The following is a 57,244-nucleotide window of genomic DNA, read 5'->3' as shown; positions in this document are numbered from 1 at the left end:
CCTGGCGCCATTCGGGCGTGCCCGCGGCGTAGGTGTTGGTACTGGACACGCGCAGGCTGTCCGGCACGTCCGGCGCGGCGTAAGCCGCCAGCGGCAGCAGGGCGAGCAGCAGCGCGCCCATGCGCCATCGGGCGTGCCGGGGGCGCGTCTGCCCGTTTTCGAACGCCTCATCGCTGCGCTTGCGCATCCGCCCGCTCCCTGCTGGTTGCCGATGGCGCGACGATAGCACCATCGGTGGCCATGCCTGCCCGCGTGGCCCGGGCGTGTCGCCGGCCGCGCTCGCGCTCAGCGTTTGCCCGGGCGATCGGCCAATGAGGCCTGCAGCGCGGTCGCCAATGCCGCGTCGCCGCTGACCAGCGCACTCCAGCGCAAGTCCAGGCCCTTGCGACGACCTTTCTCGGTGAGCTCAGGCCGTCCGGATCCACGGTCAGGGTGTAGTGCACGCCGTCGATCTCCAGTGCGCGGCGCAAGGGTTTGTCGAGCGGGGTCATGCGGCGGTTCCCGTTTTCACGATGCGACGAGGGTAGCGGGGCCAAGGTGATGGCAGATTCTGCAGGCGCGCCGGATGAAGACGCTCAAGATCGCCACCTACAACGTCAACGGCATCCGCAGCCGCTTGCCGCAGCTGCTGCAGTGGCTGCAGCGCGAGGCGCCGGACATCGTCGGGCTGCAGGAGCTCAAGAGCGTGGATGCCGGCTTTCCGCTGGCCGAGCTGCATGCCGCCGGCTACGGCGCGGTGTGGATGGGGCAGTCGAGCTGGAACGGCGTGGCGCTGCTGGCCAGGGGTTGCGATCCGGTCGAGAGCCGGCGCGGCCTGCCCGGCGATCCGCGCGACACCCAGAGCCGCTACATCGAGGCGATGGCGCACGGCGTGCTGGTCGGCTGTCTGTACCTGCCCAACGGCAATCCGCGCCCGGGTCCGAAGTTCGACTACAAGCTGGACTGGTTCGCGCGGCTGCAGCGGCATGCGCAGCACCTGGTGGCGCTGCCGCATCCGGTCGCCTTGATCGGCGACTTCAACGTGGTGCCCACCGATGCGGACATCTACAACCCGGCCTCATGGCGGCGCGATGCGCTGCTGCAACCGGAAAGCCGCCAGGCCTATGCCGAACTGCTGGCGCAGGGCTGGACCGACAGTCTGCGCCAGGTGCACGGCGAGCGCCGCGTGTACACGTTCTGGGATTATTTCCGCCAGCACTGGCAGCGCGATGCCGGGCTGCGCATCGACCACCTGCTGCTGAATCCACCGCTGGCCGCGCGCCTGCGCGATGCTGGCGTGGACCGCTGGGTGCGCGACCTGCCGCATGCCAGCGACCATGCGCCGACCTGGGTCGTGCTGGGCGCGGCGCCGGCCCGCGGTGCAGCTGCGTCGCGGGCGAAGCCGAAGCGCGGTGACGCGGGCGCTGAAGGAAACACGAAGGGCGCCAAGGCGACGAAGACCACACGCACCTCCGCATCTGGCGCGACGTCGTTGGCGGAGAAGGCGGCAGCGCGAACCAAGGACAAGGCGACGGCCAGGACCAAGGCGAAGTCGACGACGCCAGCGCCGGCAACAAAAAAGAAAGGCGCAACAAAAACGGCAACCGCCAAGACGCCGAAAGCGCGCAAGCCGCGCGCTGCCACTACGGTGCCGCCGACGCCCTCGCGCGGTGGCAAACGCCGCAAACCACCCCTTCTCCCACCGGGAGAAGGTGGCGCGTAGCGCCGGATGAGGGTGCGGCAGAATCGGAAAGACGCAGTTTCCCGCTATGCCGTCGGGCGGTGTGACCGACGCGGCGGCACGTCTTCCCTTACTTCAACATCTCGGTAAACGCGCGATCGGCCTCGATCACGTCCGGCAGCGCGGCGAACAACGCGTCCAGATCCACGTCGTCCAGCAACGGGCCGGTCACCGCCTGCCGCGCCTGGTCGTTGGCGCCGCCGTGGCGCTCCAGCGCGTCGGCGACCAGCGCGGCCTGGGCGACGACCTTCGGCATCGGCTCGCCTTCCGGGGCCTGCAGCGGCCGCGCCTGGAAGGCGATGGCGGTCTGGATCACCTGCGGCAGGTGCCAGCGCCGCGCCAGCTCGGCGCCCACTTCCGGGTAGCCGAAGCCCAGTTGCACGGTCTCGTCGGCAGCGCGGCCGCTGGAGGAGGCGTCAGGGTGCAGTTGTGCGGCGTAGTCGGGCGCGCCGGTCTGGATCAGCAGTTCGCCGATGTTGTGCATCATGCCGCAGGTGAACGCGGTCTCCGCGTCCAGGCCCTTCTGCCGCGCCAGCAGCCGGCACACGCCGGCCACTTCGAAGCTGTGCAGCCAGAACGCGCGCAGGTCGAAATGCGCCGGGGCATGGAACGCGCCGGTCACCGAGGAGGCCAGCACCAGGGTGCGCAAGGTGTTGAAGCCCAGGCGCAGCGCCGCGTCTTCCACCGTGGTGGAGTCGCGCGCGCCGCGGAAGCGCGCCGAATTGGCCAGCCGCAGCACCTTGGCCGCGATCACCGGGTCCCGCTCGATGTTGCGCGCCACCGCGTCCAGGCTGGTGCCCGGCGCATCGAACTGCAGGATCAGGTCCTGCGCCACCTGGGGAATGGTCGGCAGGGTGTGCAACTGGTCGAACAGCGCCTCTAGCTTCATGGGGACCCTCGGAACGAAACGGGAGGCGGCAGGACCGGAAGCCGGCCGCGCCGCCACGGTGGCGGAATGCGCGCATCCTACCGATTCGCGATGGCCGGCGTGTGGAAGACCGGTCCCGCGGCGACGGCCGCGCCCTGGTGCAGCCAAGGACGCGGCTCAGCCGGCGCCGCGCACGCGCAGGGTCAGGCCCTTGAGGAAGTTGCGTAGCAACTGGTCGCCGCACAGGCGGAAATTCTTGTGCTCCGGCTGCCGGAACAGCGCCGACAGTTCCGGCTTGGACACCGGGAAACCGGCGGCGTCGAAGATCTGGTGCATGTCCACGTCCTTGAGCTGGAACGCCACGCGCAGCTTCTTCAGCACCACGTTGTTGGTGATGCGCGCTTCCACCGGGCGCGGCGGCAGGCTCTCGTCGCGGCCGCGGTAGTGGAACACCAGCCCGTCCAGCACATGCGCCAGCACCGCGTCGCTGCATTCGACGAAGCCGTCTTCGTCCTCCTTCTTCAGCCACGCCGGGATCTGCGCCTTGTCGATCGGAAATGCGGGATCGGCGAGGTGCGCCAGATCGACGATCTTCTGGTCGCTCAGGTCGAGCATGTAGCGGATGGAGCGCAGGATGTCGTTGTTGAGCATGGCGGGTGTGGGAGTGCGGGAGGCCCGGCGAGGGGCGCTAGTCTAGGCGCTGGCCCGCATCGGCGCGTAGACCGCGCAGGCCCGGGCCATGGCTGCGGTTCACCGAGGGTGTGCACGCGGCGCGGTTGCATCCGCGGGCGCATGCGCCATCATCGGCGCATGGACCATTCGATTCCCAAGCCGAGCGCGGTGTCCGCGCTGAATCCGCGCCAGGAGCAACTGGTGGCGCTGGTGCGCCAGCAGGGCTATGCCGAGGTGGAAGGGCTGGCGGCGCGCTTCGAGGTGACGCCGCAGACCATCCGTCGCGACCTGACCCTGCTGTGCGAGGCCGGCGTGCTGCGCCGCTACCACGGTGGGGTGAGCCTGCCGTCCAGCGTGGAGAACCTGGCCTACACGGCGCGCAAGTCGCTGCAGGCGCAGGAGAAGCGGCGCATCGCCACGCTGCTGGCGCAGCACATACCCGACGACGCCTCGCTGTTCATCAACATCGGCACCACCAACGAGGACGTGGCGCGCGCGCTGATGGGCCACAGCGGCCTGCGCGTGATCACCAACAACCTCAACGTCGCGGTGATGATGAGCGCCAACCCCAGCTTCGAGGTGATGGTGGCCGGCGGGCGCGTGCGCGGCCGCGACCAGGGCGTCACCGGCGAGGCGACCATCGAGCTGATCCGCCAGTTCAAGGTGGACTTCGGCGTGATCGGCATTTCCGGCATCGATCCGGACGGCACCCTGCTGGACTTCGACTTCCACGAAGTGCGGGTGGCGCAGGCGATCATCGAGCACTCGCGGCAGGTGTTCCTGGCTGCCGACCACAGCAAGCTCGGCCGCAACGCCATGGTCCGGCTGGGGCCGATCGGGCGGGTGCACGCCTGGTTCACCGATCGCGCGCCGCCGGCCGAGCTGGCCGCGGTGCTGGAGGCGGCCGGCACCCGCGTGTTCGTCGCCGAGGGCGATGCGGCCGACCGGGGCGCGCCGGCGCTGGATGCGGCCGCGGACTGAGCGAGACCGGCCTTGCCGCCGCCGGGGTGGCCACAGGGCGTGTGTTCGGATTGTTTCGTTAATGTTGCGTGATGTGGCGCGGTCATCGCGCCGCAGCGGCCCCGCGCGCCCGCCCGGCTGTCTCTGAGCTAAGCCGCTGGCGGGTTACGGCCGGTTTGCAGGATGCCGTCGACGCCACGCTGCAGTGCAGCGTGATATGTTCGGAAATGTTCGTTTACGATCTTTTCGTCCTCAGTTCTGCGCTCGGCCACTGTTGCCGGGCCGGACACGACACTTCCGGAGTCGGCTATGCGTGAGACCTACGATGTGCTGGTGGTCGGTGGCGGCATCAACGGCGTGGGCATCGCCCGCGACGCGGTGGGCCGCGGATTGTCGGTGTGCCTGTGCGAGCGCGACGACCTGGCCGCGCATACCTCCAGCGCCAGCACCAAGCTGATCCACGGTGGCCTGCGCTACCTGGAGCAGTACGAGTTCGCCCTGGTCGGCAAGGCCCTGGCCGAGCGCGAGGTGCTGCTGCGGCTGGCTCCGCACATCATCTGGCCGCTGCGCTTCCTGCTGCCGCACCAGCCGCACCTGCGCCCGGCGTGGATGATCCGCACCGGCCTGTTCCTGTACGACCACCTGGGCCGCGGCCGCCGCACCCTGCCGGGCTCGCGGCGCCTGGCGCTGCGCACGCACCCGGTGGGCGCGCCGCTGCTCGAGGAGTTCCGCACCGGTTTCGTCTATTCCGACGCCTGGGTGCAGGACGCGCGGCTGGTGGTGCTCAATGCGATGGACGCCGCCCAGCGCGGCGCGCGCATCCTCACCCGCACCCGCTGTGTCGGCGCGCGCCGCGTCGATGGTGTGTGGCAGGTGCAACTGCAGCACGCCGACGGCCGCCGCGAGGAACTGCGCGCGCGGTCGCTGGTCAACGCCGCCGGGCCGTGGGCGGTGCAGTTCCTGGACGAGGTGGCGCACGTCGGCCACGACCACGCGCTGCGCCTGGTCAAGGGCAGCCACATCGTGGTGCCGCGGCTGTTCGAACACGACCATGCCTACATCTTCCAGCAGCCGGACCGGCGCATCGTCTTCGCCATTCCCTACGAGCAGGACTACACCCTGATCGGCACCACCGACGTCGACTACCACGCCGACCCGGCCGCACCGCGCATCGACGGCGAGGAGACGCGTTATCTGTGCGAGGCGGCCAACCGCTACTTCCGCAAGCAGATCGCCCCGGACGACGTGGTGTGGAGCTACAGCGGCGTGCGCCCGCTGCTCGACGACGAGGAGGACAACGCTGCCGAGGTCACCCGCGACTACCTGCTGGAACTGGACACGCGCGATGGTGCGGCCCTGCTCAATGTGTTCGGCGGCAAGCTCACCACCTACCGCAAGCTCGCCGAGGAGGCGGTGGACCGGCTGACCGCGCATGCCGGGCGCAAGGCGCCGGCCTGGACCGCGCACGGTGCGCCGCTGCCGGGCGGCGAGCGCAACGACATCGCCACGCTGGCGCGCGAGTTGCGCGCGGCGCGGCCGTGGCTGGCCGAGGCCACCGCGCAGCGGCTGGCGCGCAACTACGGTACCCGCGCGGACACACTGCTGGGCGATGCCGCCTCGCTGCACGACCTGGGCCAGCACTTCGGCGCCGACCTGTACCAGGCCGAGGTCGACTACCTGCGCGAGCACGAATGGGTGGTGGAGGCCGAGGACTTGCTGTGGCGGCGCAGCAAGCTCGGCCTGCGCGTGGACCCCGCCGGCCGCCAGCGTCTGGTCGCCTACCTGCAACAGGCGCCGGCCACGCTGGCCGCGGCACCGGCATGATCTAAACGCTGCCGTCGGCCCCGTTCGGGCCGCGGCGGCGCGTGCACAATCGCGCTGCGCCCGGCACCCGCCGCGGCGCACGAACCTGGACGCAACCGTGGAGGGTGGCAGGCATGGGTGGATCGACAGCGGCAACGACGGCAGGCCGGGAGGCATGGGCATGAGCCGGCAACTGGTGGGTGAACTGATTTCCGAAGCGATCGCGATGCTGATCATCATCGCCTTCGGCTGCTCGGTGGCATGCATGTACGTGCTCTACGACCCCAGCCCGTACCAGCACGCCTACTGGGGCGTGTGCATCGCCTGGGGCCTGGCGGTGACCATCGCCATCTACGTCACCGGCTCGGTGTCCGGCACCCACGCCAATCCGGCGGTGACCCTGGCGCTGGCGCTGTACCGCGGCTTCCCCTTGCCCAAGGTGCTGCCGTACTGGGTGGCGCAGGTGATCGGTGCGTTTCTCGGCGCGTGGATCGTCTACCTGCTGTTCGCGCCGGTGATCGACCACTACAACCAGGCCCAGCATCTCACCCGCGCCGGCGGCGGCGCGGCCGGGGTGTTCTTCACCGCGCCGGGCCTGGCGATCACGCCGATGCACGCGCTGCGCGACCAGGTGATCCTGACCGCGTTCCTGATCTTCGGCATCTTCGCCATCACCGAGCGCTACAACGAGGCCGCTCCCACCGCCAACTCCGGTGCGCTGATCATCGGCCTGCTGGTTGCCACCATCGGCGCCTCGATGGGCTATCTGGAAGCCTGGGCGATCAATCCGGCCCGCGACTTCGGCCCGCGCCTGTTCGCCTACGTCGCCGGCTGGGGCTCCTCGGCGCTGCCGTCGGCCGACAACTACTGGTGGATCCCGATCGTCGGCCCGCTGATCGGCGGCGTGATCGGCGGTGCCGCCTACCAGTGGCTGATCTATCCGTTCCTGCCGGCGCGGGTGAAAGCGCTGGAAGAAGAACAGGCCACTGCGCGCCGCGGCTAGCGCACCGGCAGCGCGTTCGTTTCCGCGCGCGGCGTGCGCGCCTCCCTAATTCCCCGTTGGCGCCGCGCCCGTGCGCGCGGCGTGCATCCTGCAGGAGTCTCCGATGGAAAAGCAGTTCATCCTGGCCATCGACCAGGGCACCACCAGCTCGCGCGCGATCCTGTTCGACCGCCAGGGCCGCATCGTCGGCATGGCGCAGCGCGAGTTCTCGCAGATCTTCCCGCAGCCGGGCTGGGTCGAGCACAACCCGCGCGAGATCATGACCAGCGTCTACACCACGATCACCGAGCTGCTCAACAACCACCAGGTGGACGCCAGCGCCATCGCCGGCATCGGCATCACCAACCAGCGCGAGACCGCGGTGGTGTGGGATCGTGCCACCGGCCAGCCGATCTATAACGCCATCGTCTGGCAGTCGCGGCAGACCAAGGACATCTGCGACCAGCTCAAGGCCGACGGCCACGAGGACATGGTGCGGGCCAAGACCGGCCTGCTGATCGATGCGTACTTCTCCGGCACCAAGGTCAAGTGGATCCTCGACCACGTCGACGGCGCGCGCGAACGCGCGCAGCGCGGCGAACTGGCTTTCGGCACCATCGACAGCTGGCTGATCTGGAACCTCACCGGCGGCAAGGTCCACGTCACCGACTACACCAACGCCTCGCGCACGCTGCTGTACAACATCCACGAGCTGCGCTGGGACGAGGAACTGCTGCAACTGCTCGACATCCCCGCCTCGATGCTGCCGGAGGTGCGCTCGTCCAGCGAGATCTACGGCAACACCCAGGGCCAGTATTTCTACGGCCATGCGGTGCCCATCGCCGGCATCGCCGGCGACCAGCAGGCGGCGCTGTTCGGCCAGGCCTGCTTCGAACCGGGCATGGCCAAGAACACCTACGGCACCGGTTGTTTCATGCTGATGAACACCGGCGAGAAGGCGGTGGCGTCGAAGAACGGCCTGCTCACCACCATCGCCTGGGGCGTGGATGGCAAGGTCGAGTACGCGCTGGAAGGCGCGATCTTCGTCGCCGGTTCGGTGGTGCAGTGGCTGCGCGACGGCCTGCGCATGCTCGGCAAGGCCAGCGACTCGCAGGCCTACGCCGAGCGTGCCGGCGACAACGACGGCGTGTACTTCGTGCCGGCCTTCGTCGGCCTGGGCGCGCCGTACTGGCGCAGCGACATCCGTGGCGCGGTGTTCGGTCTGACCCGCGGTACGACCAAGGAACATTTCATTCGCGCGGCGATCGAATCGATGGCGTACCAGACCCGCGACGTGCTGACCGCGATGCAGGTCGACTCGGGCATCGAACTGAAGGAACTGCGCGCCGATGGCGGCGCCATCGCCAACGACTTCATGGCGCAGTTTCAGAGCGACATCCTGGACGTGCCGGTGCTGCGTCCGGAGGTGGCCGAGACCACCGCGCTGGGCGCGGCCTACCTGGCCGGCCTGGCCACCGGCTTCTGGAAGAACCGCGCCGAGATCGCGCAACAATGGGCGGTTGACCGGCGCTTCGAGCCGGACATGCCGGCCGAGCGCCGCGAAGCCCTGTACGCCGGCTGGCAGCAGGCGGTGGAGGCGACGATGGGGTTCCGGATTCGTTGAGGCGGTCGCGCAGTGCAGTCGGGGCTGCGGCTGCTCCTTTGCATTTGCCGGCCGAGGCGTTGTTCGTCGCTGCGACTGCCGAAGGCGGCAGTCGCCAGCCGCCGCACCGAACCTGGTGGGCGTCAGCGGTGATGCCGCCGCGACACGCGAAACCTAAAGCCGACGGATACCTTCCGTCGTCGGGACTGAAGTCCCTCCCACAAGGGTGCCTTTCCAACAAGGGTGTCCTGCCCCTTCCCTGTGCGAGGCGACTGCCGAAGGCGGCAGTCGCCAGCCGCCGCACCGAACCTGGTGGGCGTCAGCGGTGATGCCGCTGCGACACGCGAAACCGAAAGCCGACGGACACCTTCCGTCGTCGGGACTGAAGTCCCTCCCGCAAGGGCGCCTTTCCCACAAGGTGTCCTGCCCCTTCCCTGTGGGAGCGGCTTCCGCCGCGCCGGGCGCTCTCGCGAAAGGCCGCTCGCCGTCGTTCAAACGCGGCTGCGGCCGAGTCTGCGCGCACTCCCGGCAACGGCGAAGGATTCAGACGTACTGCGTCGGCCCACGCGGACCCGGCACCGGGGCGTCGACGTCGCCGACCGGGTCCTGGATCGGCGGGATGGTCGGATCGGTCGGCTGGTCGGGGATCGGATCGATCGGGCGGTCCGGGGTCGGATCCACGCCCGGATTCGGCACCTGGCCCGGCACCTCGTTCGGTGGCTGCTGCGGGTCCTGGCCAGGATTTGGGGATTGCATGTGCATGAGCCTCTCCGTGCGATGGCGTTCCAGCGTGCGCGCCATGGCAGCGCGTGCGGGTGAAGCGCATGCCAAGGACGGATGAAAGGCGGGCCGATGCGTGCGCCTTGCCATCGCGATTGGCGCGCCCGCCGCTGGCGCCGACTCCAGCGCTCCGGCATGCTGGCGCCGCATGCACCGCTACGACCTGGTCATCTTCGATTTCGACGGCACCCTGGCCGACTCGTTTCCCTGGTTCCTGGCGACCATCAACGGCGTCGCCGACGAATTCGGCTTCCACCGCTTCGACGTGGCGCGGCTGGACGAAATCCGCAGCCTGAGCGCGCGCGAGCTGATGGCGCGCAGCGGCCTGCGCTGGTGGCGGGTGCCGGCGGTGGCGCAACGCATGCGCACGCTGATGAGCGCGCAGATCGAGCGCATCGCGCTGTTCGACGGCGTCGCCGAACTGCTCGCGCAGTTGGCGCAGGCCGGCGTGCAGCTGGCCCTGGTCACGTCCAACAGCCGCGCCAACGTCGCGCGGGTGCTCGGCCCCGCGCTGCTCGCGCAGTTTCGCGACGTGCGCTGCGGCGCGGCGGTACTGGGCAAGCGCCGCAAGTTGCGCGCCAGCCTGCGTGCCTGCGGCGTTCCCGCCGCGCGGGCGCTGTGCATGGGCGACGAGATCCGCGATGCCGAGGCCGCGCGCCAGGCCGGCGTCGCGTTTGCCGGCGTGGCCTGGGGCTACACCTTGCCGGCGGCCTTGCAGCCGCACACGCCGCTGCCGTTGCTGCAGCGGCCGGACGCGCTGCGCGCGCTGGTGCTTGGTCCTGATGACCGCACGCAGCCGCCTGCGCTGCAGGCCGATGCGTGCGGTGCCTGCGCGGCCATGGGTCGCGACGCATGATGTGGCTGCCCGACGCGATTTCCTGGGCAGCGCCGCGCTGCTGATCGGCGCGTTGTATCGCATGGGCGCAGCCAGGTGACGGACCTGCTGGAGGCTTCGTTCCGCGAGCAGGCGTTTCCGGGCGAGCACGGGCCGTTGCGTGGCAGCGACCTGACCGTGGTCAGGCGATCCAGGCAGACCATCGAAAGCAGCGACGGCCACGTGTATTCGATCGCACCGGGTGCCGCGCTGCAGACCGCCGATGCGTTCTGGTACTGCGTCGGGCCGGGACCGAGCGGGTTCCTGGCCATTCCGGTGGTGACGTCCGGCTTCGGCGAGGCGCAGGTGCGTTGGATCGTGCGGCCGATGACCGAGGGGCGCATGCGCGTGGCGCTGCAGTTCGACCGCAAGGCGACCCGCCTGGCCTTCGGCACGCGGCCGGCTGCGCGCTGAGTCCGCCGACCCGAGCGAGGCAGCCAGGCGCGCAGGGCGCGAAGGAACCTGTCGATCGCGTCCTCGCGCCATCCCACTGTCCTCAGCGTGCCAGGGGCATGCGCCGCCACCGACGCTTCGGAATCCAGCGGCGCACCGAGTGCCATCGGGCGGACGTCGGCCCCGCCATGCGCGGGCTGGCTCGGCCGAACGCCGAGCGGAATTGCTGCGCTGCAGGTTGATTGTTCACTTGTGATTGCTATATTCATATGCGAACAGTCGCCGTGCCTTCGCCATCCCGGGCGTGCATGCTGCGGCCTTCCTTCATCGCGCCCGACCCCGGGCAGAGGCGTGCCATGCGTGACCCCAGCCACTTCCGTCCCTCGCGCGTCCGTGGGCGATCCGTTGTGGCCGTCGTTCCGGATGTGCGCGCATGGCGCTGAGCGCTGTCGCCGCCGACGCCGCCCTGGCGCCGCGCGCGCTGGGCCGCAGTGGCGTGCAGCTATCCACCCTGGGCTTCGGCGCGGCGCCGATCGGCAATCTGTACGCCGAGGTGGACGATGCGGTGGCGCTGGCCGCGGTGGCCGATGCTTATGCCGCCGGCATCCGCCATTTCGACACCGCGCCGTACTACGGCTACGGGCTGAGCGAGCAACGCCTGGGGCAGGGCCTGCGCGGGCTGCCGCGCGCCAGCTACACGCTCTCGACCAAGGTCGGCCGCTGCGTCTACGACGATGCCGCGGCCGCGCCGGGGCGCGATGGCTTCGCCGTGGCCGGGCGCCGAGCCGAGTTCGACTACAGCCGCGACGGCGTGCTGCGTGCCTTCGAGAGCAGCCTGCAGCGGCTCGGCACCGATTACATCGATGTGCTGCTGCTGCACGACATCGGCCGCCTGACCCACGGCGAGCGCCATCCGGCGATGCTGCGACAGGCGCTGGACGAAGCGCTGCCGACGATGGCCGCGCTGAAGGCGCAGGGCGCGTGCCGGGCGATCGGCATCGGCGTCAACGAGGAAGACGTGGCGGTGGAACTGATGCCGCTGTTTCCGCTCGACTGCGTGATGCTGGCCGGCCGCTACACCCTGCTCGAACAGCACGCCGCGCAGCGGATCATGGCGCAGGCGCTGCAGCGGCAGGTCGGCATCCTGGTGGCCGGGCCGTACAGTTCCGGCCTGCTGAGCGACGCGCGCGGGCCGGGCGACACCTACAACTACGCGCCGGTGGATCCGGCCACGCTGCAGCACGCGCAGCGCTTGTTCGCGGCCTGCGCCGCGCACGGCGTGGACGTGGGCGCGGCAGCGCTGCAGTTCCCGCTCGCCCATCCGGCGGTGAGTGCGGTGGTCGCCGGCATGCGCACGCCGGCGGAAGTGGCCAGCGCCGCCACGCGCCTGCGCGCGGCGATTCCCACGGCGCTGTGGCAACAGTTGCGCGACGACGGCCTGCTGCGCGCGCCGGTGCCGACGCCGTGACCATCATCGACGCCCATGTGCATTTCTGGCGCCTGGCGCGTGGCGACTATGCCTGGCTGACCCCGGACCTGGGCGTGCTGTACCGCGACTACCTGCCCGAGGACCTGGCCGCGACGCTCGACGCGCAGGACGTGACCGCGCTGGTGGCGGTGCAGGCGGCGCAGAGCGAGGCGGAAACGCGCTACCTGCTGCAACTGGCGCGTGCCGAGCCGCGCATCGTCGGCGTGGTCGGCTGGGTCGATTTCGAGGCCGCTGACGTTGCCGCGCGCATCGCCGCGCTGTGCGCCGACGGCGCCGGCCTGCTCAAGGGGCTGCGGCCGATGGTGCAGGACCTGGCCGATCCGCAGTGGTTGGCGCGGCCGCAGCTGGATGCGGCGTTCGACGCGCTGCTGCAGCACGATCTGGCCTTCGATGCGCTGGTGCGTCCGCTGCACCTGCCGGCGCTGCTGGCACGGCTGCAGCGTCACCCTCACTTGCGCGTGGTGCTGGACCACGCCGCCAAGCCGTCCATCGGCGGGGCCGATTTCCAGGCCTGGGCCGATGGCCTGGCGCACCTGGCGCAGCACCCCAACGTGGTGTGCAAGCTGTCCGGCCTGCTCACCGAACTGCCGGCCGGCGCCGCCATCGACGATCCTGCGCTTGCCCCCTACGTGGCGCACCTGTTCGCCTGCTTCGGCGCGCAGCGGCTGCTGTGGGGCAGCGACTGGCCGGTGCTGACCCAGCGTGCCGACTACGCCGCGTGGATGGCGCTGGCGCAGGCCTGGGTCGCGCAGCACGCCGTCGATGACGCCGAGGCGGTGTTCGCCGGCACTGCGCGGCGCGTCTATCGCCTGTCCGATCCGATTGCTTCCTCCCCCACCTGGAGTCCCGCCCCATGACCACGTTCGCGTCCGTTTCCGGGAGCCGCGCATGAGCGGCCGTCTGCAAGGCAAGCGCTGCCTGATCACCGCCGCCGGCGCCGGCATCGGCCGCGAGAGCGCGCTGGCCTGCGCCCGCGAAGGCGCGCAGGTGCTGGCCACCGACATCGATGCCGCCGCGCTGCAGGTGCTGGCCGCCGAGGCCGACGGCATCGTCACGCAGACGCTGGACGTCACCGATCCCGCCGCGATCCAGGCGCTGGTGGCGGCGCAGCCGACCTTCGACGTGCTGTTCAACTGCGCCGGCTACGTGCACCAGGGCAGCATCCTCGATTGCGACGCGCCGGCCTGGAAGCGCTCGTTCGCGATCAACGTCGACGCGATGTACTACCTGTGCCAGGCGGTGCTGCCGGGCATGCTCGCGCAGGGCCGCGGCAGCATCGTCAACATGTCCTCGGTGGCGTCCAGCATCAAGGGCGTGCCCAATCGCTTCGCCTACGGCGTGACCAAGGCGGCGGTGATCGGCCTGAGCAAGGCCATCGCCGCCGACTACGTGGCCAAGGGCATCCGCTGCAACGCGATCTGCCCCGGCACGATCAAGACGCCGTCGCTGGGCGAGCGGGTCAAGGCGCTGGGTGGCGACGAGCAGGCGGTGTGGAAGAGCTTCACCGACCGCCAGCCGATGGGCCGCCTGGGCGACCCGCGCGAGATCGCGCAACTGGTGGTGTACCTGGCCTCGGACGACTCCTCGTTCACGACCGGCCAGACCCACATCATCGACGGCGGCTGGTCGAACTGACCGCGCCTTCCCCTTCCTGACAGAGGACTTCCCATGAAACTGCTGCGTTACGGCGAACCCGGCCACGAACGCCCGGCCCTGCTCGATGCCGACGGCCACTTGCGCGATCTTTCGGCGGTGATCGACGACGTCGCCGGCGAGCATCTCACCGCCGCCGGCCTGGCCAGGTTGCGCGCGCTCGATCCGACCACGTTGCCGCAGGTGGACGGCGAAGTGCGCTACGGCGCCGCCGTGGGCCGCGTCGGCAAGTTCATCTGCGTGGGGTTGAACTACGCCGACCACGCCGCCGAATCGGGCATGGCGGTGCCGGAGATGCCGGTGCTGTTCATGAAGGCCACCAGCGCGATCAGCGGGCCCAACGACACCGTGACGATCCCGCGCGGTTCGCTCAAGACCGACTGGGAAGTGGAGCTGGGCGTGGTGATCGGCGATACCGCGCGCGACGTGTCGGTGGAGGACGCGCTGGCGCACGTCGCCGGCTATGCGGTGATCAACGACCTGTCCGAGCGCGCGTTCCAGCTCGAGCACGGCGGGCAGTGGGTGAAGGGCAAGAGCTGCGACGGCTTCGGCCCGATCGGCCCGTGGCTGGTCACCGCCGACGAGGTGCCGGATCCGCAGAACCTGTCGATGTGGCTGGAGGTCAACGGCCACCGCTACCAGAACGGCAGCACCCGCACGATGGTGTTCGGCGTGGCCGAGCTGGTCAGCCACATCAGCCGCTATATGACGTTGCTGCCGGGCGACGTGATCAGCACCGGCACGCCGCCGGGCGTGGGCCTGGGGCAGAAGCCGCAGGTGTACCTGAAGCCGGGCGACGTGATGCGGCTGGGCATCGAAGGCCTGGGCGAGCAACGCCAGGACGTGGTCGCGCATCCGCGCGACGCGGCGTAAAGCCCCTCTCCCTCCGGCGACCGAAGGGAGTCCCCTTTTGGGAGAGAGGGGTTGGGGTGAGGGTACGGGGCGAAGCCACCTCGCATTGCATCCCGGTGCGGCTTTCGCTCGCGCGTTGAGCGACACCGCTACGTGCCGTTACTTCGTTCTTGTTTCACAGGGTCGGTGCCCGCCATGCACTGCCGCACCCTCACCCCAACCCCTCTCTCCCAAGAAGGGGACTCCCTTCGGTCGCCGGGGGGAGAGGGGCTGCTCCATCGTTGTTTTCGACTGTTTCTCTTTCCGCCTCACCGACCAGGATCCCCATGAGCAAAATCGTCGCGCTCGAGACCTTCGACGTCCGTTTCCCCACCTCGCGCGAACTGGACGGTTCCGATGCGATGAATCCGGATCCGGATTATTCGGCCGCCTATCTGCGCCTGCGTACCGATGCCGACGACGGCCTCGCCGGCTACGGCCTGGCCTTCACCATCGGCCGCGGCAACGACGTGCAGAGCGCGGCGGTGGCGGCGCTGGCGCATCACGTGGTCGGCCGCGACGTGGAGACCGTGATCGGCGACCTGGGCGGGTTCGCGCGCAGCCTCACCGACGACTCGCAGCTGCGCTGGCTGGGCCCGGAAAAGGGCGTGATGCACATGGCCATCGGCGCCGTGGTCAACGCCGCCTGGGACATGGCCGCGCGCCGCGCCGGCAAGCCGCTGTGGCGCTTCATCGCCGAGTTGTCGCCGGAGCAACTGGTGGCCGCGATCGACTTCCGCTACCTCAGCGACGCGCTGACCCCGGACGAGGCGCTGGCCATGTTGCGCGACGCCGAACCGCTGCGCGCCGAACGCATCCAGATCCTGCTGGAACAGGGCTATCCGGCCTACACCACCTCGCCCGGCTGGCTCGGCTATTCCGACGAGAAGCTGGTGCGCCTGGCCAAGGAAGCGGTGGCCGATGGCTTCCGCACCATCAAGCTCAAGGTCGGCGCCAACGTGGAGGACGACATCCGCCGTTGCCGCCTGGCGCGCGCCGCGATCGGCCCGGACATCGCCATGGCGGTGGACGCCAACCAGCGTTGGGACGTGGGCCCGGCGATCGCCTGGATGCGCCAGCTCGCCGAATTCGACATCGCCTGGATCGAGGAGCCGACCAGCCCCGACGACGTGCTCGGCCACGCCGCGATCCGCCGCGGCATCGCCCCGGTGCCGGTGTCCACCGGCGAGCACACCCAGAACCGGGTGGTGTTCAAGCAGTTGCTGCAGGCCGGCGCGGTGGACCTGATCCAGATCGACGCCGCGCGCGTGGGCGGCGTCAACGAGAACCTGGCGATCCTGCTGCTGGCGGCCAAGTTCGGCGTGCGCGTGTTTCCGCATGCCGGCGGCGTGGGCCTGTGCGAACTGGTGCAACACCTGGCGATGGCCGATTTCGTCGCCATCACCGGCAAGATGGAAGACCGCGCGATCGAGTTCGTCGATCACCTGCACCAGCACTTCGTCGATCCGGTGCGGATCGTCCACGGCCGCTATCTGGCGCCGACCACGCCGGGCTTCTCGGCCGAGATGCATGCCGCCTCGGTCACCCAGTTCCTGTATCCGGACGGCCCGTTCTGGAGCGCGGATCTGGCCGCGCAGGGCGGCTGACGCCAGCGACCTTGGTGCGCTTCCGCCGAAGGAAGCGCGCCGGTTGCGGTGGTTGCCAGTGCATCTGTCGCGGCTGAAGCCGCTCCTGCGACGGCGGCGGCAGCGGTGCTGGATCGCTCGCTGTGGGAGCGACTTCAGTCGCGACGCACGAACCTGTGCACGCACCAGCTTCGACAGCACTCGGGACTGAAGTCCCTCCCACACACGTCACACAGCATCCGCCGCGCCTGCCGCGACCTCTGCAACCGCACTTGCCGCACTCTCTGCAACCGTGGGAGCTGCTTCAGCCGCGACGAGCGAAGCGGTAAACCAACCGGTCTCGCGCGCGCTCGGCACCGGCTTTCCAACACACGCGTACGCCCACGCAATACCTCAGCCCGTGCCGTTGCGCTCCTGCGCGGCCAGCGCCGCCTGCAAGGAAAAGATCTGCAGCGCTTCGCGCCATTTCTCGCCGGGCGCCGAACCGGGTAGGGGTTTCTGGAAGCGCCACATCAACTCCTCCCACGCCTGCACGCGCGGATCGGCGGCGTCGGCGGCGGCCTTGGCGGCGGGCGAATAGTCCTCGTCCACCTCCATCAGCATCACCAGGCGGTCGCCGCAGCGGTGGATGTCCAGCTCGCGGATGCCGGCGGCGCGCAGCGAGGCGACGATCTCCGGCCACACGGTGTCGGGCCGGTGCCAGCGTTCGTATTCGGCGATCAGCGCCGGGTCGTCGTGCAGGTCCAGCAGGTAGCAATGGCGCGGCATGGTTCAGGCTCCGCGGGCAGAGGGAAGGGGCGCCACGCGGTTTCGCGCCGCATGCAGCGCGAAACCGAGGATCACCGCGAAGCCGATCGCAGGCACCGCCAGCGCCCAGTGGATGCCAGCGTGGTCCGACACCGCGCCCATCACCGCTGTCAACGCGGCGCCGCCGATGATCGCCATGACGATCAGCGAGGCGCCCAGCTTGCGCGCGTCGTCGTCCAGTCCGTCCAGGCCCAGGGCGAAGATGGTCGGGAACATCACCGACATGAACAGGCTGCTGGCGACCAGCGCATACAGGCCGATCCAGCCCGGCAGCGCCACCGCCACCGCGCACAGCAGCAGGTTGAGCAGGGCGAACACGCCCAGCAGCCGTGCCGGCGCCAGGAAGCGCAGCAGCGCGGTGCCGATGAAGCGGCCGGCCATGAACAGCACCAGCGACAGGGTGAGGAAATCGGCGGCGGTCTTCTCCGGGGTGCCGGGCACGCCGTCCTGCAGGTAGCGGATCAGGTAGCTCCAGATGCCCACCTGCGCGCCGACGTAGAAGAACTGCGCGATCACCGCGAACACGAAGCGGCCATTGCGCCGCAACTGGCCGAAGCCGCCTGCGCGCGCGCCATCGCCACCGGCGCGGGTGGCGGGGAAGCGGGTCAGACCGATCAGCAGCGCCCACAGCAGCACCACCGCACCGATGATCAGGTACGGCGTCTGCACCGCCAGCGACTCGGTGGCGAAGAAGGCCTCGCGCGCGGCCGGCGCCATCGCCGCCAGTTCCTGTGGCGTGTGCTCCACGCCGGAGAGGATGAAGTGCTGGCCGACCAGGATGCCGGTGATCGAACCCAGCGGATTGAACGCCTGCGCCAGATTCAGCCGCCGCGCCGCGCCCTCGGCGGGGCCGAGCACGGTGACCAGCGGGTTGGCGGTGGTTTCCAGGAAGGCCAGACCGCTGGCGATGACGAACAGCGCCAGCAGGAACAGCCAGTAGGTGTGCACCTGCGCGGCGGGGTAGAACAGGAACGCGCCGACCGCGTACAGCAGCAGGCCCAGCACCACCGCGGCCTTGTAGCTGTAGCGCCGCATGAACATCGCCGCCGGGATCGCGAACACGAAGTAGCCCAGGTAGAACGCGCTCTGCACCAGTCCTGCCTGCAGGTCGCTCAGCTCGAAGGCCTTCTTGAACTGCTTGATCAGGATGTCGTTGAGGTTGTTCGCCATGCCCCAGAGGAAGAACAGGCTGACGATCAGGACCAACGGCGCAAGCGCGGTCCGGGTGAGACTGGCGGACGCCGGTGTGGCGGATTCGCTGCTGTAGTGCATTGCCGCCTACCCCTCCCAAGGTGTGCCGCGTCGCGTTCGGATTGTCGGCGGAGCGTACTGCGCCGGCGAGTGCCATGCAAATATAAAATTTGAGTTCATATGTGGATTGCAATGCAGCATCGACGCGTGGGCTGCGGGGTCCCAGGCGGTGCGAGCCGGCGCGGCCTCCCTGTACCCTAGTCCTCTTCACCTGCTGCCGGGCCCTCGACGGAATGACCACCCCCTTGCCCAAGTACCGCGCGCCCGCCCTGGACAAGGGGCTGGACATCCTGGAACTGCTGGCGCGCGACGGGCGGCCGATGAGCATGGGCGAGATCTCGCAGGGCATCGGCCGTTCGCGCGGCGAGATCTTCCGCATGCTGCAGGTGCTGGAAGAGCGCGGCTACCTGACCCGCACCGCGGGCGAGGGCGGCTACACGCTGACCAACCGCCTGTTCATGCTCGGCATGCAGCAGCCGCGGGTGCAGAACGTCACCGAAGTGGCGCTGCCGGTGATGCGCGCGCTGGCCGACGCGATCCGTCAGCCTTGCCACCTGGTGGCACCGTCGGACGACCAGATCGTGGTCATCGCGCAGATGGACGTGCCCAGCGACCTCGGTCTGGTGGTGCGTCCCGGCCACCGCCGCCCGTTCGCGCATTCCACCTCCGGCCTGGTGCTGTTCGCGTTCCAGCCGGCCGACGCGCAGGCGCAGTTGCTGCAACGCCTGGACGCCAGCGAGGTGGCCTACGACCGCGCCGCGTTCCTGGCCGCGGCGCAGGAGGTGCACGCGCTGGGCTACAGCATCCATCCCAGCGAGGCGGTGGTCGGCGTGATCGATCTCACCGCACCGATCCTGCAGCACGGCATCGCCCGCTACACCCTGACCGTGCCCTTCATCGAACGTCGCCCGCAACCGATCGACGCGCAGGCGGCGATGCGCGCGGTGTGCGATGCGGCGGCGCAGATCAGTGCGGCGTTGGCGTAGGCGCCGTGATCCTGGCGAGTCCGGGGCTGGGATACTGGGAAGGAGTGTATGAAGCGGGCGGAGGGTATTCCTTTGGGCACCACGGTATCCTTGGTCAGCACCGACGCCGTCAGCACTGGCGCCTAACACTTCATCCAAGCAAACTCGCTGGCGCGATCCGCTTAATGCAAGCGTTAGACATCAATATGGATCAACGGAAGCTCGTTTTATACCTTGAAGCTTCGTTTGCTGCATATGACGCGACTCTCGCACCACCGCGAGATGTCGTTCTTGCTGGCTTGAGTGCAATCTGGCCTTCTGATTACTGGGCCGGGCTCGCTATTGGCTGGCTTGAAGAGGGGGCGCCAATAGACAGTGAAATAGCTCAGGTGCTTGGCGCCATGGTCAAGGGGCCTTTCTCGCAAAGTGTTCGCCATCGAGCATTCGCATTGGTTAGGCGCTGGCACCAGGCGCACAATACCTAGCCATTCGTTCAACTTGGATGCGCGTACCTCGCACTGCTTAACTAAAACTTTAAGCTGCATGAGTCAGATCCCGTCACAGGCAGAGATTTGCAAGAAATTCCACTCGCTCTTTGATCCTCCCGGTGAGGACGAGCGTGTGGGTGTCGCACTTTCTGCTCTCCCACAAGTTCCACTCAATGCTCTGCGGCATCCCCGCAAAAAAGATACGTGCGGCTGGTATGTCTGGGGCGGAGAGTTATCCGATCATCCTGACTTCTTTCAGCCGCTTCACGTCCATCATCTCGTAGCGCACGTCCCGTCGATCGTTCCTTACCTGGCTCTGGGGCCGGGCTGGCGAGTGCTTCTAGCTCCTGGGCACGTGGGCGTCTGGTATGACCCGGCACTTTTAGCTGTTTAGCATGCGGCCTAACAGCGCATTCAATCCGTGCAGCTTGGTGCCTCGGCTCAGTTCAAACGTTCGACTGCCTGGCCTGTCTTCGGAAGCGCAGCGCTTGAGAGCAATCTCGAGCGACGTAACGCTACCCGTGCGTCGACCATGCGATGCATCCCCCGTGCCGCTGCTCTCGCACCGTGCATGCGCCGAGCACGCGATAAGGTCAGCAAATGCCCGCGCCTGCGCTGCATGCCCACATATGCGCCACACTGCTGGAATGCGCGCCCATGGTGCACGTGACTCGATCCCCAGCCTGATCACGTAGTCGCTGTACGTGCGCGCAAAGCGTTGACCTGTGCGCCACCGCTGCGCAGCCTGCAGGGAACACGGCGACATGGGCACACGGCATGGCACGGCGGTTTCCCTGGAATTGGTTGGCGGTGCTGGCGGCCTGCGCGTTGGTGCTGGTGCTGGCCTGGCAGAACCGCGGTCTGCGCGAGGAACGGCGCTGGTTCGTCACCCGCACCACCGAGCCGTATTTGGGCATGTACGTGCCGCGCATCGCCGCTACCACGTTGGACGGTGCGCCGCTGACGCTGGGTGAGCCGGCGGCCGAGCGGCAGGTCTTGTTCTTCTTCACCACCACCTGCCCGTACTGCAAGCGCTCGGCGCCGCAGATGGTGCAGGCCGCGCAGCGTCTGGCCGCGCAGCAGCCCGACGTGCAGGTGCTGGGGGTGTGCCAGTGCAGCCCCGCGCAGGCGCAGCGCTACGCCGCCGAGCACGGCTTTACGTTTCCGGTGACCACGTTGACCGACCGCCGCACGCTGATGCTGTTTCGCGCGCGCAACGTGCCGACGCTGCTGGCGCTGGACCACGAAGGACGCGTGCGCTATGCGCGCGTCGGCGTCTTCGATACCACGGAGCGGATGCAGGACCTGATGGCCGCAGTGCGCCGCACGGATGCGCCGCCGGCCTTGGCAACCATCGAGGAGTAAGCCATGAAACAGCGTTGGACAGCGTTACGCAACGGGATGCTTGCGGCCGTGTTCCTGGCCAGCATGGGCTTCGGCGCGGTGCAGGCGACCGCCGGCGACGGCATCGAGAAGGAGGCGGCCTGCAGTGCCTGGGCCTGCCAGCAGGAGTGCGCGCCGTTCGGCGGTGAGCTGGGGCCGGGCGGGCCCGGAAAGCCGCTGGTCTGCTACTGCTGCGGCTGAGCCGTGTCCGGAGCCGGCCCCGCCAGGCCGGCTCCGGCATCGGGGCCGGCCTGGCGGCGATCACAGATCGCAGTGAGCATCTGCCGCGTTGCGACTCTGCAGGGCACGCCTGGTGCGCGCGATCGCGCCTTGCGTCACGGCCAGCCACCGCCGATTCACGCAGGTTTGCGCGCTGACTGGGCATGGTGGAACGCAGACAAACCAGGAGCGTTCCATGACCTCACCTCTTCATCCCGTACGCCTGACCCTGCTCGCCGCGCTCACCGCCGCGGCGCTGAGCGGCTGCGGCAAGCCTGGCGACCAGGCCTCGCGCACCGCACCGGCCACCTCGCCGGAGCCCACCGCCGCGCCGGTCGGTGGCGAAAGCGGACGCGCACCGATCGGCGGCGACGCCTCGGCGAAGGCGATGCTGCAGGTGTTGGAGGGCAACGTGGTGGCGCTGTCCAAGCAGGCGCTGTCGCGCAACGTCAGCAAGACCGTGGCCGACTTCGCCCGCGAGACCATCGCCGTGCACCACGATGCCGATCCGGCCACAGCCGGCAAGGGCGGCCCCGGCGATGCGGAGAAGATCGACGCGCAGGTGGCCAAGGGCCGCGCGCAGTTGCAGGCGCTGGGCGATGAAAAGGACAACTCCGCCTACATGAACGCCTACGCGGCGGCAGTGGTGCGGCAGTACTCCGACGCGCTGTCGGTGATCGATGCCGAGCTGGTGCCGGCGGCCAAGGAAGACGCCACCCGCCAGGAACTGCAGCAGGCGCGCAAGCGCATCGCCGAGCTACTGGAGCGCGCGCAGGCGCTGGCCTCGGCCCGCTACTGAGCACCTAGTCCCTCTCCCGTTGGGGCGACAGGGTACGGCCTGCGCGCCACTGGCGCGCGCACCCTGGAGCTCCCGCGCCGCAAGCGCGGGCCGGGGCGCGGAGCGGGGGGTGGGGTGAGGGTACGGCGCGAAGCGACGCGCAGAATTAGTGTGTACGAGGCTAGGAACGCGGCGTCCTCTCGCATCGGCGACACGCCCTAGCCGTCGGCGGCGACCGCGTGCGGCGCCGGCCGTTCCTCGCGCCCATCGGGATGTCGCGCGAAGCGGGTCGGGTCGCTGCCGTGCACCGGCGCCTCGTCCCGCCATGGCCAGCCGCCGAACTGGGTGCGGCGATAGTCGGCCATGGCCTGGGCGATCTCGGCCTGCGTGTTCATCACGAACGGACCGTGTTGCGCCACCGGTTCGGCGATCGGTCGGCCTTGCAGCACCAGGAACTCGCTCGCCTCGCCGTCGCCATTGACCAACTCGACCGCCTGATCGGCGCGCAGCTCGATCGCCGCATGGCGGGTCACCGGGCGCCCGCCCACCGTCACCGCTGCGCCCTTGAAGAAGTACAGGCTGCGGCGCGTGCCGCGTCCTTGCGCGGCGGGCAGGGTCCAGCGTGCGCCGGGTGCCATGCGGATCGTCCAGATGGCCACATCGGCATCGTCCTGCGCGGCCCACGAATCCGGTGGCGGCGCGAGCGGGCCGCCGGCGCTGCCGGGCGCGGCGTCGACCGGGCCGATGCGGCCGGCCACGCAGGCCACCTCGGTGGTGCGGCCGGCATCGTCGGTGGCGGTGAAGCGCGGCAGGTCTTCCGACCAGAACATGGTGAAGTGCGGCGCAGCCAGCTTGTTGCGCGCCGGCAGGTTGAGCCAGATCTGGAACAGCTCCAGCGGGTTGGGTGCGGCCGTGTCCAGCAGCGGGAACATCTCCGAATGGACGATGCCCGCGCCGGCCGTCACCCACTGCACGTCGCCGGCGCCGAAGCGCGCCGCCGCACCGAGCGAATCGGCATGGTCGATCAGGCCCTTGCGCACGATGGTCACGGTCTCGAAGCCACGGTGCGGATGACCGGGAAAGCCGGGAATCTCTTCGCCGTGATACATGCTCCAGCCGTCCTTGCGGCTGAAGTCCTGGCCGATGGCGCGGCCATGCAGGGACGCCGCTGGCCCCATCGCGCCGTTGCCGGCGGGGTAGGCATCGTCGTGGTAGACGCAGAACAGGAACGGGTCGATCGTGTCCCAAGGGAAGCCAAGCGGCTTGATCTGGACGATGGGGTCGGTCATGGAGAGATCCTTCATGCGAACGCCGCCCAAGATTGGACGCGGCAACCTTCACGATATGGGGCGATGCCGACGGAACGGAAGGCCGCTCCGAGAGACATCCTGTCCCGCACGGGAAACGCTGGGATGCGCCGCCGCCGCTCGCGTGGCGCGGGCGCAGGCGCGGTGGCCGGCCGCGTTGCATGCCCCGATCGCGCGAACCCTGCAGTCAGCGCTGAACTGAATGCTCGCCGGGGCGCAACAGCTCCTCCGCGCCCGCAGGACCCGTGCGTCATCGGACTGTCATCGCCGAGGACCAGCATCGCAGCCTTTCCGAATCCGCCGGCTGCCGATGGCGCCGGCATTGCGAGTGGCTGGTGCGTTCCGAACCCCTGCCGGCGTTGTCGCGGCTGTTCCTGCAATGGCGGCCGTCGCTGAGCCGCTATTTCCGCAAGCGCCGCGCCGCGGCCTGGGATGCCGACGACCTGTTGCAGGAAGTGTGGCTGCGGCTGCAGCGCAGCGAGGCGCATGCGCCGGAGATCGCCAATCCCGAAGCCTACCTGTTCACCATCGCCGCCAACCTGATGCGCGAGCACGCGCTGCTGCATCAGCGCAACAGCCAGCGCGACACCTGCCTGGACGATGTGCTGGAGCGGCTGGCGGTGCCCTGCGAGGCCGATGCACAGGTGCACCGCGCGCAGCGCCGGCAGCGCCTGGCCGAGCTGATGGCACGGCTGCCGCCGAAGTGTCGCGCGGCGATGACGCTGCGCTACCGCGACGAACTGGGCTACCAGGAAATCGCCGAGCAACTGCAGATCTCCAGCCACATGGTCAAGAAATACATCATCAAGGGCCTGGCGGTGTGCCGGCAGGGCATGGCGCGCTATGCGTGAGGATCCGCAGCGCGTCGCCGAGGCGGCCGCGGACTGGTACCTGGCGCAGCGCGAGACCGCGTTGCCGCCGGCGCGGCAGGCCGAGTTCCTGGCCTGGCTGCGGCAGTCGCCGGCGCACGTGGCCGCCTATTTCGACATCGCGCGGATGCACGGCGACCTGCCGTCCGCGGCGCAGGCGCAGCAGGCCAGCAGTGCGCAGCTGCGCGCGCATGCCTTGCGCAGCGGGGCGGTGGTGGTGCCGCTGCGCCCGGATGTGGACACGCCGACGTCGGTGCCCCACCCGCGTCGTGTCCTGCCACGGCGCAGGCGCTGGCCGTTGGCGGCCGCCGCCGTGCTCGCGCTGGCCGCCGTGGGTGTGGCGCTGCGCCTGAGCGCGCCGGAGCAGGTGCCGGCGACGGTGTACGCAGCGCCAGCGGACGCGCCGCGCAGCGTCGCGCTGGACGACGGCAGCGTGGTGCAACTGGAGCGCGGTGGCGCGATCGCGGTGCGCTACGGCACGCAGCGTCGCGACATCGCCCTGCTGCGCGGCAAGGCGGTGTTCGATCTCGGCCACGATCCGGCGCGGCCGCTGCGGGTCAGCGTCGGCGCGCTGGTGCTGCGCGACGTCGGCACCGTGTTCGGGGTCGACCCGCAGGCCGGCGGCGCCCGCGTCACCGTGCTGCAGGGGCGGGTGCAGGTGTCGCGCGATACCCCGGCGTGGTGGCGCCGCGGCGACCTGCCGTCGGAGGGGACGACGCTAGCCGACCTGGGCGGCGGCCAGCAGGCGCGGGTGGATGCGCAGGGCCGCGTGCTGGCGCGGCGCGACCACGCCGACATCGCCGACGCCACTGCCTGGCTGCCGGCGCAGGTCGGCGTGCACGATCGCAGCCTGGGCGAAGTGGCGCGCCTGTTCAACGCCTACACCACGCAGCCGCTGCGCATCGCCGACCCGGCGCTGGCGGCGCGGCGGGTCAGCGGCGTGTTCCATCTGCGCGATCCGGAGGCCTTCGTCGCGTATCTCGGCAGCCTGCCGGACGTGCAGGTGCAGCGCGATGCGCACGCGGTGACCATCCGCCACGCACCGGCGCCGCTGTAAGAAAAAATTCATGCAATCGACGGTAGCCGCACGGCGCACCGGGGCACTCCTAGGAAGCATGGCCGTCGCGCAGCACGCGCGGGGCCGCCCTTCCTCCCCTCCGGTGTGATCGTCATGCGCAAGCCTCTCGTCGTCTCCATCGCCCTGCTGTTGGGCTGCACGTCCTCGCTGCCGGCCTGGTCGGCGCCCGCCACCGCGGCCCAAGCCATCGCGCCCATGCCGCTGGCGCAGGCGCTGGACCAGTTCGCGCGCAGCAGCGGGCTGCAACTGATGTACGACCCGGCGCTGGCCGAAGGCCTGCGCAGCAGCGGCGCCCCGGCCGGCCTGGCGCCGCCGCAGCAGTTGCATGCCTTGCTCGCCGGCACCGGCCTGGACTACCGCATGCTGACGCCCAGCTCGGTCGCCATCGTGCGCAGCAGCGTCGCCGCCGCGCCTGCCGCCGCACCACGGGCGCCGCGCAGCGCCGCCCCGGCCCGTGGCGAGGTCGACGGCGAACACGACGGCCCGCGCGAACTGGCGCCGATCAACGTCACCGCCAACAGCGTCGACACGCTGGCGCCCAGCGCCGCGCCGCTGGAGGCGAGCCAGCCGACCTCGGTGATCGACGAGCGCTTCATCCGCGATGGCCTGCGCCTGAACTCGAACTACGACGACATCATCAAGTACGCGCCCAGCGTGGTCACTACTTCGCCGGAAGGTCCGGGCCTGGGCAAGAACGAAGGCGTCAGCATCCGCGGCTTCCAGGACGGCCAGTTCAACATCACCTTCGACGGCATCCCGTTCGGCGATGCCAGCGATCTGCACCACACCACCTCGGCCTACTTCAACAACCACGTACTCGGCCAGGCCGAGATCGACCGCGGCCCCGGCGGCGGCGCCACCATCGGCAACGCCACCTTCGGCGGCACCCTGGCGCTGCGTACGCGCAACCCCAGCCAGGTCGACGGCGTGACCGTGTACGGCACAGGCGGCAGCTGGAACACCTGGGCCGGCGGCGTCAGCGCCGACGAGCACATCGGCAACACGCGCCTGTTCGCGGACCTGTCCAAGGAAGCCAGCGACACGTACCTCAAGGGCACCGACGACCGCCGCGAGCACGCCTTCCTCAAGACCGTCACGGACCTGGGCGAGGCGACCACGCTGACCTTCGTCAGCAGCTACAACCAGGAGCACCAGAACACCGTGCAGGGCGCCACCGGCGCGCAGATCGCGCGGCATGGGTGGCGCTATGGCCTGGGCAACGATCCGACCCTGCAGAACTACACCGGCTACAACGCCGCCGCCTACTACTCCAGCTTCACCTACCTGGGCCTGAGCACGCGCCTGGGCGAGTGGGACCTGGACAACAAGGTCTACTACAACAGTTTCGACCACACCGCTTCCAAGACCAGCATCCCCACCAGCGAGAGCGCTGCCGACAACGGCGTGACCTTCTACAGCGCGACTGGCAAGAAGCTGTCCAAGGCCGCCAAGGACGTGCCGGGCAAGCTCTCGGACAACGACTTCCGCGCCTTCGGCGACGTGCTGCGTCTGGCGCGGGACCTCGGTCCGGGCCAGCTGCAGACCGGCGTGTGGGTGGAGCGCAACCTCGACGAGCGCCAGCAGTTGCCGGTGGACATGACGACCGGCGCGGCCAGCGGCACCAAGTACGGCCCGCTGTACAACTACAACCTGCACGACCGTACCGACACCCTGCAGCCGTACCTGCAGTACGACTGGAAGCTCAGCGACAGCCTGACCCTCAGTCCGGGCCTGCGCTACGCGCGGGTGCAGCGCCAGCTCGATGCCGAACTCAACAAGAGCACGCCGCCGGCGCCGGCGCACAGCGAGGCCAGCTACGATGCCACGCTGCCGTCGCTAAGCATGCACCAGAGCTTCAACGAGCACTGGAGCGGCTATGTGCAGGCCGCGCGCGGCTTCCTGGCGCCGCCGATCGACGTGATCGAACTCAACGGCGCCCGTGGCCTGCGCCCGGAGCTGACCAGCAACTACCAGCTCGGCACCAGCTATGCCGCGCGCGGCCTGACCTTCGGCGCCGACGTCTACTACATCGACTTCAGCAACTACATCAGCCAGACCCTGATCAACACCGACAGCGGTACCGAGAGCGCCTTCGTCAACGGCGGCGGTGCGGTGTACCGCGGCGCCGAGGCCGAGGCCACCTACGCGCTGACGCCGATCCTGAGCCTGTACGCCAACGCCAGCTACAACGACGCCACCTACAAGCACAGCAGCACCCAGGTCGCCGGCACGCCGCGGGTGACCGCCGCCCTGGGCCTGCTGTACAACAGCGGCACCGGCTACTTCGGTTCGCTGATGGAGAAGGTGGTGGGCGCGCAGTACGGCGTGGACAACAGCACCGCGGCCAATGGCGCCACGGTGTTCGGCAACGACCAGCGCCTGGGCGGCTACGCCAGCCTGGATGCGGCGCTGGGTTACCGCAGCACGCACGGGCCCTACGGCCTGAAGGGCTACTCGATCAGCATGGACGTCAATAACCTGCTGAACCGGCATGCGCTGATCGGCTACGCCGGCACCCGCTCTTCCGACAACCAGCCGCTGTACTTCGGCCTGGCCGGGCGCGGCGTGTTCCTTGACCTGTCGCTGAAGTTCTGAGGCCGGCCATGTTCGCTTCCCGATTCGCACGCGTGCGCAGCGGATGGCGCCTGGCCGCGGTGTTTTGCGTCGCCAGCGCCGCCTGGCCGGCGGCGGCATCGCCCAAGGCGCCTACCGCACCGGATGCGGCGCAGGTGCGCCTGACGATCGTGGTGATGCGCCATGGCGTGCGCGCACCGACGCAATCGCCAGAAGACCTGGCCAGGTACGCCACGCAACCCTGGCCGCAATGGCCGGTGGCACCCGGCCAGCTCACCGCGCACGGCGCCGCCGGCATGCAGGCGCTGGGTGCGCGCTACCGGCAGCGCTGGCTGTCCATGTCGGCGCTGGCGCCGGACTGCGCCGGATCCGGCGCGGTGGTGATCGCCGACAGCACGCCGCGCAACCACGACAGCGCGGCGGCCTTCACCGAGGGACTGCTGCCGGGGTGCCAGGCGCACTACCTGGCGTTGCCGACGACGCAGAACAATCCGCTGTTCCATTTCGGCAAGGACGAGGACAAGGACGACGATGCGCCCGCGCCGCCGTTGCACCTGGACGCGGCCACGCGCAGCCGGCTGCGGGCGCTGCAGCGGGTGCTGTCCGGCTGTGCGGGGTCGACCTGCGCTGCGCAGGCTTCGCCGCGCCTGGACGATCCGCAGCGGCTGCAGGATCCGGCGCAGGCGGCCAAGGTCTTGAAGACCGCCGGCAGCCTGGCCGAGAACCTGATGCTGGAGTACGCGCAGGACCTGCCGTTGCCGCAGGTGGCCTGGGGGCGCGCCGATGCCGCAGCGCTGCAGCGGCTGGTCGGCCTGCACAACGTCTCCTTCGCCTACAGCAAGCGCGCGCTGCCGGCGGCGCGTGCCGGCGGCTCCAACCTGCTCGCGCATCTGCTGGCGACGCTGCAGGCCGCGGCCGGGCAGGTGCCGGCGGTGGCGCCGCTGGCGCCAGCGGACACGCGCGCGCTGGTGCTGCTCGGCCACGACACCAACCTGGCGCATCTGGCCGGCCTGTTTGGCATCGATCCCATCGTGCGCGGCCAGCCGGACGCGTATCCGCCCGGTGGTGCGCTGCTGCTGGACCTGGTGCGGCAGGACGGCCACGACTTCCTGCAACTGCGCAGCGTGGTGCCGACCTTGCCGGCGCTGCGGGCCAATCGCTTCGACGGTCGCAGCCTGCGCGAGCGGCGCTGGCCGCTGCCCGGCTGCGGCGGCCGCCTGCGCTGTCCGCTGGCGATCGCCCTGCCGGCGCTGCAGGCGCGGCTGGATCCGCAGCGGGTCGAGACTGCCGTGCCGGCGATGACCGAATGGCCGGCGCAGGCGCCGCCAGTGGGCGAGTAGGCGCCGCCTACCTTGAGCGCTTGCGTGAGCGGAGCGTTACGCCTCGACACCGTTGGCGTTGGAAGTGACTGGCGGTCATCGTCACGCGCGTCGCGACTGAAGTCGCTCCCACAGGGGCGTGCGGCGAGCCCGCCGGGTGCACTGTGGGAGGGACTTCCGTCCCGACTGCAGACGGCCTGAGAGGACCAGGCAGGTCTTTCGTGCACTTCATCGCGAACATCGCCCGCCGTCACGGACCCCTCAGCGCGGAAGGTCGATCATCGCGGTTCCCCCACGCGTCTGCGCCTGCGTGCGCCGCGCTCTTTGCCAGGACCCCGCCATGTCCCCGACCCACGCCGCCGCGTTGCCCGACACCATGACCGCGATCGAGATCCGCCAGCCCGGTGCGCCCGAGGTGCTGGTGCCGGTGCGCGTGCCGTTGCCGCACCCTGGGCGCGGCGAACTGCTGGTGCGGGTGGCCGCGGCCGGCGTCAACCGGCCCGACGTGATGCAGCGCCAGGGCAGCTATCCGCCGCCGCCGGGCGCCTCGCCGCTGCCGGGGCTGGAGTTCGCCGGCGAGGTGGTCGGCCTGGGCGAGGGCGTGGAGCGCTACCGGCTTGGCGACCAGGTCTGCGCGCTGGTCGCCGGCGGCGGTTATGCCGAATACGCGGTGGTGCACGAGCGCAACGCCCTGCCGGTGCCGGCGGCGCTGAGCCTGACCGAGGCCGCGGCGGTGCCGGAAACCTTCTTCACCGTGTGGACCAACGTGTTCCAGCGCGGCCGCCTGCAGTCCGGCGAGACCCTGCTGGTGCACGGCGGCACCTCCGGCATCGGCAGCGTGGCCACCCTGCTCGGACGGGCCTTTGGCGCGCGGGTGATCAGTACTGTCGGCTCGGCCGACAAGCGCGCGGCCAGCCTGGCGCTGGGCGCGGAGGCGGCCATCCTGTATCGCGAGGAGGACTTCGTCGCCGAGACCATGCGCCTGACCGAGGGCCGCGGCGCCGACGTGATCGTGGACCTGATCGGCGGCGACTACCTGGCGCGCAACTACCAGGCCGCGGCGTTGGATGGGCGCATCGTGCAGATCGGCATCCAGCAGGGCAAGGTGCGCGAACTGGACCTGATGCCGCTGCTGGCCAAGCGGCTGACCCATACCGGCTCGACCCTGCGTCCGCGCTCGGTGATGGAAAAGGCGGCGATCGCGCGCGAACTGGAGCAGCAGGTGTGGCCGCTACTGGCGCAGGGCCGGATCAAGCCGCAGGTGGACCGCTGCTTCCCGCTGCAGGACGCGGCACAGGCGCATGCGTTGATGGAGTCCAGCGCGCATATCGGCAAGATCGTGCTGACGACGGACGCGCGGTGAACCGGGTATCGGTCGTGGCGACCCGCCTGCCGTCGTAGGAGCGGCGCGCTTCGGTCGCGACAGGCAGCCGGCGCAGGCACCGGCGCGCCCACACGGCACGCGTGACCGCGCCCGCCGCTGGCCCGGTTCAAGCACTGCGCCGTATAGTGCGCCGCACGCGCGGTGGTCCGCGCTTGCCCGTGCCGGTCCCTGCGTGCGCCTGCTGCCCCGTTCCGCGTCGTCCTCTTTCCTGTTGCGTTACGCCTTGCTGCTGTTGTGGCTGTGCGCGGCGGTGGCGTCGGCCCAGCCGCAGGACGCCGCCGACGCACCGCCGGACCCGCAGACCCTGCTGGACAACGCCGCAAAGTCGCTGAAGGACGCGCGCGGCAAGGAAGTGGATGCCGGCAACCAGGCCGCCTTCCAGGACCTGGTCACGCAGGTCTCCGACGCCTCCAACGATGCGCAGACTGCCGCCGATGCGCTCTCGCAGCAGTTGGCGCAGGTCAATGCACGCCTGCAGCAACTCGGTGCGGCCGCCACCGGCGACTCCCCCGACATCGTTGCGCAGCGCAAGGCGCTGACCAAGCAACGCGACAGCCTGGACTCGGGGGTCAAACGCGGCAAGCTGATGGTGGTGGAGGCGCGGCAGCTGGCCGACGAGATCGAACGCGCGCGCGCCGAGCATTTCAGCCAGGAGCTGTCGCTGCGCTCGCCGTCGCCGCTGTCGCCGGCGCTGTGGAAGCAGATCGCCGCCGATTTCCCCGACGACCAGGCCAAGCTGCTGGCGCTGTACACGCTCGGCATGCAGTCGCTGCAGGACGCGATCGCCGAGCATGGCAGCGGCGCGCTTGGCGTCGGCATCGCCATCGCGCTGATCCTGCTGTTCCCGCTGCGCTACCTGCTGCGCTGGCTGGGCAAGCGCTATGCGGTGTCGCGCGCGCCGGGCAGCCGCCTGCGCCGGTCGGGTCTGGCGATCTGGTTCCTGCTGCTGGGCACGTTGACCCCGGGCCTGGCCGCGCTGGCCCTGGCCGAGGCGCTGCGCAGCATCGATGCGGTGCCGGAGCGCCTGGACGCGGTACTCAACGGCTTCGTGGTGGTCAGCTTCGCCGCGGCCTTCATGGGCTCGCTCGGCGCCAGCGTGCTGCTGCCGAACCAGCCGAGCTGGCGGCTGTTCCCGATCGACGACGCCACCGCGCGACGCCTGCGCAAGTACACCTGGGCCACCGCGGCGCTGGCCTGGCTCAGCAGCATGCTGCTGGTGATCAACCAGGCCGCGCGCACCAGCGACTCGGCCACCGTCGCCGCCGACGGGGTGATCGCGCTGGTCTACGGCGTGCTGATCCTGGCCACCCTGACCAGCCTGTCGCGGCTGCGCCGGCGCCAGTACGCCGAAGCGGCGGCGCAGGCCCTGGCCAACGCGCAACCGCCGCCGCCCGGGCAGCACGGCGGTGCGCTGGCGTTGATCGGCGTGCTGGTCAAGGTCGCGGTGGTGGTGGCGCTGCTGGCGGCGCTGCTGGGTTATCTGCACCTGGGCCTGTTCATCACCCGGCAGATCATCTGGATCACCATGATCGTCGGCGCGATCCGCCTGCTGATGACCTTCGCCGACGACTTCGCGTTGTGGCTGTTCGCCAGCGAAGGCCGCATCGGCCGCGCCGCCAATGGCGCGTTCGGGGTGCGCTCGAGCAGCCTGGAGCAGGCCGGGGTGCTGACCTCGGCACTGATACGGGTGGTGCTGTTGCTGATCGGCGTCGGCGCGCTATTGATGCCGTTCGGCACCAACGTCTCGATCGTCTCGGACTGGTTCTCGCTGCTGTCCGATGGCATCCGCCTCAGCGACAAGGTGGTGGTGTATCCGGGCGCGATCGCCCGCGCGGTGCTGGTGCTGCTGCTCGGCCTGGGCGTCATGCAGTACCTGCATCGCTGGCTGACCCAGACCTACCTGCCCAAGACCGAACTGGACGACGGCTCGCGCAACTCGATCAGCACGGTGGCGCGCTATGTCGGCATCATCCTGGCGGCGTTGTGGGCGCTGGCCGCGCTGGGCATCGGCCTGGAGCGGATCGCGCTGGTGGTCAGCGCGCTGTCGGTCGGTATCGGTTTCGGCCTGCAGTCGATCACCCAGAACTTCGTGTCCGGCCTGATCCTGCTCGCCGAGCGCCCGGTCAAGATCGGCGACTGGATCAAGATCGGCGACCAGGAGGGCGACGTGCGCCGGATCAGCGTGCGCGCCACCGAGATCCAGGTCGGCGACCGCTCCACCCTGATCGTGCCCAACTCCGAACTGATCACCAAGACCCTGCGCAACATGACCCTGGCCGGGCCGCTGGGCCGGGTGCAGATCCAGTTCGCGGTGTCGCTGAGTACCGACGTCGGCAAGCTGCGCGCGTTGCTGCTGGAGCTGTACGCGGCGCACCCGGGCGTGCTGGACGACCCGGCGCCGTCGGTGTTCATCGACTCCATCGCCAACGGCCACGTCACCCTCAACAGCTTCGCCTACGTGGCCTCGCCGCGGCTGACCTACGGCACCCGCAGCGAACTGTTCTTCGCCCTGCTGCAGCGCCTGGCCGAGGAGGGCATCGCCCTGGAGTCGCCGCAGGAGGTGAAGCTTTTACGCGATCCTCAGGAGTAGCCGGATCGGGGAGTGGTGGAGCGCGAAGCGACTTTGGCCGCCAGCTACCGGTGCTGCAGGTCGCAGCTGAAGCCGCTCCTGCGATTCCCCATTCCCGATTCCCCACTCCCAGCTTTTAGCGCCTCCCGCGTTCCTCGCGCGCGCGGATGCGTCGGTCGAACAGCACCGCGCTGACCACGATGCCCAGGCCCAGGATCACGCCGAGCAGGAACAGCACCATCGCGATGGCCGGGTAGCCGAACAGCTTGCTGCCGGTGTCGATGCGCATCATCTGCGTGGAGGCCAGGATCAGCGCGGCGGTGACGATGCCGGCGGCGACGCGGTTGGCGATCTTCTGCAGGCTCTCCATCAGCCGCGATTCCTCCAGCCCGGCCACGCGCACCTGCAGGCGGTTCTCCGCGGCCAGGGTGAGGATGTCGGAGATGCGGCGCGGGCCTTCGCGCAGCAGCGCCTGCAGCTCCATTGCCTCGCTGGCCAGGTTGGCCGCCGACAGCGACTTCTTCAGGCGCGCGCGCATCACGTGCTGCAACTGGTCCTCGACCACCACGCGCGTGTCCAGGTGCGGCGACAGCGCGCGGCACACCGCTTCCAGGTTGAGCAGGGTCTTGCCGAGCAGGCTCAGCTCCGGCGGCGTGCGCAGCCCGTAGGCGGTGGCGATGCGCACCAGGTCCAGCACCACCCGGCCTTCGGACATGGCGTCGTGCGCCGCGTAGCGGGCGATCATCTGCCCGGTCTCGCGCTGGTAGCGCTCCTCGTCGAAGTCCTCCAGGCGCGTGCTCAGCGCGATGGTTTCCTCGGCCACTTCCTCGCCGCGGCCGTCGACCGCGGCGAACAGCAGCTTGAGCAGGCGCTCGCGCAGCTTCGGCGGCACGTGCGCGACCATGCCCAGGTCGAAGATCGCCAGGCGTCCGTCGGCGAGCACGCGCAGGTTGCCCGGATGCGGATCGGCGTGGATCTCGCCGTGCACGAACATCTGGTCCAGGTAGCCGCGCACCAGCGCCGCGGCCAGGTCGTCCATCGGCTGCTCGGTGCGGCGCAGCCCGGAGATCTTGTCCACGCGCACGCCTTCGGCCAGCTGCATGGTCAGCACGCGGCGGCTGCTCAGGTCCCACACCGGCTGCGGCACCCACAGCTGCGGGAACGGCCGCAGGTGCTCGCCGAAGCGCGCCAGGTTCTCGGCCTCGGCCTCGTAGTTCAGTTCGGCCAGCAGCGCCTTGCCGAACTCGGCCAGCCAGTCGGCGAAGCGGATGCGCCGGCCCAGCCCGGTCAGCTTGTCGGCGGCGCTGGCGAAGCTGCGCAGCACCTCCAGGTCCGCGCGCACCTGCGCGGCGACCTCGGGCTTCTGCACCTTGATCGCCACCGGGGTGCCGTCGCGCAGCGCGGCGCGGTGCACCTGCGCCAGCGAGGCGCTGCCCAGCGGGGTGTCGTCGAAGGCGGAGAAGGCCTTGTTGATGCCGACGCCGAGCTCGGCCTCGACGATCTCGCGGATGCGTTCGCTCGGAATCGGCGTGGTGTTCTCCTGCATCCGCTCCAGGGCGGTGGCGAACTCCGGCGGCACCACGTCCGGGCGCGTGGACAGCATCTGCCCGAGCTTGACGAAGGTCGGGCCGAGCGCCTCCAGGTCGGTGACGAACTGTTCGGGCGTACCTTCCGGCGGCAGCTCGTGCTCGCCCTGGGCGGTCTCCATGTCCATGCCGGAAAACACCCCGGAGCTGCGGTAGCGCAGCAGCAGGCGCAGGATCTGGGTGCGGCGGCTGAGGCCGCCGATCACGTGCGGGGTGGCCGCAGCGTCGGGCGTCGCGCTCAAGGTGGGCTCCGGGCAAGGGATGGGCGCGATCGAGTGTGGCGACGGCCGGGTCGTCGCGTGGTGAATCCCGCTGCGCGTCGTGGATCGCAGGTGCTCGGGCGTGGTGCCGGCGGCAAGGTCGGCGACGGCGCTGTCGGCCAGCCCGGCGGCGGCCGTTGCTGGGACGACGCACCCACGGCGTATCCTGCCCCGCAACGAGAGCCAGAGAACAGCGCGCAGTTTTGCAGCAGGGTGAGTGGCGATGGCGGTGAGCGGGCAGGGATGCAACGGACGGTCGTGGTGCGTCGACCGATTGCAGATGACGCCAGCCACGCGACGTGCTGCACCGGCACCTTGCCTGTTCGGCAGGGCTCTCGACCGATGAGGTGGCGTCGGCTCGCGCTGCTGGCGGCTGGGGTGGTCGTGGTGCTGCTCGTGGCGGCCTGGCTGGGCGAGGACGGCGGCGGCATCGCCACCGAGGCGCGCACGGCGCTGCGGGCGCTGGCACGCGCGCTGTTCTGACGCGCCAAGGTCCGCTGGCCTCTGGCCGGCCGCCACGGCCGGCCTTACCCTTGGCCTCCGTTGCCCGTCGCCAGGAACGCCACCATGTCCTTCATCGTCTCGCATGCCGTTGGCCATGCCCGTGTGCTGTCGGCGCGTGCACGCCTGGCCTTGCTGCTTGTGCTGTTGTCGTCGACCGCGACCGCGACCGCGACCGCGACCGCGACCGCCGCGACGCAGACCCAGCGGTATGCCGGCGACGACTTCGACGCCAAGGCCTTCGCCGCCAGCACGCACCGCCGTTACGACCTGCAGGACTTCTCCGATCGCTACCGCGCCACCTTGGAGATCGAGGACAGCGGCGAGGTGTTCCGTCCCGGCATCGTGCGCGTGTTCGCCCGCGGCAATGCCACGCCGCTGCTCGAGGTGGCCTCGCCGGAGCTGGTGGTGGACACCGATGCGAAGAGCGGCAAGGTCAAGGCCAACGTGCACGAACTGCCGTACGGCGAGCAGAGCGTGCTGATCTACGACGATTTCAATTTCGACGGGATCAAGGACCTGGCGGTGATGGACGGGCAGAACAGCTGCTATCACGGCCCGTCCTACCAGGTGTACCTGGGCACCGCCGACGGATTCGAGGCCAGCCCCGGCTTCACCGAACTGGCGCAGAGCAACTGCGGCCTGTTCCAGGTGGATGCCAAGGCCCGCGAGATCCACACCATGACCAAGGATGGCTGTTGCTGGCACCAGTACGCGACGTATTCGGTACGCGACGGCGCGCCGCTGCTGGAGCGCGAGGTGGTGGAGGATGCGCGCAGCGAGGGGCCGGGCCTGGCGCAGGAGACGGTGTACCGCGACCGTGCCGGCAAGCGCGTGGCCGACATGCACTACCTGTGGGACGAGGAAGGCGAGACGGCGGTGGGTCAGCGCAAGATCCTGCTCGAGTTCCGCCTGGCGCCGGCTGGCAAGCGCATCGTGGTGTTCGCCAATGTCGGCGACGGCGCAAGCGGCGCGCCGTACTACGCGGCGCTTGGCGCGCAGCAGCGGGTGGATCTGCTGTATCCGGACGCGCAGGGCGAGGCGATGGACTACGACGCCGACCGCCATCTGCTCAGCTTCGCGCGTGGCGACACCACCTACCGCATCGTCGGCAACGCGCAGGGTGTGCCGCAGCGCATGGAGGTGGTGGTGCGCGGCAAGACTCAGCCGCTGGCGCTGCAGTCCGGTTCGGTGCGCGGATCGCTGCAGGCGGTGGCGCAGGTGCTGGACGCGGCGTCGGCGGAGTAGGGGGGCGACGGGGCGTTGCTCCGAAGCAACTGGCGATTTTGGCTTGCGCGCGTCGGGACTGAAGTCCCTCCCACAGTGCGCTCGGACAGCTCGCCGCAAGCCTTGTACGAGCGGCTTCAGCCGCGACGGGCATTCCCGAACACGCCTGCCGCCCCGATTGACCCATACCTGCCTCGCACCGCATCGGCCGACCCGACCGGCCGCTTCACCGCCACGCTGCGAACGCCCGCGCCACCGCTTCGGCGCCGGGATCGATCACGCCACGTAAGGCGTCCGCGGGCACCGCGGCAGCACGGCCGGCGCCGGCGCGGGTGAGTTGGGCGGTGGCATCGGCGCCTGCGCGGGCGGCGCGCGCGGCGGCCTCCACGTCGGCGCCCTGCGCCAGGGCGTCCAGTGCCGGCAGCAGCGCATCGAGCAGGGTGCGGTCGCCGCGTTGCGCGCCGCCGTAGTGCTGCATCCGCGCCACGCCGGCCTGCAGCGCCTGCACCCAGTCGCGGCCGTCCGCCAGCGCACCGGCAGCGGTGGTGAACAGGATCGACAGCAGCACGCCGCTGGAGCCGCCCATGCTGTGTTCGATCGTCGCCGCCAGGCCGCGCGCCAGTGCGGCAGCGTCGCCGGTGGCCAGCGCATCGGTGTCCAGCGCCTGCCGCAGGGCGCGCGCGCCGGCGGCGAAGGTGCTGCCGGCGTCGCCATCGCCGCTGCGCGCATCCAGCGCGTCCAGCTCGGCCTGCGCGGCGATCAGGGCTTGCGCCACCCGGCCCAGGGCCGCTGCGCACTGCGCATCGCGCGGGCCATCGCGGTGGCTGTCGTCGCGCTTCAGTGCCGGCGCAAAGGTCTGCACTGCATGCGGCACACGCACGCCGGGCCAGCCCAGGGTCTGCACCGGTGCCTGCAGTGCGGCCAGCACGTCGGCGTCGGCCGGGGCGAGGGTGATCGAGAAGCCGTGCATGTCCATCGAGGTCATCAGCGCTGCCGGCACCGGCATCAGCGCGACCCGCGCGACGCCGATGCGCTGCAACGCCAGCCGCGTCAGCACGCCCAGTTCCTGCGTCGAGCAGCCGCCGAGATCGTTGAGCATCAGCACCAGCGGCGCGTCGGCGCCCAGGCGGGCATCGGCCTGCGCCAGCAGCGGGTCCAGCACCAGCGCCAGTGCCTCTTCCACCGCGCCCGGCTGCACCGGCCGCGCACCGGGCTCGTTGTGGATGCCCAGCCCCAGTTCCGGCGCGCGGCGGCCGACCTGCTGGCCGGGTACGCTGCAACTGGACAGCGCCATGCCCAGCGACAGCAGGCGGTCGGCGAAGGCTTGGCCGCGCTGCGCCAGTTCGGCCAGCGGCACGCCCTCGCGCGCCAGGTGGCCCACGTACTTGTGCACCAGCACCGTGCCGGCGATGCCGCGCGGCTGCGCCGCGTCGGGCAGGGCAATGTCGTCGGCGACCAGTACGCTGGCCACGTCGATGCCCTCGGCACGGGCGCGCTCGGCGGCCAGGCCGAAGTTGAGCCGGTCGCCGGTGTAGTTCTTGATCACCAGCAGTACGCCGGGCGCGTCGGCGCAGGCGCGGATCGCCGCCAGCACCGCCTCCACCCCGGGCGAGGCGAACAGGTCGCCGGCGATGGCGCCGCTGAGCATGCCCGGGCCGACGAAGCCGGCATGCGCCGGTTCGTGCCCGGCGCCGCCGCCGGACAGCACCGCGACCTGGCGCGGATCGCGCACGGCTTGCAGCACGATGCGGGTGCCGCTGTCGGTCTCGGACAGCCGCAGTGGTTGCAGCATGGCCGCGGCCGCGAGCACGTCGTCGACGATGGCGCGGGGGGCGGTGAGGAACTGGTCCATGCGGGTGTCCTGTGCAGGCCGTGCGGCGGTGTGACGCACGATAGCCGGGCCGGCGTTACGCGCGGTTGAGGCCGGCCTGCTCACGCACCTGGTCGGCGGAATCGGCGAGAATCGCCCCTCACCCCGAACGGAATCCCCGCATGGCCGGCGCCAGCCTGTTCACCCTGCTCGACGATATCGCCACCCTGCTCGACGACGTGTCGATCCTGACCAAGGTCGCGGCCAAGAAGACCGCCGGCGTGCTCGGCGACGACCTGGCGCTGAACGCGCAGCAGGTGACCGGGGTGAACGCCGACCGCGAACTGCCGGTGGTGTGGGCGGTGGCCAAGGGCTCGCTGCTCAACAAGGCGATCCTGGTGCCGGCGGCGCTGGCGATCAGCGCCTGGCTGCCGTGGGCGATCACCCCGCTGATGATGATCGGCGGCGCCTTCCTCTGCTTCGAGGGCGTGGAGAAGCTGGCGCACCGCTTCCTGCATTCGAAGGAGGAGGACGCGGAACGTCACGCGCAGCAGGTGCAGGCGCTGGCCGACCAGCAGGTGGACGTGGTGGCGCTGGAGAAGGACAAGGTCAAGGGCGCGATCCGCACCGACTTCATCCTCTCGGCGGAGATCATCGTGCTGTCGCTGGGCGTGGTCGCCGGCGTGCCGTTCGTGCAGCAGGTCGCGGTGCTGGTGGCGATCGCGCTGGCGATGACCGCAGGCGTCTATGGGTTGGTCGCGGGCATCGTCAAGCTCGACGACCTGGGGCTGTACCTGAGCCGCAAGGGCGCCGCCGCCGCGACGATCGGCCGCGGCATCCTGTGGCTGGCGCCGTGGCTGATGCGCACGCTGTCGATCGCCGGCACCGCGGCGATGTTCCTGGTCGGCGGTGGCATCCTGGTGCACAGCATCGGCCCGCTGCACCATGCCATCCAGGCGATCGCCCCGACCGGCGGCCTGGGCAGCCTGGTGCTTGCGGTGGGCAATGCGGTGGTGGGAATCGTGGCCGGCGCGGTGGTGCTGGCGGTGGTGCTGGGCATCAAGAAGGTGCGGGAATAGGGATTCGGGATTGGAGATTCGGGATTCGTAACAGCGGCGCGCATTCCCGCTTTTGCCAATCCCCAATCCCGACTCCCCAATCCCGCGCCGGCCACGCCGGCGCCAGCTAGTCTGCCGACACCACCCGGTTCTTGCCGGCCTTCTTGGCCTCGTACAGCGCACGGTCGGCGCGGCGGATCAGCGCGTCCTGCGCTTCGCCGGGCTGGCGCAGCGCCACGCCGGCGCTGAAGCTGACGAACACGCGCTGGTCTTCGTGCACCACCGCGCGCTGGGCCAGCGCGCGCTGCACGCGGGTCACCGCCGCACTGGCCTCGAAGATCGTGCAGTCCGGCATCAGCAGCACGAACTCCTCGCCACCGAAGCGGGCGATGGCATCGCTGGCGCGCAACGTGGTGCGCGCCACCTCCACCACGTGGCGCAGCGCGCTGTCGCCGCCGGGGTGGCCGTAGGTCTCGTTGAGCTTGCGGAAATCGTCCAGGTCCAGCATCGCCACGCACAGTGGCTGCGCGCTGCGCTCGGTGCGCACCAGTTCGCGCACGAACAGGTCGTCCAGGCCGCGGCGATTGAGCGCGCCGGTGAGCTGGTCGACCCGCACCAGGCCGCTGACGTCCTGCAGTTCCTGCTCCAGGCGCAGGATGCGCTGCTCGGCCGCCTCCACCTCCTGGCGAGCGGCGATCAGGTGATCGCGCGCGCGCAGCGCCTGCTCCTGCACGTGGCTGGTGTCCTGCAGCACTTCCTGCAGCAGGCGGTTGAGGTCGGCGATGCTGCGCGCGTCGCGGATGGTCTGCGAGTAGTCGGCGATGCGGTCGTGGAATTCGCCGGTGCTGGCGGCCATGCCGTCCAGGTCCGCGACGAAGCTCAGCATCAGCTCCTTCATCGCCTCCTTGGATTCGGCGATGCCCTGCTTGAGCAGGCCCTGTTTGTAGATCACCTCGCGCAGGCTGCCGCGCGCCTCCTCGATCGAGTAGCGGTCCAGCGGCCCGGCGATCAGGTCGCGCACCACCGCGATCTGGCCCTGCAGCCAGCTGGTGTCGTCGAGCAGTTCGCCCACGTTCTCCAGCAGCAGGTCGAACAGGCTCAGCAACAGCGCCTGCTGCTCCTGGCCGTCGTTGGCGCGCAACGCGATCTGGTGGCACAGCTCACGCACCTGTTGCGCCACCGGTTCCAGCGGCTGCCCGGGACGCCACTGGCGCAGCGCCTCGCCGCTGGCCTCGGCCTCGCCGGCGAGCTCGGGCAGGGTGTGCAGCAGCGCCGCCAGCGCGCCGGCCACGGTCTGCCGCAGCAGGTCGCGTAGGCGCTCGCTGTCGCTGGGCCCGGCCAGCGGGTCGTCGACGTCGATGGTGCGGATGTACTTGTCGATCAGCTGGCGCAGTGCGCGGCCATAGCTGGGCCAGTCGCCGCTGCTCGCCGCCGACTGCAGGCGCCTGCCCATGTCGCCCAGCTCGCCGTGCAGCGAGGCCATGCCGTCGGCGAAGGCGCCGAGCAGGCTTTGCGGCTCGTGCGCCTCCTGGAACAGGCGGATCAGCGCGGCGGTGGCGGCAGCCGGATCGGTGGCCGCCTCCGCGGGCGGCGCCGCGTGGCCGTGCTTGTGCCCGTGGCCGTGCCCCTGCGCGCGCGCCGGCAGCGTCGCGGCCGTCGTCGGCGCGGGATCGCGCCGACGTGGCGACAGCAGCTTGCGCAGTCCGCTGATCGGCGGCTCGTCGCGTTGATCCGACATGCCAGCCGGCTCCTCCCCAGGTCAAGGCGCCGCCCATGCTGGCGCTCAGGAACTGGATATCGGCGCTGGCGGCGCGTGCTTGAGCCGGCGGGCGCCGTGTCTGTGAAGAGGACTCCATGGCGGCCGTACCCTTACCCCCGGCCCCTTGCTTCCTTCTCCCTTCGGGACCATGGCCCCCTTTTCGGGGGAAGGTGCCCCGGAGGGGCGGATGAGGGGGCGGTTCGCTAGGGAGGTGTCTGGGGGAAGAGGTTCCCTAGCCGTCGCACCCTCACCCCCAGCCCCTCTCCCGGAGGGAGAGGGGAGCGTGTGCCGCGGCGCCGTGCAAGACGCGCACGACGCTGGCACTCTGGCGGCCGCGCCTGCCGCCGGCGCGCACACTTCCACGGAGACTGAGCATGGCCGATCCCCGCGAACCGCTGCTGCATCCCGTTCCGATCCTGTCCCTGCGTCCCACGCAGATGACCGTGGGCATGCGCGAGGTGAAGGAGAAGCGCAAGCGCTGGCGCGCGCACGCGTCCAAGCACAAGCAGGCAGAGCTGCTCGGCACGCACATGATCCCGGTGGTGCTGGGACCGGATGGCCGCTACTACGTGGTCGATCACCACCATCTGGCGCGGGCACTGCTCGACGAAGGGGTGGAGGACATCCTGGTCACGGTGATCGCCGACCTCAGCATGGTCGACAAGGCCGCGCTGTGGAGCGTGCTGGATCATCGCCGCTGGGCCTATCCCTACGACGCCAAGGGCGAGCGCCGCCCGTTCAAGGACATGCCCACCTCCATCGCCGACCTGAAGGACGATCCCTACCGCAGCCTCGCCGGCGAGGTGCGCCGCGCGGGCGGCTACGCCAAGGACACCACGCCGTTCAGCGAGTTCCTGTGGGCCGACCTGTTCCGCCGCCGGCTGCGGCGCCGCGACGTCAAGGAGGATTTCGCCCGTTCCATGGAGACCGCGCTCGCGCTCGCCAAGAGCAAGGAGGCGAGCTATTTGCCGGGCTGGTGCGGGCCGCTGTCCGACGACTGATCCGGCGTGGCGTCATGCGCCGGCCTGCCGCCCAGGAGTGCGTGCAGGGCGCGTTCGACGCGGCCGCCGAACAGCAGGATGACGAAGGCGATGGCCAGCGACACGGCCACGATCTGCCACTGGCCGGCGCCGCACATGATGCCGACGCAGGCGGTGAGCCAGACACAGGCGGCGCTGGTCAGGCCATGCACCCGCACATGTTTCTGGGTGTGATAGATGACGCCGGCGCCGAGGAAACCGATGCCGGTGAGGATGCCCTGGATGACGCGGCTGCCGGCATCGGTGAAGCCGCCCTTGCCGAGCGGGTCGGCCAGCAGCACCACCATCGCGGTGGCCAGGCCGACCAGGCCCAGCGTGCGGATGCCGATCGGCTTGCCGTGCAGGTCGCGGTTCAAGCCGATCGCCGCGCCGGCGAGGGCGGCGATCCCCAGGCGCACGGCGATCTCGGACAGGTCGGTCAAGGCAGGTCTCCCGGTGGATGTGTCGCCGCAGGCGGCCGGCCCATCATAGGCAACCCAACCGCGGGCGCCGCGTGCATGCCGTCGGCTGGCCTCAGAGCGCGGCGCGCACGTCGTCCAGGCTGGGCGGATTGGCGCCGGCGCGGGTGCAGTTGATCGCTGCGGCGGCCACGCAGAACTGCAGCAGGCGCTCCAGCGCGGCCGGCTCGCTGCCCAGCGCCGCCAGCGCAGCCGGATCGGGCAACTGCTGCAGCAGTGCCGCCTGGAAGCTGTCGCCGGCACCGACCGTATCGACCACCTGCACCACGCGGCCGGGCACACGCGCTTCGCTGTCGCCGCGCCAGGCCACCGCGCCGTCGCCGCCCAGGGTCATCACCACCAGCGACGGCCCCTGCTGTAGCCAGCTGCGGGCGATGGCGAACGGATCCTGCTGCGGATACAGCAGCTCGATGTCCTCCTGGCTGACCTTGACCACGTGCGCCAGCGCGATCCAGCGCGCCAGCCGCGCGCGCCATACCGCCATGTCCGGCTCCACCGTCGGCCGCACGTTCGGGTCCAGCGAGATCAGCCGCTGTCCGCGCTCGCGCTCGGCCAGCGCCTGGAAGGTGCTGGCGGTGGTCTCGGCGACCAGGGTGTAGGAGCCGAAATGCAGGCCGCCGACGCGCGCGTCCAGCGCCGGCAGGTCGGCCTCGGTCAGCGCGCGATCGGCGCAGCCGGTGCCGTAGAAGGCGTAGTTGGGCACGCCGCCGGCGTCGAGCGCGACCATCACCAGGGTGGTGGCCTCGCGCTTGTCGATGCAGTAGTCCAGGGCCACGCCTTCGCCTTCGAGGGTGGCGCGCAGCTGGCGGCCGAGCGGGTCGGTGGACAGGCCGGTGAACAGCGCCGACGGCGCGCCCAGGCGGGCCAGGCCGATCGCCACGTTGAACGGCGAACCGCCCTGGCGCGCGGTCATCGCGACCGAGGTGCCGGCATAGCCGTCGATGAAGATGTCGTACAAGGCCTCTCCGCACACCACGAACATCGAACCGCTCCTCATCAGGTTGCAGCGCGCCGGCCGGCGCGATGGGGCGGCTATTGTGGCGTACCTGCTGCGGCGCGGCGACCGGGGGTGGGGCAGGCAGGAGCATGCGAGGACCAGGCTGGCTGGCGCCCCGAACCCTCATCCGCCCCTGCGGGGCACCTTCCCCCGAAAAGGGGGCCATGGTCCCGAGGGGAGAAGGGAACAGCCGTGCGGCCATAGCCCCTCTCCCCCCGGGAGAGGGGTTGGGGTGAGGGTACGAGCGCGCAGCGCCTCATAGCCCACCGCCCGCCGCAAACATCCCAGACAGCACCTTGCCACCACCCCTGCGATAGTCGCCCCTCCCAGCCAACACCAAGGCCGTTCACATGAAAATCCTGCTCGCCGGCGCCACCGGCCTGGTCGGCGGCCACGCGCTGACCCAGTTGCTGGCCGAGCCGGCCTGCAGCGCGGTGATCGCGCCGACCCGGCGCGCGCTGGAGTTGGTCCATCCCAAGCTGCACAACCCGGTGCTCGACTTCGACGCGCTGCCGGCACAGGCGCCCTGGTGGCAGGTGCAGGCGGCGATCTGCGCGCTCGGCACCACGATGCGTCAGGCCGGCTCACGCGCGGCGTTCCGTCGGGTCGATCACGACTATCCGCTGGCGATCGCGCGGCTGCTGCGCCAGCACGGCACCGAGGCCTTCGCGCTGAACTCCGCGCTGGGCGCGAATCCGCGGTCATGGGCGTTCTACAACCGGGTCAAGGGCGATCTGGAACACGACCTGCGCGTGCTCGGCTTTCCGTCGCTGACCCTGGTGCGGCCGGGCCTGATCGGCGGCGAGCGTGCGCAACGACGCCGCGGCGAGCATGCCGCCAGCGTGGTGTTGCGTGCGCTCGGGCCGTTGCTGCCGCGGCGCTACCGGATCAATCCGGCCGGACGCATCGCCGCGGCGCTGGTCGATGCCGCGCTGCGGCCGCGCCCGGGCGTGCAGGTGATCGAGGCGGCGCAGTTGGCTTAGGAGCGGGGATTGGGGAGTGGGGATTCGGGATGGGAGATTGCGCGCGAGCGCAGCATCGCGCTCGCGACGCACTTCAGGCGCCCAGCGACTGCCCACCGTCCACCGCCAGCACCTGGCCGGTGATCCAGCGCGCCTGCGGCGAGGCCAGGAACAGCGCCGCGTTGGCGACGTCGTCGATCGCGCCGAAGGCGCCGAACGGAATGCTCGCGCGGATCTGCCGGTACAGCTCGGGCTGCTGCTGGCGACGCTGCTCCCACAGGCCGCCGGGGAACTCGATGGAACCGGGTGCGATCGCATTGACCCGGATCCGCTCGCGCGCCAGCTGCGTCGCCAGGGTGGTCGTGTAATAGTTCAGCGCCGCCTTCGCCGCCGAGTACGCCGGCACCCGCGGCGTCGGCCGCAGGCCGTTGATCGAGCTGATGTTGAGGATGCAGCCGCGACCACTGCCGCGCAGCTGCGGCAACGCGGCGCGGTTGCAGCGCACCGCGGCCATCAGGTCGATGTCGAAGCCGGCCTGCCAGCTCGCATCGTCGTCGCCATGGCCGTAGCCGGAGGCGTTGTTGATCATCACGTCGATGCCACCCAGTGCGTCCGCGGCCTGGGCCACCCAGGTCTGGATCTGCGCGGCGTCGGCCAGATCGCAGCACTGCGCCGCGACCGGGTGGCCGTGGCGCTGCAACTGCGCGGTGGCGTCGGCCAGCGGCGCGGGACTGCGCGCGCAGATCGCCACTGCGGCGCCATGGCGGGCGAAGGCATCGGCGATCGCCAGGCCGATCCCGCGGCTGGCGCCGGCGACGAGCACGCGGTATCCCGCGAAAGCGGACGGATCGGTCATCGGTGGCTCCTGCGTGCCGTGGGGCGTGCGCCGATTATCCGCGCAATCCGCAGCGCGTGGCCGCTTCTGGCACCATGGCGGCCGTCGTACGCGCCGTCCGTCGGTGCGCCCGCCGCGCCGTCGCCCTGCGATGACCGCCGCATTCCCTTTCCAGGATTTCCCGCAGTGAAGAAGACCTACCGGCTCCGCATCGAAGGCAAGCATCCCGACCGCCTGCTCGACGCCGCCAAGCACGACATCCGCAAGTACATCCGCCGCGAGCGCCGCAAGACCTTGCCGGCCGGTGCGGACTACTGGGATTTCGACACCCTGTTCGGCACCGAGGAAGCCACCGCCGCGGTGCTGCCGCCGGCCGAACTGCTGCGTGCGGTCGACGCGCTGGTCGCCGCCGGCGGCGAGCAGTTCTACGTGGAGATCCGCAGCCGCGCGTGCACGCGGCCGCCGCGGGCCAAGGGCGTGCAGGGCGAAAGCGAGCACGATCCCTTCGAAGACTAAGCGCGATTCGGCGTGCCTGTCGCGCCGGGGGCGGCGCCGTGGCATCGACGTGCGACGCCAGGCCACTGCCCGCGCCCTTTGGCATTGCTGCAGCGCCTGCTGTGTTGCGGCAGGCCTTCCAGACGTTTCTGGCCGGAGGGCCGACTGCGGCACGCGTTGGCGCGGACGCTCCTGGCGTCCTTGGTCGGATCCGTCCGACAAGCCCGCGTAGCATGGCGACGCGGTCGGTCTGATGTTCTGGCCGGAAACGTGCCTGATCTCGGCACGCGTCTGTGTGGCGACGGATGCCGCAGTAAAGCGTGGTACAGCCCACGCGGCGCCGCTCAGCCGCTCGCGGGCGGCTCCCCGCCCTGCGCACGCGCCGCGCGCAGCCTGTCCTTCTTGCTCGGCCGCTTGCCCTTGACGCCACCGGTGGAGGTGGCGGCTTCCGTGGACGCCGCGGCGGCTGGCGCCGGCGCAGGCGTCGGCTCGAAACCGGGGATGCGTTCGCGCGGCACGCGCACGCCCTGGCGTTTCTCGATCAGGCGCAGGTGCGCCGCGCTGGCGACATCGACGAAGCTGAGCGCCTGACCTTCGGCGCCGGCGCGCGCGCTGCGGCCGACGCGATGGGTGTAGTCCGCGGTGGAACGCGGCAGGTCGTAGTTCACCACCACCGGCAGCGCGGCGATGTCGATGCCGCGCGCGGCCAGGTCGGTGGTCACCAGCACGCGCAGCTGCTGCTGACGGAACGCGTCCAGGGTGCGCTGACGCCGGCCCTGGGCGAGGTCGCCGTGCAGCGGTTGCGCGGCGATGCCGGCCTTGCTCAGCGCCGTGGCGACCTGCTCGGTGCTGCGCCGGCTGGCCACGAACACCAGCGCGCGCGGCCAGGCCTCGTGGTCCAGCAGATGCTGCAGCAGGGCCAGACGCCGGTCGCTGTCGACCTCGATCGCGCGCTGGCGCAGCGTCGCCGGGATCGGTGCGGCGTCGGCGGCGTCGCCGATGCGTCGCGGCGCGCGCAGCAGGCGCGTGGCCAGCGCCGCGATCGGGGCTGGCAGGGTGGCCGAGAACAACAGGGTCTGCCGCGTCGGCGGCAGCAGTTGCAGTAGCCGCTCCAGTTCGGCGCCGAAGCCCAGGTCGAGCAGGCGGTCGGCCTCGTCCAGCACCAGGTGCGCCACCGCGTCCAGTTGTAGCGCGCGCTGCGCCAGCAGGTCGAGCAGACGCCCGGGCGTGGCCACCACCACGTCGGCGCCGCCGCGCAGCGCCAGCATCTGCGGATTGATCGAGACGCCGCCGACCGCCACCACCACCCGCGGCCGCCGCGGCAATTCCAGGCCCAGCGCGACGAAGGTATCGGCGACCTGCACCGCCAGTTCGCGGGTCGGCAACAGCACCAGCACGCGGGTGGAGCGCGCCGGCCTGGCCGCCTGCGCGCAGGCCTGCAGCAACGGCAGCGCGAACGCCGCGGTCTTGCCGGAACCGGTCTGCGCCATGGCCAGCAGATCGTGGCCGGCGACGATCTGCGGCACCGCCTGCTGCTGGATCGGCGTGGGCGTCTGCCAGCCGACGCGCGCGAGCGCGGCGGCGAAGGCGGGATACAGCGCGGGCGACAGACCGAGGGAAGCGAACGGCATCGGGAGGGGCAGCAAAGGTGAGACTGGACAGTATCGCCGACCTGGCGTGCGCGCGGCTTCCGTCGTGACGCGTCTGGCCATCGCGCGTCGCGGCTGATCCCGAAAAGGGGACAAGAGCCGCTCCCACAAGGGCGGGCGGCGAGCTCGCCGGATGCACTGTGGGAGAGACTTCAGTCCCGACGCATTGCGGCATCGGAAAGCACGCCACTTCGCGCGTCGCGGCTGATCCCGAAAAGGGGACAAGAGCCGCTCCCACAAGGGCGTGCGGCGAGCTCGCCGAGTGCACTGTGGGAGGGACTTCAGTCCCGACGCATTGCGGCATCGGAAAGCACGCCGCTTGCCCGTCGCGGCTGAAGCCGCTCCCACAAGGGCGTGCGGCGAGCTCGCCGAGTGCACTGTGGGAGGGACTTCAGTCCCGACGCATTGCGGCACCGGAAAGCACTCCGCTTGCCCGTCGCGGCCGAAGCCGCTCCCACAAGGGCTTGCGGCGAGCTCGCCGGGTGTACTGGGGGATGGACCTCAATCCCGACGCATTGCGGCATCGGAAAGCACGCCGCTTCGCCCGTCGCGGCTGATCCCGAAAAGGGGACAAGCGCCGCTCCTACGCGACGATCGGCGAGAGCAGCTGTTGCCAATCCCCAATCCCCAATCCCCAATCCCCAATCCCGAACTGCAACGCACGGCCATCCACGCGGATGGCCGTGCGCGTCTTCGCGGACCTTACTGCGGGCAACTCACGCCAACGGCGGCGAAGGCATTGCGCACCGCGGTTACCGAGCGGCTCAGGTCGCTCGCGGCGGTCTGCACGCCGCAGGCGCCGCTGTTGAAGCTGGTGCTGGGCGTCCAGTACAGCTGGTTGGCGCGAGCGAACACTTCGAAGGCGCTGCGCGTGTTCCAGCCGGAGGTGGTGGCCAGGGTGTAGAACGCCTTGTTGTAGACGCCCGAGGAGTAATGCACGTCCAGGCCGCTGCGGTAGTTGGCGGCGTTGTCGATCGAGCTGCCGTCCTGGGTCGGGGTGGCCATGTAGCGCAGCGCACCGTTGGCCTTGAAGATCTCGGTGCCGACCTTGAAGTCGTTCGTGCCCTTGAGGTAGTACTCGGTGGCCTCGCCGGCCATGTCCGAGAACGCCTCGTTGATGCCGCCGGACTGGCCGGAATAGGTGAGATTGGAATGCTGCTCGGTGAAGCCGTGCGAGACCTCGTGGCCGGCGACGTCGGCGCTGACCAGCGGATAGAACCGCGTGTTGCCGTCGCCGAAGTTCATCGTCGAACCGTTCCAGAACGCGTTCTCGTAGCGCGTGCCGTAATGCACGCGCATCACCAGCTGGAAGGTCAGCGGCGCCACGCCGACGTAGCTGCGGTACATCTTCTCGATCACGCCGCCGAAGTAGTGCGCGTCGTTGATCGGCGAGTAGGCGCCGTTGATGGCCTTGTAGGTGTTGCGTGGGCAGGTGAACTGGTACGCGGTGGTGCCGGAGCTGCCGCCGTTGAGGTTCACCGACTTGACGTTGCTGTTCTGCATGCGGCAGTTGTCGTCCACCTCCAGGAAGCCGTGGATGCTGTCGCTGCCGTATTCGTACTGGCCGGTCTTGGCGTTGCCGCCGGGGCCGGTGGCGTCGCGCGTGGTCAGCGCGTCCCACTGCTTGAGGATGGCGCCGCTGCGCGCATCCACGATCACGAACGGCCTGCTCGGCGCGCCGCCGTTCGGCGCATCGGCGAAGAACGACACCACGTAGGCCAGGTGCGCGCGGTCGCTGTCGTCGAGGTAGATCATCTGCGGCGCCTGCGCGCGTTCGATGCGGCGCTCGGCCTGGGCGGTGCCAAGCGCGACGCGCTGGGCCAGCAGCAACGCACGGTCGGCAGTCAGCGTGGCGCTGGGCGCATTGGCGGCAGTCGCCGGCAACTCGCTGGCCAGCCCAGCCACCGAGCGGCCGAACAGGCTGCGCACGCTGCCGTCGGCGCGCTCGCTGACGATCACTTGCTCGCCCCATACCGGAATGCCGCGGAAAGTCTGCTGGTAGCGGCGGTGCACGGTGCCGTCGGCATCTTCGCTGCTGCCGAGCAGGGTCAGCGCGGACTCGGCGTCCAGCCCGATCAGTTCAGCATGGCGCACCGCGGCCGCGGCCGGTATGCCGCCGACGCGCGCGGCGGCGCTGCGGTACTGGGTACCGAGCGTGTCCGGGTTCTTGGCGTGCAGATCCACGCGTTGCGCGGCGCTGGCGGAGGTGGCGGCGAGCGCAATCAGCAGGGAGGGCAGCAGCACCGACGGACGATGATGACGTGGCAGAGTCATGAGCGGAATCCTCGAACGCAAGAAGGAAGGGCGCGCCGTCGCGGCAGCGGAGCGGCCGTGGCGCGATGCGTGGCATGACGTTCAGGGCAGTGCGGCCGATCGGCGCAGTGCCTCCCCCTGTGCAGCGACCATAACGGCGGCGTCGCGTCGCGTGGTAGACAGGTTGCGTTCAGGGTTTTTGCATCGAGCAGATGCGGTATCGCCGTCGCTGCGACGTGTGACGCGCAATCGCGCCAAGCGGTTCGCCATCACGGTGCATGCAGGTCGGCGGATGTGCACCGAATGCATGCGAAGCGATCGCAGCACCAATGCCGGACCGCCGGTAGCACTTGGTCCCTGCACTGTGGGAGGGGCTTAAGCCCCGCCGCGCTGTGCAGGAATTGCTCGGGAGAGCATCCCGTAGTGTGTAGAAGACTGCAGAGACCACGCGCGCCTCTGCGTGGCCTCCGCGGCATCCAATGCAGAACGGCCTCAATCGCGGTGCTTTTAGTTCGTCGCGTCGGGACTGAAGTCCCTCCCACACGGGACGCATCTGCTGTACCTGGTGCGCAGATGCACCGTCTGGTTCTATGCAGATCGGCTGATGTGCACCGAATGCATGCGGAGTGATCGGCAGCACTAATCCCGGACCGCCGGTAGCGCTTGGTCACTGCCCTGTGGGAGGGGCTTCAGCCCCGACGCGCTGTGCTGGAATTGCTCGGGAGAGCATCCCGAAGTGTGTAGAAGACCGTAGAGAACACGCGCCCCTCTATGTCGCCGCTGAGGCCTGCGCTGCAGAACGGGCTCAATCCCAATGCCTTTAGTTCTTCGCGTCGGGACTGAAGTCCCTCCCACAATGGGGGTGCATACCACCATGGCGGTGCATCTACTGCGTCAGCGCAGCAGATGCACCGTCTGGCGTCAGGCAGGTCGGCCGATCTGCAAGACGGCCGGCGCTCAGCCCGGCAGCGCCAGGTCGTCGATCATCGCGCGCAGGAAGCGCGCCGCTTCGCCGCCGGTGCAGGCGCGGTGGTCGAAGCTCAGCGACAGCGGCAGGATCTTGTGCGTTTCCACGCCGCCCATCACCGGCACCAGTTGGTGGCGAGCACGGCCGGCGGCGACGATGGCCACGCACGGCGGCACCACGATCGGGGTGGCGTAGCGGCCGGCGAACATGCCGAAGTTGGACAGCGAGATGGTGTAGCCGCTCAGCTCCGAGGCCGGAATGCTGCGCGCCTCCACCTGCTGGCGCAGGCGGTTGATGCCTTCGCGCACGCCGCGCGCATCGAGCATGTCGGCGTTGCGCAAGGCCGGCACGAACAGGCCGTCGTCGGTGTCCACGGCGATGCCGATGTCCACGTGCGCGTGCAGGGTGCGGGTCAGCGCCTCGCCGTCGAACCAGGCGTTGAGCGCCGGCACCGCCTGACAGGCGGCGACGATCGCGCGCACCAGGCGCCCGGTGGTGTCGTTGCCCGGCATCCATGCGTGCAGGTCGGCATCGTCGTTGAGCGTGGTCAGCACCACCTGGCGCTGCGCCTCGGCCATCACCCGCGCCATGTTGCGGCGCACGCCTTTCAGCGGCTCGGGCTGGCCCTGCACGGCCACGCCCGGCGGCTGGGTGCGCATCGGCTTGCCGGCGGCGGAGAGCGGGGTGCGCGCAGGTGCGGCTTGGGATGTGCGGGCCGGCGCAGGAGCGGCTTCAGCCGCGACGGCAGGGCTCCGTGCAGTCGCGGCCGAAGCCGTTCCTGCAGCGGCGCCGGCTTTCGCCGAACCATCGGCCGCGGCCTGCTTGACGTCGGCCAGGGTGACTGCGCCGTCGGCGCCGCTGGCACGCACGCGGCCCAGGTCCACGCCCAGCTTCTTGGCCAGGGCGCGCACCGCCGGCATCGCGCGCACGCCGCCGACCGACACGGCCTGCTCGCTGTGCACGGTGTTGGAGCTCTGCATCGCGCCGACCACGGTGCCGGCATCGTCGCGCTCGCCCGCGGCCTGCGCGTTGTCGGCGTCGTGCAGTTCGCCGCCGTCGTCGGAGGCGACCACGCGGTCGTCGGCCGCAGCGGTGTCCGCGCCGGCGCCCTTGCCGGACGCGGCCGGCGCCGCGCCGCCATGGTGATGGCCGGTGTCCTGGCCTTCGGCGCGCTGCGGCAGGTTCGGGTCGGGCGCGAACTGCGCCAGCATGCTGCCGGTGACGACGATGTCGCCCGGCGCGCCGGCCAGCTTCAGCACCTTGCCGGAGACCGGCGAGGGCACTTCGACCACCGCCTTGGCGGTTTCCATCGACACCAGCGGCTCGTCCAGCCGGATGGTGTCGCCTTCCTTGACGAACCACTCGACGATGGTCGCGTCGGGCAGGCCTTCGCCCAGGTCGGGCAGATTGAAATTCTTGGTTTGGCTCATGTGGTCTCTTCCAGCAGTTCCAGGTCGCGTGCCGGCAGCCAGCCCTGCGTGCCGTCGGCGCGCTCGGCCCACCACCAGTCGCCGTATTCGTGATGCAGGACGACGGTGTCGCCCTGCGCGGCATCGAGTTCGCGCGCGTCGTAGTCGCGCATCGCCACGGCATGGCCGTCGCCGGTCGGCTGCAGCCAGGCCAGCGGCGCCCAGCCGGCGCTGCCGGCGGTGCCGGTGATCCAGACGAACGCCGGCCACTCTTCGTCGCGCACGCCCAGCGCGACCCGCTCGCCGGCGGCGATGCGGATCGGATGCGGATAGGCGGCGCGGTAATCGCTGATCAAACGTGCCTGCATATCAACCCGCGGCCATCGCCCGCTTGGCCGCGGCGACGATCTTGTCGGTGCTCGGCAGGTACTTCATTTCCAGCCGGAACAGCGGGATGTGGGTGTCGTAGCCGGTCACGCGCTGCACTGGCGCGACCAGGTCGTACATCGACTGCTCGGCCAGGCGCGCGGCGATCTCGGCGCCGAAGCCGGCGCTGCGCGGGGCTTCCTGCACGATCACGCAGCGGCCGGTGCGCGCCACCGACTCGGCGATGGTGTCGAAGTCCAGCGGGCGCAGCGTGGCCACGTCGATCACTTCGGCGCTGATGCCGTCGGCGGCGAGGCGGTCGGCGGCCTCCAGCGCTTCCTTGACCTGCGCGCCCCAGGCGACCAGGGTCACGTCGGTGCCGTCGCGCAGCACGAAGCACACGTCCAGCGGCAGCGCCTCGCCATCGTCGGCGACCACTTCCTTGTACTGCCGGTAGATGCGCTTGGGTTCCATGTAGATCACCGGATCCGGCTCGCGGATCGCCGCCAGCAGCAGGCCGTAGGCGCGCTGCGGCGAGGACGGCAGCACCACGCGCAGGCCCGGCACGTTGGTGAAGATGGATTCGTTGGCTTCGCTGTGGTGCTCCGGCGCGCGGATGCCGCCGCCCCACGGCACGCGCAGCACCATCGGGCAGTGCAGGCGGCCACGCGTACGGGTACGCAGGCGCGCGGCGTGGCAGATCAGGTGATCGACCATCGGATAGACGAAGCCGTCGAACTGCGCCTCGGCCACCGGCTTCATGCCCTGCGCGGCGAGGCCGACGCTGAGCCCGGCGATGGTGGTCTCGTCCAGCGGGGTGTCGAGCACGCGCTGCGCGCCGAAGCGCTGCTGCAGGCCGGCGGTGGCGCGGAACACGCCGCCGTTGACGCCCACGTCCTCGCCCAGCACCAGGACCGACGGGTCGTGCTGCAGTTCCCAGGCCAGCGCCTGGGTCACCGCTTCGATCAGGGTAATGGGCGTGCTGGTCATCGGGCTGTCTCCGCGCGCGGTGGCGGCGCTGTGGGCGGTGCCGGCCGCAGGCGCGGCCGTGTGATCGGCGAGGCGGGGGCTCAACTCATCCATGGCGCTGCTCCAGGGCGATGGCCTCGGCGCGCTGCGCGAGCAGGTCCGGCGGCGGGTCGGCGTACAGGTAATCGAACATGGCTTCCACCGGCTGCACCGGGGTTTCCAGGTAGGCGTTGAGTTCGATGTCGGCCAGGCGCGCGCATTCCTGCTTCCACGCCGCTTCCTCTTCCTCGCTCCACAGGCCCTGCGCGCTCAGCCAGGTGCGCAGGCGCAGCAGCGGCTCGCGTTCCCAGGCCTGCTTGACCTCGGCGTCGTCGCGGTAGCGGCGCGCGTCGTCGGCGGTGGTGTGGTCGGACAGGCGGTAGGTCATGAACTCGATCACCGTGCCGCCCTGGCCAGCCAGCGCGCGCTCGCGCGCCTGGCGCATCGCTTCGAGCACGGCGATCAGGTCGTTGCCGTCCACCTGCAGGCAGTGCAGGCCGCCGGCCAGGCCCTTCTGCGCCAGCGTCTGCGCGCCGGTCTGCGCGTTGCGCGGCACCGAGATCGCCCAGCCGTTGTTGATCACGCACAGGATCAACGGCAGCTGGTAGGCGCCGGCGGAGTTGAGCGCGGCGTAGAAGTCGGTCTTGGACGAGCCGCCGTCGCCGCAGGTGGCCACCGCCACCTGGGGTTCGCCGCGCAGCTTGAACGCCAGCGCGGCGCCGGCGGCGTGCAGGCACTGGGTGGAGATCGGCACGCAGATCGGGAAGTCGCGGGCGGCGTCGGAATCGCGCTGGAAGTCGCTGCCGCGCTCGTCGCCGCCCCAGTACAGCAGGATCTCGCGCGGACGCACGCCGCGCATGAACATGGCGCCGTACTCGCGGTAGCTGGGCGCCAGCACGTCGCCGCGGCGCATCGACGCGCCGATGCCGATGTGGGTGGCCTCGTGGCCCAGGCAGGAGGCGTAGGTGCCCAGCTTGCCGGTGCGCTGCAGGGCCACCGCCTTGCTGTCGAAGGTGCGCACGTAGAGCATCTGCTTGAACAGCGCCAGCAGCGTCTGCGGGTTGGCCGAGTCGGCCGGAAGCGCGTCGCGGACCGGCTGGCCGCCCGCGTCGAGGTACTGCAGGAACTCAATTTCGAACTGGGCGGCGATGCTCATGGCGATGGCGCTCTCGACAACAAGTTTCAAATGATATGAGTCGGCATGTTAAGGAAGCCGTGCACAAAAGCCGTCGTGCACCGCAGCACGCGGCGATGCCGTATCGCACAAGAAAAGCGTGGTCGCGCCGCGTTGCCGATTGATGGCGTTGGGTATCGCCGATGTTGCACTGCGATGCATGCCGTTCATGTGCGCGTGGGTGTCCACCGGTGGCGGTGGTACATGCCAGCGGTGCGGTGCGCGCGCTGGAGGCGAGGGTGTCGGACAAGGACAGAAGGCGCACGCGTGCAGCAGCAGCGCAAGGGCATCGCGCATCGCCCGCCACGCACCCTCAAGCCGCATGGACGTCGCCTCGTAACAGCGGCTTCAGCCGCGACGGGCGTTACCGGGAATCCCCCATCGAGGCTGACGCCGCTCCTGCGCGATAGCGCTTTCGGCAGCGCGTGATCGGCGCCGGGTGGCGTTGCCCCAAGCAAAAAGGGCGTGGCCTTGCGGCCACGCCCTTTCGTCTGCACCGCTTGCCGCGATCAGCGGCCGAACAGGCGCAGCCCCTCCACGCGGGTGCTCAAGCGCGCGCTGTTGTCGCTCGGGTCGGCATCGGCCGAGGTCGAGCCGGCGCTGGCGCCGATCACGATCTGGCGATCGGCCGGCAGCGGCCGTGTCGCCAGGCTCAGGCGGAATGCGGCGCTGGCGCCCGGCGCCAGGTCGGCGCCGCTGCGGCACTGGAAGCGCGCGCTGCGCAGGCCGTGGTTCTGCCGCACGCACTGCCAGCCGCGCGGCGGCACCAGCGCGGTGAGCGCCGACAAGGTGCTGCCGTCGATCTCCAGGCTGGCGCCCTGCACCGGCGCATTGCCGTGGTTGCGCACGTCGATGCGGTAGTCGGCGAAGAAGGCGAAGAACGGCAGGGTGGCCGGGCCGTCGATCGACACCGCCAGGTCGCCGGCCGGACGCGCCTGCACCGCCACCGTGGCGCCGCCGCCGTTGTCGCCGGGGTTGGGGTCCTCGGTCTGCGAGGCCACCGACGCGGCCAGGCTCAGGCTGCGCCCGACCAGGGCGGTGCCGGCCGGCACCGCCACCTCGAAGCGCGGCGTGGTGCCGGCGGCGAACTGCGCGGTGCTGCAGGTGACCACGGTCTGCGCAGCCACCTCCGGCGCGGCGCAGTCCCAGCTCGGGGCGGCGGTCACGCTCGGGGCCACCGCCGCGTCCAGGGCGAAGGCGACTGCCGCCGCACGCGCCGCGTCCGGACCGGCGTTGGCCAGTTCCACGCTGTAGCGGATGGTGTCGTCGGCATAGACGGACGCGTTGGCGGCGCTCACGCGCAGGCTCAGGTCGGCGCGCTCCAGCGGCTTGAGCTTGATCAGCACCACCGCCGGGTCGTGGTCGGACAGCCGCGCCGGCGAGTTGGCGTCGTTGCGGGCCACGGCCGGGAAGTCGGCGTTGAGCCGCGCATGGGCTTCGCTGAGACCGGCGATCTGCGCCGAGCGCATCAGCGCACGGTTGGCCAGGATGTGGTCCAGCGACTGCACGTTGCCGTCGTAGGCGTAGGAGTAGCTCTGGTCCGGCGTCGACAGCAGGGTCAGGTTGTACAGCGCCGGATCGACCAGGGTGGCGCCGTCGCCGCCGACCACGGTCTGCGCGTCGGGCGCCGGCAGGCCGGTGATGGTGCCCATCGCATCGACGTAGCCGTCGTTGAACTCGAAGGCGTTGAAGTCGCCCATCACCAGCAACTGCTCGGTCGGATCGGCGGCCTGACGCGCCTGCAGCAGGTTGGCCAGGAACACCGCCTGCGCCTGGCGCTTGGCGCGGATGCGCTGGCCGCTGGCGTCGTCGGTCTCGGCGCCGTTGAGCGAACGCTGGTGCACCTCGACCACGGTCAGCGGCAGCGCACGGCCGTCGGCGAAATGCACCACCGCCTTCAGCAGCAGCGGCGGGCGGTCGTTGAGCAGGCTGACGGTGCCGCTCGGCTCGGTCCAGGTGGCGGCCTTGCCTTCCTGGCTCACCGAGACCACCTCGACGCGGGCGATGCCGGCGCCGACCTGCGCGGTCTTGACCAGGAAGCCGACGTCGATGCCGCCCACGTCGTTGCCTTCCTGCAGGTAGGCCACGTACTGCGGATCGGGCTGGCCGGCGGCCACCGCGTCGCGGTTGACCCGGTCGGCCAGGGTCTGCAGCACGCTCAGGTT

48 protein-coding genes and 1 pseudogene (2 of these 49 running past the window's edge) are annotated in these 57,244 nt (G+C 70.4%); 28 read left to right on the top strand and 21 right to left on the bottom strand.

Going from position 1 to position 57,244, the window contains the following annotated elements:
* Window positions 1-187 carry the beginning of a hypothetical protein gene (locus SLW55_RS16890; protein WP_267102775.1) on the bottom strand. Its footprint begins 359 nt before the window's first position, so only the first 187 of its 546 coding nucleotides appear in the window; it begins with the start codon at window positions 185-187; the stop codon falls past the left edge of the window.
* A 98-nt stretch (window positions 188-285) separates the two neighbouring features.
* Window positions 286-491: pseudogene (locus SLW55_RS16885) on the bottom strand (hypothetical protein).
* 74 nt (window positions 492-565) lie between these two features.
* Between SLW55_RS16885 and SLW55_RS16880 the strand changes: the two are divergent.
* The gene (locus SLW55_RS16880) at window positions 566-1,702 is read left to right on the top strand and encodes an exodeoxyribonuclease III (RefSeq protein WP_320745441.1); all 1,137 of its coding nucleotides are present in this window, start codon (window positions 566-568) and stop codon (window positions 1,700-1,702) included.
* Between the two features lie 88 nt (window positions 1,703-1,790).
* Here SLW55_RS16880 and SLW55_RS16875 read toward each other — a convergent pair whose 3' ends face one another.
* Window positions 1,791-2,609: an HDOD domain-containing protein gene (locus tag SLW55_RS16875; protein ID WP_017907477.1), complete on the bottom strand. Its 819-nt coding sequence runs from the start codon at window positions 2,607-2,609 to the stop codon at window positions 1,791-1,793.
* Between the two features lie 156 nt (window positions 2,610-2,765).
* Window positions 2,766-3,239 (bottom strand): DUF1456 family protein, encoded by a 474-nt coding sequence (locus SLW55_RS16870; protein WP_017913175.1) that lies wholly within the window; start codon window positions 3,237-3,239, stop codon window positions 2,766-2,768.
* A 141-nt stretch (window positions 3,240-3,380) separates the two neighbouring features.
* On the opposite strand from SLW55_RS16870, the gene SLW55_RS16865 reads away from it, so the two are divergent.
* The 4 genes from SLW55_RS16865 (at window position 3,381) to glpK (ending at window position 8,629) form a co-directional block, all read left to right on the top strand.
* Window positions 3,381-4,241, top strand: coding sequence for a DeoR family transcriptional regulator (locus tag SLW55_RS16865; RefSeq protein WP_318526822.1), 861 nt, complete (start codon window positions 3,381-3,383; stop codon window positions 4,239-4,241).
* 288 nt (window positions 4,242-4,529) lie between these two features.
* Window positions 4,530-6,044 carry a glycerol-3-phosphate dehydrogenase gene (glpD, locus tag SLW55_RS16860; RefSeq protein WP_152238672.1) on the top strand — a complete coding sequence of 505 codons (1,515 nt, stop codon included), beginning with the start codon at window positions 4,530-4,532 and terminating at the stop codon, window positions 6,042-6,044.
* A 160-nt stretch (window positions 6,045-6,204) separates the two neighbouring features.
* Window positions 6,205-7,026, top strand: a complete 822-nt coding sequence (locus SLW55_RS16855; protein WP_320745440.1) for an MIP/aquaporin family protein — start codon at window positions 6,205-6,207, stop codon at window positions 7,024-7,026.
* Window positions 7,027-7,129: 103 nt separating this feature from the next.
* Window positions 7,130-8,629 (top strand): glycerol kinase GlpK, encoded by a 1,500-nt coding sequence (glpK, locus tag SLW55_RS16850; RefSeq protein WP_153753140.1) that lies wholly within the window; start codon window positions 7,130-7,132, stop codon window positions 8,627-8,629.
* Between the two features lie 522 nt (window positions 8,630-9,151).
* On the opposite strand, the gene SLW55_RS16845 is transcribed toward glpK, so the two are convergent.
* The gene (locus SLW55_RS16845; RefSeq protein ID WP_026144744.1) at window positions 9,152-9,370 is read right to left on the bottom strand and encodes a hypothetical protein; all 219 of its coding nucleotides are present in this window, start codon (window positions 9,368-9,370) and stop codon (window positions 9,152-9,154) included.
* Window positions 9,371-9,536: 166 nt separating this feature from the next.
* On the opposite strand from SLW55_RS16845, the gene SLW55_RS16840 reads away from it, so the two are divergent.
* The 7 genes from SLW55_RS16840 to SLW55_RS16810 all read left to right on the top strand — a co-directional run bounded on the left by SLW55_RS16840 (window position 9,537) and on the right by SLW55_RS16810 (window position 16,295).
* Window positions 9,537-10,244, top strand: coding sequence for an HAD hydrolase-like protein (locus SLW55_RS16840; protein ID WP_320745438.1), 708 nt, complete (start codon window positions 9,537-9,539; stop codon window positions 10,242-10,244).
* A gap of 75 nt (window positions 10,245-10,319) precedes the next feature.
* On the top strand, window positions 10,320-10,676 hold the full coding sequence (locus SLW55_RS16835) for a hypothetical protein (RefSeq protein WP_295966327.1): 357 nt from the start codon (window positions 10,320-10,322) through the stop codon (window positions 10,674-10,676).
* 412 nt (window positions 10,677-11,088) lie between these two features.
* Window positions 11,089-12,123 (top strand): aldo/keto reductase, encoded by a 1,035-nt coding sequence (locus SLW55_RS16830; RefSeq protein WP_320745437.1) that lies wholly within the window; start codon window positions 11,089-11,091, stop codon window positions 12,121-12,123.
* Window positions 12,120-13,001, top strand: coding sequence for an amidohydrolase family protein (locus tag SLW55_RS16825; RefSeq protein ID WP_152238677.1), 882 nt, complete (start codon window positions 12,120-12,122; stop codon window positions 12,999-13,001). The genes SLW55_RS16830 and SLW55_RS16825 overlap by 4 nt, the downstream gene beginning before the upstream one ends.
* Window positions 13,002-13,032: 31 nt before the next feature.
* Complete coding sequence (locus SLW55_RS16820; RefSeq protein ID WP_152238678.1) at window positions 13,033-13,779, top strand: SDR family oxidoreductase; 747 nt, start codon at window positions 13,033-13,035, stop codon at window positions 13,777-13,779.
* A 33-nt stretch (window positions 13,780-13,812) separates the two neighbouring features.
* Window positions 13,813-14,670, top strand: coding sequence for a fumarylacetoacetate hydrolase family protein (locus tag SLW55_RS16815; RefSeq protein ID WP_320745435.1), 858 nt, complete (start codon window positions 13,813-13,815; stop codon window positions 14,668-14,670).
* Window positions 14,671-14,975: 305 nt separating this feature from the next.
* Complete coding sequence (locus tag SLW55_RS16810) at window positions 14,976-16,295, top strand: L-fuconate dehydratase (protein ID WP_320745434.1); 1,320 nt, start codon at window positions 14,976-14,978, stop codon at window positions 16,293-16,295.
* A 372-nt stretch (window positions 16,296-16,667) separates the two neighbouring features.
* Here the strand turns inward: SLW55_RS16810 and SLW55_RS16805 are convergent, their stop codons facing one another.
* Window positions 16,668-17,042 carry an L-rhamnose mutarotase gene (locus tag SLW55_RS16805; RefSeq protein WP_017910859.1) on the bottom strand — a complete coding sequence of 125 codons (375 nt, stop codon included), beginning with the start codon at window positions 17,040-17,042 and terminating at the stop codon, window positions 16,668-16,670.
* Between the two features lie 3 nt (window positions 17,043-17,045).
* A complete protein-coding gene (fucP, locus tag SLW55_RS16800) occupies window positions 17,046-18,353 on the bottom strand; it encodes an L-fucose:H+ symporter permease (RefSeq protein WP_017911550.1) in 1,308 nt (435 codons plus the stop codon).
* 212 nt (window positions 18,354-18,565) lie between these two features.
* Here fucP and SLW55_RS16795 point away from each other — a divergent pair, with 212 nt between their 5' ends.
* The 4 genes from SLW55_RS16795 to SLW55_RS16780 all read left to right on the top strand — a co-directional run bounded on the left by SLW55_RS16795 (window position 18,566) and on the right by SLW55_RS16780 (window position 22,186).
* Window positions 18,566-19,318 carry an IclR family transcriptional regulator gene (locus tag SLW55_RS16795; RefSeq protein ID WP_152180516.1) on the top strand — a complete coding sequence of 251 codons (753 nt, stop codon included), beginning with the start codon at window positions 18,566-18,568 and terminating at the stop codon, window positions 19,316-19,318.
* Between the two features lie 1,271 nt (window positions 19,319-20,589).
* Window positions 20,590-21,150 (top strand): TlpA disulfide reductase family protein, encoded by a 561-nt coding sequence (locus SLW55_RS16790; RefSeq protein WP_267085050.1) that lies wholly within the window; start codon window positions 20,590-20,592, stop codon window positions 21,148-21,150.
* A 3-nt stretch (window positions 21,151-21,153) separates the two neighbouring features.
* A complete protein-coding gene (locus tag SLW55_RS16785; RefSeq protein WP_026143700.1) occupies window positions 21,154-21,369 on the top strand; it encodes a hypothetical protein in 216 nt (71 codons plus the stop codon).
* A gap of 214 nt (window positions 21,370-21,583) precedes the next feature.
* Window positions 21,584-22,186, top strand: a complete 603-nt coding sequence (locus tag SLW55_RS16780; RefSeq protein WP_320745433.1) for a hypothetical protein — start codon at window positions 21,584-21,586, stop codon at window positions 22,184-22,186.
* 197 nt (window positions 22,187-22,383) lie between these two features.
* Here the strand turns inward: SLW55_RS16780 and SLW55_RS16775 are convergent, their stop codons facing one another.
* Window positions 22,384-23,454, bottom strand: coding sequence for a pirin family protein (locus SLW55_RS16775; RefSeq protein ID WP_232764301.1), 1,071 nt, complete (start codon window positions 23,452-23,454; stop codon window positions 22,384-22,386).
* Between the two features lie 353 nt (window positions 23,455-23,807).
* Between SLW55_RS16775 and SLW55_RS16770 the strand changes: the two genes are divergently transcribed.
* The 6 genes from SLW55_RS16770 (at window position 23,808) to SLW55_RS16745 (ending at window position 33,286) form a co-directional block, all read left to right on the top strand.
* A complete protein-coding gene (locus SLW55_RS16770; RefSeq protein WP_026143698.1) occupies window positions 23,808-24,323 on the top strand; it encodes a sigma-70 family RNA polymerase sigma factor in 516 nt (171 codons plus the stop codon).
* Window positions 24,316-25,398, top strand: a complete 1,083-nt coding sequence (locus tag SLW55_RS16765) for a FecR domain-containing protein (RefSeq protein ID WP_320695154.1) — start codon at window positions 24,316-24,318, stop codon at window positions 25,396-25,398. Before SLW55_RS16770 ends, SLW55_RS16765 begins: the two co-directional genes overlap by 8 nt.
* 114 nt (window positions 25,399-25,512) lie before the next feature.
* Entirely contained in the window at window positions 25,513-28,014 is a 2,502-nt protein-coding gene (locus SLW55_RS16760) for a TonB-dependent receptor (protein WP_320745432.1), read from the top strand.
* Between the two features lie 8 nt (window positions 28,015-28,022).
* Complete coding sequence (locus tag SLW55_RS16755) at window positions 28,023-29,333, top strand: histidine-type phosphatase (RefSeq protein WP_267093452.1); 1,311 nt, start codon at window positions 28,023-28,025, stop codon at window positions 29,331-29,333.
* 319 nt (window positions 29,334-29,652) lie between these two features.
* Complete coding sequence (locus tag SLW55_RS16750) at window positions 29,653-30,675, top strand: NAD(P)H-quinone oxidoreductase (RefSeq protein WP_320745431.1); 1,023 nt, start codon at window positions 29,653-29,655, stop codon at window positions 30,673-30,675.
* A 232-nt stretch (window positions 30,676-30,907) separates the two neighbouring features.
* On the top strand, window positions 30,908-33,286 hold the full coding sequence (locus SLW55_RS16745; protein WP_279364028.1) for a DUF3772 domain-containing protein: 2,379 nt from the start codon (window positions 30,908-30,910) through the stop codon (window positions 33,284-33,286).
* A gap of 115 nt (window positions 33,287-33,401) precedes the next feature.
* On the opposite strand, the gene SLW55_RS16740 is transcribed toward SLW55_RS16745, so the two are convergent.
* A complete protein-coding gene (locus SLW55_RS16740) occupies window positions 33,402-35,093 on the bottom strand; it encodes an AarF/UbiB family protein (protein ID WP_017908463.1) in 1,692 nt (563 codons plus the stop codon).
* Between the two features lie 360 nt (window positions 35,094-35,453).
* On the opposite strand from SLW55_RS16740, the gene SLW55_RS16735 reads away from it, so the two are divergent.
* Both SLW55_RS16735 and SLW55_RS16730 read left to right on the top strand, forming a co-directional pair.
* Window positions 35,454-35,594, top strand: a complete 141-nt coding sequence (locus SLW55_RS16735) for a hypothetical protein (RefSeq protein WP_017915346.1) — start codon at window positions 35,454-35,456, stop codon at window positions 35,592-35,594.
* Between the two features lie 84 nt (window positions 35,595-35,678).
* Window positions 35,679-36,860, top strand: a complete 1,182-nt coding sequence (locus tag SLW55_RS16730) for a hypothetical protein (RefSeq protein ID WP_320745430.1) — start codon at window positions 35,679-35,681, stop codon at window positions 36,858-36,860.
* A 205-nt stretch (window positions 36,861-37,065) separates the two neighbouring features.
* Here the strand turns inward: SLW55_RS16730 and SLW55_RS16725 are convergent, their stop codons facing one another.
* The gene (locus tag SLW55_RS16725) at window positions 37,066-38,691 is read right to left on the bottom strand and encodes a dihydroxyacetone kinase subunit DhaK (RefSeq protein ID WP_320745429.1); all 1,626 of its coding nucleotides are present in this window, start codon (window positions 38,689-38,691) and stop codon (window positions 37,066-37,068) included.
* A 140-nt stretch (window positions 38,692-38,831) separates the two neighbouring features.
* On the opposite strand from SLW55_RS16725, the gene SLW55_RS16720 reads away from it, so the two are divergent.
* Entirely contained in the window at window positions 38,832-39,728 is an 897-nt protein-coding gene (locus SLW55_RS16720) for a DUF808 domain-containing protein (RefSeq protein ID WP_320745428.1), read from the top strand.
* A gap of 106 nt (window positions 39,729-39,834) precedes the next feature.
* Here the strand turns inward: SLW55_RS16720 and SLW55_RS16715 are convergent, their stop codons facing one another.
* Window positions 39,835-41,445: a diguanylate cyclase gene (locus tag SLW55_RS16715; protein ID WP_320745427.1), complete on the bottom strand. Its 1,611-nt coding sequence runs from the start codon at window positions 41,443-41,445 to the stop codon at window positions 39,835-39,837.
* 395 nt (window positions 41,446-41,840) lie between these two features.
* Between SLW55_RS16715 and SLW55_RS16710 the strand changes: the two genes are divergently transcribed.
* The gene (locus SLW55_RS16710) at window positions 41,841-42,467 is read left to right on the top strand and encodes a ParB-like protein (RefSeq protein WP_017914002.1); all 627 of its coding nucleotides are present in this window, start codon (window positions 41,841-41,843) and stop codon (window positions 42,465-42,467) included.
* On the opposite strand, the gene SLW55_RS16705 is transcribed toward SLW55_RS16710, so the two are convergent.
* Entirely contained in the window at window positions 42,428-42,928 is a 501-nt protein-coding gene (locus SLW55_RS16705; RefSeq protein WP_017907901.1) for an MgtC/SapB family protein, read from the bottom strand. The genes SLW55_RS16710 and SLW55_RS16705 overlap by 40 nt on opposite strands.
* Window positions 42,929-43,019: 91 nt before the next feature.
* Window positions 43,020-43,946, bottom strand: a complete 927-nt coding sequence (locus SLW55_RS16700) for a carbohydrate kinase (RefSeq protein WP_267100603.1) — start codon at window positions 43,944-43,946, stop codon at window positions 43,020-43,022.
* Window positions 43,947-44,311: 365 nt separating this feature from the next.
* On the opposite strand from SLW55_RS16700, the gene SLW55_RS16695 reads away from it, so the two are divergent.
* A complete protein-coding gene (locus tag SLW55_RS16695) occupies window positions 44,312-44,944 on the top strand; it encodes an NAD-dependent dehydratase (RefSeq protein WP_320745426.1) in 633 nt (210 codons plus the stop codon).
* Between the two features lie 73 nt (window positions 44,945-45,017).
* Here the strand turns inward: SLW55_RS16695 and SLW55_RS16690 are convergent, their stop codons facing one another.
* Complete coding sequence (locus SLW55_RS16690; protein WP_017909717.1) at window positions 45,018-45,779, bottom strand: SDR family NAD(P)-dependent oxidoreductase; 762 nt, start codon at window positions 45,777-45,779, stop codon at window positions 45,018-45,020.
* Window positions 45,780-45,944: 165 nt separating this feature from the next.
* On the opposite strand from SLW55_RS16690, the gene SLW55_RS16685 reads away from it, so the two are divergent.
* A complete protein-coding gene (locus tag SLW55_RS16685; protein ID WP_152236762.1) occupies window positions 45,945-46,274 on the top strand; it encodes a DUF6172 family protein in 330 nt (109 codons plus the stop codon).
* Window positions 46,275-46,597: 323 nt separating this feature from the next.
* On the opposite strand, the gene SLW55_RS16680 is transcribed toward SLW55_RS16685, so the two are convergent.
* The 7 genes from SLW55_RS16680 to SLW55_RS16650 all read right to left on the bottom strand — a co-directional run.
* Window positions 46,598-47,884 carry a DEAD/DEAH box helicase gene (locus SLW55_RS16680; protein WP_267121888.1) on the bottom strand — a complete coding sequence of 429 codons (1,287 nt, stop codon included), beginning with the start codon at window positions 47,882-47,884 and terminating at the stop codon, window positions 46,598-46,600.
* 720 nt (window positions 47,885-48,604) lie between these two features.
* Window positions 48,605-50,176 (bottom strand): M4 family metallopeptidase, encoded by a 1,572-nt coding sequence (locus SLW55_RS16675; protein ID WP_267092896.1) that lies wholly within the window; start codon window positions 50,174-50,176, stop codon window positions 48,605-48,607.
* A 936-nt stretch (window positions 50,177-51,112) separates the two neighbouring features.
* On the bottom strand, window positions 51,113-52,552 hold the full coding sequence (locus SLW55_RS16670) for a dihydrolipoamide acetyltransferase family protein (protein ID WP_320745425.1): 1,440 nt from the start codon (window positions 52,550-52,552) through the stop codon (window positions 51,113-51,115).
* Window positions 52,549-52,899: an SH3 domain-containing protein gene (locus SLW55_RS16665; RefSeq protein WP_017910228.1), complete on the bottom strand. Its 351-nt coding sequence runs from the start codon at window positions 52,897-52,899 to the stop codon at window positions 52,549-52,551. The genes SLW55_RS16670 and SLW55_RS16665 overlap by 4 nt, the downstream gene beginning before the upstream one ends.
* 1 nt (window position 52,900) lies before the next feature.
* Window positions 52,901-53,980: an alpha-ketoacid dehydrogenase subunit beta gene (locus SLW55_RS16660; RefSeq protein ID WP_043094489.1), complete on the bottom strand. Its 1,080-nt coding sequence runs from the start codon at window positions 53,978-53,980 to the stop codon at window positions 52,901-52,903.
* Window positions 53,973-55,061, bottom strand: a complete 1,089-nt coding sequence (gene pdhA, locus SLW55_RS16655) for a pyruvate dehydrogenase (acetyl-transferring) E1 component subunit alpha (protein ID WP_017916506.1) — start codon at window positions 55,059-55,061, stop codon at window positions 53,973-53,975. Before pdhA ends, SLW55_RS16660 begins: the two co-directional genes overlap by 8 nt.
* 527 nt (window positions 55,062-55,588) lie before the next feature.
* A protein-coding gene (locus tag SLW55_RS16650) for a lamin tail domain-containing protein (protein ID WP_320745424.1) crosses the window boundary here: on the bottom strand, window positions 55,589-57,244 show its end. The gene runs 1,926 nt beyond the window's last position; only the last 1,656 of its 3,582 coding nucleotides appear in the window; the start codon falls outside the window, past its right edge; it ends in the stop codon at window positions 55,589-55,591.

The organism is Xanthomonas sp. LF06-19 (assembly GCF_034105425.1).
Classification (GTDB): domain Bacteria; phylum Pseudomonadota; class Gammaproteobacteria; order Xanthomonadales; family Xanthomonadaceae; genus Xanthomonas_A; species Xanthomonas_A sontii.
This window is presented reverse-complemented; position numbering and strand designations above follow the sequence as displayed.

Bases quoted from the DNA above. Each gene is read 5' to 3' on its own strand.
- SLW55_RS16880 (WP_320745441.1), top strand. From the start codon at position 566: ATGAAGACGCTCAAGATCGCCACCTACAACGTCAACGGCATCCGCAGC.
- SLW55_RS16875 (WP_017907477.1), bottom strand. From the start codon at position 2,609: ATGAAGCTAGAGGCGCTGTTCGACCAGTTGCACACCCTGCCGACCATT.
- SLW55_RS16870 (WP_017913175.1), bottom strand. From the start codon at position 3,239: ATGCTCAACAACGACATCCTGCGCTCCATCCGCTACATGCTCGACCTG.
- SLW55_RS16865 (WP_318526822.1), top strand. From the start codon at position 3,381: ATGCGCCATCATCGGCGCATGGACCATTCGATTCCCAAGCCGAGCGCG.
- glpD (WP_152238672.1), top strand. From the start codon at position 4,530: ATGCGTGAGACCTACGATGTGCTGGTGGTCGGTGGCGGCATCAACGGC.
- SLW55_RS16855 (WP_320745440.1), top strand. From the start codon at position 6,205: ATGAGCCGGCAACTGGTGGGTGAACTGATTTCCGAAGCGATCGCGATG.
- glpK (WP_153753140.1), top strand. From the start codon at position 7,130: ATGGAAAAGCAGTTCATCCTGGCCATCGACCAGGGCACCACCAGCTCG.
- SLW55_RS16845 (WP_026144744.1), bottom strand. From the start codon at position 9,370: ATGCACATGCAATCCCCAAATCCTGGCCAGGACCCGCAGCAGCCACCG.
- SLW55_RS16840 (WP_320745438.1), top strand. From the start codon at position 9,537: ATGCACCGCTACGACCTGGTCATCTTCGATTTCGACGGCACCCTGGCC.
- SLW55_RS16830 (WP_320745437.1), top strand. From the start codon at position 11,089: ATGGCGCTGAGCGCTGTCGCCGCCGACGCCGCCCTGGCGCCGCGCGCG.
- SLW55_RS16820 (WP_152238678.1), top strand. From the start codon at position 13,033: ATGAGCGGCCGTCTGCAAGGCAAGCGCTGCCTGATCACCGCCGCCGGC.
- SLW55_RS16815 (WP_320745435.1), top strand. From the start codon at position 13,813: ATGAAACTGCTGCGTTACGGCGAACCCGGCCACGAACGCCCGGCCCTG.
- SLW55_RS16810 (WP_320745434.1), top strand. From the start codon at position 14,976: ATGAGCAAAATCGTCGCGCTCGAGACCTTCGACGTCCGTTTCCCCACC.
- SLW55_RS16805 (WP_017910859.1), bottom strand. From the start codon at position 17,042: ATGCCGCGCCATTGCTACCTGCTGGACCTGCACGACGACCCGGCGCTG.
- fucP (WP_017911550.1), bottom strand. From the start codon at position 18,353: ATGCACTACAGCAGCGAATCCGCCACACCGGCGTCCGCCAGTCTCACC.
- SLW55_RS16795 (WP_152180516.1), top strand. From the start codon at position 18,566: ATGACCACCCCCTTGCCCAAGTACCGCGCGCCCGCCCTGGACAAGGGG.
- SLW55_RS16785 (WP_026143700.1), top strand. From the start codon at position 21,154: ATGAAACAGCGTTGGACAGCGTTACGCAACGGGATGCTTGCGGCCGTG.
- SLW55_RS16780 (WP_320745433.1), top strand. From the start codon at position 21,584: ATGACCTCACCTCTTCATCCCGTACGCCTGACCCTGCTCGCCGCGCTC.
- SLW55_RS16775 (WP_232764301.1), bottom strand. From the start codon at position 23,454: ATGACCGACCCCATCGTCCAGATCAAGCCGCTTGGCTTCCCTTGGGAC.
- SLW55_RS16765 (WP_320695154.1), top strand. From the start codon at position 24,316: ATGCGTGAGGATCCGCAGCGCGTCGCCGAGGCGGCCGCGGACTGGTAC.
- SLW55_RS16760 (WP_320745432.1), top strand. From the start codon at position 25,513: ATGCGCAAGCCTCTCGTCGTCTCCATCGCCCTGCTGTTGGGCTGCACG.
- SLW55_RS16755 (WP_267093452.1), top strand. From the start codon at position 28,023: ATGTTCGCTTCCCGATTCGCACGCGTGCGCAGCGGATGGCGCCTGGCC.
- SLW55_RS16750 (WP_320745431.1), top strand. From the start codon at position 29,653: ATGTCCCCGACCCACGCCGCCGCGTTGCCCGACACCATGACCGCGATC.
- SLW55_RS16735 (WP_017915346.1), top strand. From the start codon at position 35,454: ATGAGGTGGCGTCGGCTCGCGCTGCTGGCGGCTGGGGTGGTCGTGGTG.
- SLW55_RS16730 (WP_320745430.1), top strand. From the start codon at position 35,679: ATGTCCTTCATCGTCTCGCATGCCGTTGGCCATGCCCGTGTGCTGTCG.
- SLW55_RS16725 (WP_320745429.1), bottom strand. From the start codon at position 38,691: ATGGACCAGTTCCTCACCGCCCCCCGCGCCATCGTCGACGACGTGCTC.
- SLW55_RS16720 (WP_320745428.1), top strand. From the start codon at position 38,832: ATGGCCGGCGCCAGCCTGTTCACCCTGCTCGACGATATCGCCACCCTG.
- SLW55_RS16715 (WP_320745427.1), bottom strand. From the start codon at position 41,445: ATGTCGGATCAACGCGACGAGCCGCCGATCAGCGGACTGCGCAAGCTG.
- SLW55_RS16710 (WP_017914002.1), top strand. From the start codon at position 41,841: ATGGCCGATCCCCGCGAACCGCTGCTGCATCCCGTTCCGATCCTGTCC.
- SLW55_RS16700 (WP_267100603.1), bottom strand. From the start codon at position 43,946: ATGTTCGTGGTGTGCGGAGAGGCCTTGTACGACATCTTCATCGACGGC.
- SLW55_RS16695 (WP_320745426.1), top strand. From the start codon at position 44,312: ATGAAAATCCTGCTCGCCGGCGCCACCGGCCTGGTCGGCGGCCACGCG.
- SLW55_RS16690 (WP_017909717.1), bottom strand. From the start codon at position 45,779: ATGACCGATCCGTCCGCTTTCGCGGGATACCGCGTGCTCGTCGCCGGC.
- SLW55_RS16680 (WP_267121888.1), bottom strand. From the start codon at position 47,884: ATGCCGTTCGCTTCCCTCGGTCTGTCGCCCGCGCTGTATCCCGCCTTC.
- SLW55_RS16675 (WP_267092896.1), bottom strand. From the start codon at position 50,176: ATGACTCTGCCACGTCATCATCGTCCGTCGGTGCTGCTGCCCTCCCTG.
- SLW55_RS16670 (WP_320745425.1), bottom strand. From the start codon at position 52,552: ATGAGCCAAACCAAGAATTTCAATCTGCCCGACCTGGGCGAAGGCCTG.
- SLW55_RS16665 (WP_017910228.1), bottom strand. From the start codon at position 52,899: ATGCAGGCACGTTTGATCAGCGATTACCGCGCCGCCTATCCGCATCCG.
- SLW55_RS16660 (WP_043094489.1), bottom strand. From the start codon at position 53,980: ATGGATGAGTTGAGCCCCCGCCTCGCCGATCACACGGCCGCGCCTGCG.
- pdhA (WP_017916506.1), bottom strand. From the start codon at position 55,061: ATGAGCATCGCCGCCCAGTTCGAAATTGAGTTCCTGCAGTACCTCGAC.